Origin of the sequence: Campylobacter hominis ATCC BAA-381 (assembly GCF_000017585.1) — a bacterium.
Lineage (GTDB): Bacteria > Campylobacterota > Campylobacteria > Campylobacterales > Campylobacteraceae > Campylobacter_B > Campylobacter_B hominis.
In genome coordinates this window covers 576,717-634,387 of record NC_009714.1, presented here as the reverse complement: position 1 = coordinate 634,387, position 57,671 = coordinate 576,717, and the positions used below count along the sequence as shown (strand labels likewise).

Annotated in this window: 54 protein-coding genes, 2 tRNA genes and 1 pseudogene (2 of these 57 cut by a window edge); 11 read left to right on the top strand and 46 right to left on the bottom strand. The window is 30.9% G+C overall.

Features of this window, described 5'->3' with window-relative positions:
* The 41 genes from CHAB381_RS03275 to rpmH form a co-directional block, all read right to left on the bottom strand.
* Positions 1–8 carry the beginning of a biopolymer transporter ExbD gene (locus tag CHAB381_RS03275; protein WP_012108558.1) on the bottom strand. The gene continues 391 nt to the left of window position 1, outside the view, so 8 of the gene's 399 nt are visible here — the first part of the coding sequence; its start codon is at positions 6–8; the stop codon falls past the left edge of the window.
* Positions 8–586: a MotA/TolQ/ExbB proton channel family protein gene (locus CHAB381_RS03270; protein ID WP_012108557.1), complete on the bottom strand. Its 579-nt coding sequence runs from the start codon at positions 584–586 to the stop codon at positions 8–10. The genes CHAB381_RS03275 and CHAB381_RS03270 overlap by 1 nt, the downstream gene beginning before the upstream one ends.
* Complete coding sequence (atpC, locus tag CHAB381_RS03265) at positions 587–979, bottom strand: ATP synthase F1 subunit epsilon (protein WP_012108556.1); 393 nt, start codon at positions 977–979, stop codon at positions 587–589.
* A 12-nt stretch (positions 980–991) separates the two neighbouring features.
* Positions 992–2,389, bottom strand: a complete 1,398-nt coding sequence (gene atpD, locus CHAB381_RS03260; protein WP_012108555.1) for a F0F1 ATP synthase subunit beta — start codon at positions 2,387–2,389, stop codon at positions 992–994.
* A gap of 10 nt (positions 2,390–2,399) precedes the next feature.
* Complete coding sequence (gene atpG / locus CHAB381_RS03255; RefSeq protein ID WP_012108554.1) at positions 2,400–3,290, bottom strand: ATP synthase F1 subunit gamma; 891 nt, start codon at positions 3,288–3,290, stop codon at positions 2,400–2,402.
* Between the two features lie 9 nt (positions 3,291–3,299).
* The gene (atpA, locus tag CHAB381_RS03250; protein WP_012108553.1) at positions 3,300–4,817 is read right to left on the bottom strand and encodes a F0F1 ATP synthase subunit alpha; all 1,518 of its coding nucleotides are present in this window, start codon (positions 4,815–4,817) and stop codon (positions 3,300–3,302) included.
* A 10-nt stretch (positions 4,818–4,827) separates the two neighbouring features.
* A complete protein-coding gene (locus tag CHAB381_RS03245; RefSeq protein ID WP_012108552.1) occupies positions 4,828–5,358 on the bottom strand; it encodes a F0F1 ATP synthase subunit delta in 531 nt (176 codons plus the stop codon).
* Position 5,359: 1 nt separating this feature from the next.
* Positions 5,360–5,875: a F0F1 ATP synthase subunit B gene (locus tag CHAB381_RS03240; protein WP_012108551.1), complete on the bottom strand. Its 516-nt coding sequence runs from the start codon at positions 5,873–5,875 to the stop codon at positions 5,360–5,362.
* 9 nt (positions 5,876–5,884) lie between these two features.
* Positions 5,885–6,307, bottom strand: coding sequence for a F0F1 ATP synthase subunit B family protein (locus tag CHAB381_RS03235; protein ID WP_012108550.1), 423 nt, complete (start codon positions 6,305–6,307; stop codon positions 5,885–5,887).
* Positions 6,308–6,368: 61 nt separating this feature from the next.
* A complete protein-coding gene (locus CHAB381_RS03230; RefSeq protein WP_012108549.1) occupies positions 6,369–7,229 on the bottom strand; it encodes a ParB/RepB/Spo0J family partition protein in 861 nt (286 codons plus the stop codon).
* Positions 7,226–8,014: a ParA family protein gene (locus CHAB381_RS03225; RefSeq protein ID WP_012108548.1), complete on the bottom strand. Its 789-nt coding sequence runs from the start codon at positions 8,012–8,014 to the stop codon at positions 7,226–7,228. Before CHAB381_RS03225 ends, CHAB381_RS03230 begins: the two co-directional genes overlap by 4 nt.
* Positions 8,011–8,643, bottom strand: a complete 633-nt coding sequence (locus tag CHAB381_RS03220) for a biotin--[acetyl-CoA-carboxylase] ligase (RefSeq protein ID WP_232215080.1) — start codon at positions 8,641–8,643, stop codon at positions 8,011–8,013. The genes CHAB381_RS03225 and CHAB381_RS03220 overlap by 4 nt, the downstream gene beginning before the upstream one ends.
* Positions 8,627–9,535: a methionyl-tRNA formyltransferase gene (gene fmt, locus CHAB381_RS03215; RefSeq protein ID WP_012108546.1), complete on the bottom strand. Its 909-nt coding sequence runs from the start codon at positions 9,533–9,535 to the stop codon at positions 8,627–8,629. The genes CHAB381_RS03220 and fmt overlap by 17 nt, the downstream gene beginning before the upstream one ends.
* Positions 9,536–9,544: 9 nt before the next feature.
* Positions 9,545–10,303, bottom strand: a complete 759-nt coding sequence (gene proB / locus CHAB381_RS03210) for a glutamate 5-kinase (RefSeq protein WP_012108545.1) — start codon at positions 10,301–10,303, stop codon at positions 9,545–9,547.
* Positions 10,300–11,343: a GTPase ObgE gene (gene obgE / locus CHAB381_RS03205; protein ID WP_012108544.1), complete on the bottom strand. Its 1,044-nt coding sequence runs from the start codon at positions 11,341–11,343 to the stop codon at positions 10,300–10,302. Before obgE ends, proB begins: the two co-directional genes overlap by 4 nt.
* 79 nt (positions 11,344–11,422) lie before the next feature.
* Positions 11,423–11,617 carry a hypothetical protein gene (locus CHAB381_RS03200; protein ID WP_012108543.1) on the bottom strand — a complete coding sequence of 65 codons (195 nt, stop codon included), beginning with the start codon at positions 11,615–11,617 and terminating at the stop codon, positions 11,423–11,425.
* A 1,027-nt stretch (positions 11,618–12,644) separates the two neighbouring features.
* Positions 12,645–13,715: an Mrp/NBP35 family ATP-binding protein gene (locus CHAB381_RS03195; RefSeq protein WP_012108541.1), complete on the bottom strand. Its 1,071-nt coding sequence runs from the start codon at positions 13,713–13,715 to the stop codon at positions 12,645–12,647.
* On the bottom strand, positions 13,712–15,061 hold the full coding sequence (thiC, locus tag CHAB381_RS03190; RefSeq protein WP_012108540.1) for a phosphomethylpyrimidine synthase ThiC: 1,350 nt from the start codon (positions 15,059–15,061) through the stop codon (positions 13,712–13,714). Before thiC ends, CHAB381_RS03195 begins: the two co-directional genes overlap by 4 nt.
* A 45-nt stretch (positions 15,062–15,106) precedes the next feature.
* The gene (locus CHAB381_RS03185; RefSeq protein ID WP_012108539.1) at positions 15,107–15,634 is read right to left on the bottom strand and encodes a DUF4149 domain-containing protein; all 528 of its coding nucleotides are present in this window, start codon (positions 15,632–15,634) and stop codon (positions 15,107–15,109) included.
* 329 nt (positions 15,635–15,963) lie between these two features.
* Positions 15,964–17,496 carry a bifunctional phosphoribosylaminoimidazolecarboxamide formyltransferase/IMP cyclohydrolase gene (purH, locus tag CHAB381_RS03180; RefSeq protein WP_012108538.1) on the bottom strand — a complete coding sequence of 511 codons (1,533 nt, stop codon included), beginning with the start codon at positions 17,494–17,496 and terminating at the stop codon, positions 15,964–15,966.
* Between the two features lie 77 nt (positions 17,497–17,573).
* A complete protein-coding gene (locus CHAB381_RS03175) occupies positions 17,574–18,302 on the bottom strand; it encodes a hypothetical protein (protein ID WP_012108537.1) in 729 nt (242 codons plus the stop codon).
* On the bottom strand, positions 18,292–19,089 hold the full coding sequence (locus CHAB381_RS03170) for a DnaJ domain-containing protein (RefSeq protein ID WP_012108536.1): 798 nt from the start codon (positions 19,087–19,089) through the stop codon (positions 18,292–18,294). The genes CHAB381_RS03175 and CHAB381_RS03170 overlap by 11 nt, the downstream gene beginning before the upstream one ends.
* A gap of 14 nt (positions 19,090–19,103) precedes the next feature.
* Positions 19,104–21,302, bottom strand: a complete 2,199-nt coding sequence (gene purL, locus CHAB381_RS03165; protein ID WP_012108535.1) for a phosphoribosylformylglycinamidine synthase subunit PurL — start codon at positions 21,300–21,302, stop codon at positions 19,104–19,106.
* Positions 21,303–21,313: 11 nt separating this feature from the next.
* The gene (locus CHAB381_RS03160; protein WP_012108534.1) at positions 21,314–22,585 is read right to left on the bottom strand and encodes a nucleotide sugar dehydrogenase; all 1,272 of its coding nucleotides are present in this window, start codon (positions 22,583–22,585) and stop codon (positions 21,314–21,316) included.
* Between the two features lie 108 nt (positions 22,586–22,693).
* Positions 22,694–24,055 carry an LTA synthase family protein gene (locus CHAB381_RS03155; protein ID WP_012108533.1) on the bottom strand — a complete coding sequence of 454 codons (1,362 nt, stop codon included), beginning with the start codon at positions 24,053–24,055 and terminating at the stop codon, positions 22,694–22,696.
* Positions 24,042–24,803 (bottom strand): glycosyltransferase family 2 protein, encoded by a 762-nt coding sequence (locus CHAB381_RS03150; protein WP_012108532.1) that lies wholly within the window; start codon positions 24,801–24,803, stop codon positions 24,042–24,044. The genes CHAB381_RS03155 and CHAB381_RS03150 overlap by 14 nt, the downstream gene beginning before the upstream one ends.
* Positions 24,804–24,812: 9 nt before the next feature.
* Positions 24,813–25,598 carry a polysaccharide deacetylase family protein gene (locus CHAB381_RS03145; protein WP_012108531.1) on the bottom strand — a complete coding sequence of 262 codons (786 nt, stop codon included), beginning with the start codon at positions 25,596–25,598 and terminating at the stop codon, positions 24,813–24,815.
* Positions 25,595–26,590 carry a glycosyltransferase gene (locus tag CHAB381_RS03140; RefSeq protein WP_012108530.1) on the bottom strand — a complete coding sequence of 332 codons (996 nt, stop codon included), beginning with the start codon at positions 26,588–26,590 and terminating at the stop codon, positions 25,595–25,597. The genes CHAB381_RS03145 and CHAB381_RS03140 overlap by 4 nt, the downstream gene beginning before the upstream one ends.
* The gene (locus tag CHAB381_RS03135) at positions 26,587–27,645 is read right to left on the bottom strand and encodes a glycosyltransferase (protein ID WP_041570474.1); all 1,059 of its coding nucleotides are present in this window, start codon (positions 27,643–27,645) and stop codon (positions 26,587–26,589) included. Before CHAB381_RS03135 ends, CHAB381_RS03140 begins: the two co-directional genes overlap by 4 nt.
* The gene (locus CHAB381_RS03130) at positions 27,632–28,615 is read right to left on the bottom strand and encodes a glycosyltransferase (RefSeq protein WP_012108529.1); all 984 of its coding nucleotides are present in this window, start codon (positions 28,613–28,615) and stop codon (positions 27,632–27,634) included. The genes CHAB381_RS03135 and CHAB381_RS03130 overlap by 14 nt, the downstream gene beginning before the upstream one ends.
* Positions 28,612–29,427: a polysaccharide deacetylase family protein gene (locus CHAB381_RS03125; RefSeq protein WP_012108528.1), complete on the bottom strand. Its 816-nt coding sequence runs from the start codon at positions 29,425–29,427 to the stop codon at positions 28,612–28,614. The genes CHAB381_RS03130 and CHAB381_RS03125 overlap by 4 nt, the downstream gene beginning before the upstream one ends.
* Positions 29,418–30,614: an O-antigen ligase family protein gene (locus CHAB381_RS03120; RefSeq protein ID WP_012108527.1), complete on the bottom strand. Its 1,197-nt coding sequence runs from the start codon at positions 30,612–30,614 to the stop codon at positions 29,418–29,420. The genes CHAB381_RS03125 and CHAB381_RS03120 overlap by 10 nt, the downstream gene beginning before the upstream one ends.
* Positions 30,607–31,683 carry a glycosyltransferase family 4 protein gene (locus tag CHAB381_RS03115; RefSeq protein WP_012108526.1) on the bottom strand — a complete coding sequence of 359 codons (1,077 nt, stop codon included), beginning with the start codon at positions 31,681–31,683 and terminating at the stop codon, positions 30,607–30,609. Before CHAB381_RS03115 ends, CHAB381_RS03120 begins: the two co-directional genes overlap by 8 nt.
* Positions 31,680–32,576: an ELM1/GtrOC1 family putative glycosyltransferase gene (locus CHAB381_RS03110; protein ID WP_012108525.1), complete on the bottom strand. Its 897-nt coding sequence runs from the start codon at positions 32,574–32,576 to the stop codon at positions 31,680–31,682. Before CHAB381_RS03110 ends, CHAB381_RS03115 begins: the two co-directional genes overlap by 4 nt.
* Positions 32,573–33,448: a lysophospholipid acyltransferase family protein gene (locus CHAB381_RS03105; protein WP_012108524.1), complete on the bottom strand. Its 876-nt coding sequence runs from the start codon at positions 33,446–33,448 to the stop codon at positions 32,573–32,575. The genes CHAB381_RS03110 and CHAB381_RS03105 overlap by 4 nt, the downstream gene beginning before the upstream one ends.
* 51 nt (positions 33,449–33,499) lie before the next feature.
* Positions 33,500–34,900 (bottom strand): tRNA uridine-5-carboxymethylaminomethyl(34) synthesis GTPase MnmE, encoded by a 1,401-nt coding sequence (gene mnmE / locus CHAB381_RS03100; protein WP_012108523.1) that lies wholly within the window; start codon positions 34,898–34,900, stop codon positions 33,500–33,502.
* Complete coding sequence (locus tag CHAB381_RS03095; protein ID WP_012108522.1) at positions 34,893–35,624, bottom strand: Jag N-terminal domain-containing protein; 732 nt, start codon at positions 35,622–35,624, stop codon at positions 34,893–34,895. Before CHAB381_RS03095 ends, mnmE begins: the two co-directional genes overlap by 8 nt.
* The gene (yidC, locus tag CHAB381_RS03090; RefSeq protein ID WP_012108521.1) at positions 35,608–37,206 is read right to left on the bottom strand and encodes a membrane protein insertase YidC; all 1,599 of its coding nucleotides are present in this window, start codon (positions 37,204–37,206) and stop codon (positions 35,608–35,610) included. Before yidC ends, CHAB381_RS03095 begins: the two co-directional genes overlap by 17 nt.
* Positions 37,206–37,538, bottom strand: coding sequence for a membrane protein insertion efficiency factor YidD (gene yidD, locus CHAB381_RS03085; RefSeq protein ID WP_012108520.1), 333 nt, complete (start codon positions 37,536–37,538; stop codon positions 37,206–37,208). Before yidD ends, yidC begins: the two co-directional genes overlap by 1 nt.
* Positions 37,535–37,816 (bottom strand): ribonuclease P protein component, encoded by a 282-nt coding sequence (gene rnpA, locus CHAB381_RS09210; RefSeq protein ID WP_408610329.1) that lies wholly within the window; start codon positions 37,814–37,816, stop codon positions 37,535–37,537. Before rnpA ends, yidD begins: the two co-directional genes overlap by 4 nt.
* A 41-nt stretch (positions 37,817–37,857) precedes the next feature.
* Positions 37,858–37,992, bottom strand: coding sequence for a 50S ribosomal protein L34 (gene rpmH / locus CHAB381_RS03075; protein ID WP_012108518.1), 135 nt, complete (start codon positions 37,990–37,992; stop codon positions 37,858–37,860).
* A 146-nt stretch (positions 37,993–38,138) separates the two neighbouring features.
* Here rpmH and CHAB381_RS03070 point away from each other — a divergent pair, with 146 nt between their 5' ends.
* The 4 genes from CHAB381_RS03070 to CHAB381_RS03055 all read left to right on the top strand — a co-directional run bounded on the left by CHAB381_RS03070 (position 38,139) and on the right by CHAB381_RS03055 (position 40,743).
* Positions 38,139–39,461, top strand: coding sequence for an MATE family efflux transporter (locus CHAB381_RS03070; protein ID WP_012108517.1), 1,323 nt, complete (start codon positions 38,139–38,141; stop codon positions 39,459–39,461).
* On the top strand, positions 39,437–40,063 hold the full coding sequence (locus tag CHAB381_RS03065; protein ID WP_041570472.1) for a M48 family metallopeptidase: 627 nt from the start codon (positions 39,437–39,439) through the stop codon (positions 40,061–40,063). Before CHAB381_RS03070 ends, CHAB381_RS03065 begins: the two co-directional genes overlap by 25 nt.
* Before the next feature lie 194 nt (positions 40,064–40,257).
* Positions 40,258–40,602 carry an ATP synthase F0 subunit C gene (atpE, locus tag CHAB381_RS03060; RefSeq protein ID WP_041570471.1) on the top strand — a complete coding sequence of 115 codons (345 nt, stop codon included), beginning with the start codon at positions 40,258–40,260 and terminating at the stop codon, positions 40,600–40,602.
* A 55-nt stretch (positions 40,603–40,657) separates the two neighbouring features.
* Positions 40,658–40,743: transfer RNA gene (locus tag CHAB381_RS03055), tRNA-Leu, on the top strand.
* Between the two features lie 2,113 nt (positions 40,744–42,856).
* Here the strand turns inward: CHAB381_RS03055 and CHAB381_RS03045 are convergent.
* The 5 genes from CHAB381_RS03045 to CHAB381_RS03025 all read right to left on the bottom strand — a co-directional run bounded on the left by CHAB381_RS03045 (position 42,857) and on the right by CHAB381_RS03025 (position 50,015).
* Positions 42,857–42,930: transfer RNA gene (locus CHAB381_RS03045), tRNA-Arg, on the bottom strand.
* A gap of 142 nt (positions 42,931–43,072) precedes the next feature.
* Entirely contained in the window at positions 43,073–43,453 is a 381-nt protein-coding gene (locus CHAB381_RS03040; RefSeq protein ID WP_012108514.1) for a response regulator, read from the bottom strand.
* Between the two features lie 4 nt (positions 43,454–43,457).
* A complete protein-coding gene (locus CHAB381_RS03035) occupies positions 43,458–47,615 on the bottom strand; it encodes an ATP-binding protein (RefSeq protein ID WP_012108513.1) in 4,158 nt (1,385 codons plus the stop codon).
* A gap of 119 nt (positions 47,616–47,734) precedes the next feature.
* A complete protein-coding gene (gene uvrC, locus CHAB381_RS03030; RefSeq protein ID WP_012108512.1) occupies positions 47,735–49,558 on the bottom strand; it encodes an excinuclease ABC subunit UvrC in 1,824 nt (607 codons plus the stop codon).
* On the bottom strand, positions 49,545–50,015 hold the full coding sequence (locus tag CHAB381_RS03025; protein WP_012108511.1) for a hypothetical protein: 471 nt from the start codon (positions 50,013–50,015) through the stop codon (positions 49,545–49,547). The genes uvrC and CHAB381_RS03025 overlap by 14 nt, the downstream gene beginning before the upstream one ends.
* A 174-nt stretch (positions 50,016–50,189) precedes the next feature.
* Between CHAB381_RS03025 and guaA the strand changes: the two genes are divergently transcribed.
* From guaA to CHAB381_RS02995, 7 genes and pseudogenes are all read left to right on the top strand, one after another.
* Positions 50,190–51,725 carry a glutamine-hydrolyzing GMP synthase gene (gene guaA / locus CHAB381_RS03020; RefSeq protein ID WP_012108509.1) on the top strand — a complete coding sequence of 512 codons (1,536 nt, stop codon included), beginning with the start codon at positions 50,190–50,192 and terminating at the stop codon, positions 51,723–51,725.
* A 487-nt stretch (positions 51,726–52,212) separates the two neighbouring features.
* Positions 52,213–53,310: a DNA adenine methylase gene (locus tag CHAB381_RS03015; RefSeq protein WP_012108507.1), complete on the top strand. Its 1,098-nt coding sequence runs from the start codon at positions 52,213–52,215 to the stop codon at positions 53,308–53,310.
* Positions 53,307–54,035 (top strand): hypothetical protein, encoded by a 729-nt coding sequence (locus tag CHAB381_RS03010; RefSeq protein WP_012108506.1) that lies wholly within the window; start codon positions 53,307–53,309, stop codon positions 54,033–54,035. The genes CHAB381_RS03015 and CHAB381_RS03010 overlap by 4 nt, the downstream gene beginning before the upstream one ends.
* 12 nt (positions 54,036–54,047) lie before the next feature.
* Complete coding sequence (locus tag CHAB381_RS03005; protein ID WP_012108505.1) at positions 54,048–54,248, top strand: hypothetical protein; 201 nt, start codon at positions 54,048–54,050, stop codon at positions 54,246–54,248.
* Positions 54,249–54,335: 87 nt separating this feature from the next.
* Positions 54,336–54,989: an AlwI family type II restriction endonuclease gene (locus tag CHAB381_RS08870; RefSeq protein ID WP_198002597.1), complete on the top strand. Its 654-nt coding sequence runs from the start codon at positions 54,336–54,338 to the stop codon at positions 54,987–54,989.
* A pseudogene (locus tag CHAB381_RS09205) lies at positions 54,967–56,207 on the top strand (AlwI family type II restriction endonuclease). Before CHAB381_RS08870 ends, CHAB381_RS09205 begins: the two are co-directional and overlap by 23 nt.
* Before the next feature lie 26 nt (positions 56,208–56,233).
* A protein-coding gene (locus CHAB381_RS02995) for an ATP-binding protein (RefSeq protein ID WP_012108504.1) crosses the window boundary here: on the top strand, positions 56,234–57,671 show its 5' portion. 104 nt of this gene lie beyond the right edge of the window; 1,438 of the gene's 1,542 nt are visible here — the first part of the coding sequence; the start codon lies at positions 56,234–56,236; its stop codon lies beyond the right edge, outside the window.

The window sequence follows — 57,671 nt, the reverse complement described above, 5'->3', positions numbered from 1 at the left end:
TTCCACATTATTGTTCTTTTTGTTGTGCCGAATAAATAATAATGTCAGCTGAACGATTTATAATACTCATAATTTCATAAGCTTTGCGCTTTATAAGTAAATGCGCCGTATACGCAGGAATCGCCACAAAAATTCCACAACCTGTAGCAACAAGTGCCTCGCTTATAGCAGGAGCTATAACAGCTATGCTTGAATTTCCGGCTCCCATTTTAGAAAACGTATCAAGTATACTTATAACCGTTCCAAAAAGTCCGATAAACGGCGATGTAGATGAAATAATAGAAAGCCAGGTAAGTCCGCTTGTAGCATTTTTTTCTGCCATACCTTGACAAATTGCAAGTTTTTCTCTTGTAACGCGACCGGTTAAAAATTTCTTTAAAACCGTATTTAAAGTACTGGCTTGTCTTCCCATAAGCAAAGATTCCAAGGCATTTTGCTCACGTTTTTGCCAACTGTTTAATCCAAAATACCTCGAAATCAAAATTGTAAGCGTAAAAATAAAATAAATAGATAGCCAAGTAAGTACAAATAGTGTAATAAAAGAACTTCTATTTATATAACTCAAAAAAATATCTAATGATTGCACTTATTTTTGCCTTACTTGCTCATCTATTTTTGCTATAGTAGTTGCATAAACTATTGTATTTGATGACATTGATTTTACCAACTCTTTTGCTTTTTGCAAAGAAATTGCAATCTCGCTTTCATTACTACCGCCGATATAAACTGCGCCATTAGCTAAAATAGTAGTTTTATCTTCAGCAACCTTGATACAACCGCCATCATCAATAGCAATCATATCTTTTGTGCCATCTAAATTTATAACTTCGATAACGCCGGCATTTAGAGTAGTCACCAAAGTAGCGTGTCTTGGTAAAATTCCAAACTCGCCTTCACAACCTGGAACTTGTACCGATTTTACATCATTTGCAAAAATTTCACCTTCAGGTGTAACAATCTCTAAGAATAACTTATCCATAAATTTTGCCTTTTATGCTTTCATTTTTTCAGCTTTGGCTAAAACCTCGTCAATACTTCCAACCATATAAAAAGCATTTTCAGGTAAATCATCATATTTGCCTTCCAAAATTCCTTTAAATCCTGCGATTGTATCTTCAAGGCTAATATATTTTCCAGGACTTCCTGTAAAAACTTCAGCTACGAAAAATGGTTGTGATAGATATTTTTCTATCTTTCTTGCACGTTCAACTACAAGTTTATCTTCTTCACTAAGTTCATCCATACCTAAAATAGCAATAATATCTTGCAAATCTTTATATTTTTGAAGCACAGCTTGAACTCCGCGAGCTATTTTATAATGTTCCTCACCGACAATTTGAGGATCAAGCATTCTTGAAGTTGAATTGAGCGGATCAACAGCAGGATAAATTCCTTTTTCAGCGATGCTTCTATTTAAAACGGTAGTTGCATCAAGGTGTGCGAAAACAGTTGCAGGAGCAGGGTCTGTCAAGTCATCTGCAGGAACATATACAGCTTGAACCGATGTAATTGAACCTTTTTTGGTTGATGTAATTCTCTCTTGAAGTTTTCCCATCTCACTAGCCAAAGTCGGTTGATAACCAACGGCTGATGGAATTCTTCCAAGAAGCGCAGACATCTCCGAACCGCTTTGTGAAAATCTGAAAATATTATCAATAAACATAAGTACATCAAGCCCAAGTTCATCGCGGAAATATTCAGCCATTGTAAGACCTGTTAAAGCGATTCTATTTCTTGCTCCCGGTGGCTCGTTCATTTGACCATAAGTTAGGGCAACTTTATCCAAAACACCGCTTTCTTTCATTTCATTATAAAGATCATTTCCCTCTCTTGTTCTTTCACCAACGCCTGCAAATACCGAATATCCATTATGCTTAAAAGCAACATTATGAATAAGCTCCATAATAATAACTGTTTTTCCGACACCTGCACCACCGAAAAGTCCGACTTTTCCACCTTTTGCATAAGGTGCTAGAAGATCTACAACTTTAATACCTGTTTCAAAAATTTCACTTTTTGTACTTTGATCTTCAAAACTTGGCGGATCTCTGTGAATTGACCAGCGAGTTTCGAAATCCTCAGGCTCGCCCTCATCAATCAAATCACCTGTTACATTAAAAATTCTACCTAAAACTTTTTTACCGACAGGCACGCTGATAGGTGCACCCAAAGCTTCAGCTTCAAGACCTCTACGTAAGCCGTCACTCATATCCATAGCAATTGTGCGCACTTTATTATCTCCCAAATGCGCCGCTACTTCAAGTACGAGTCTTTTTTGAATGCCTTCTACATCATATTTGACTTCAATTGCTTCGTTAATTTTTGGCAAATAATCTTTAAAATCCACATCTACGACAGGACCCATTACTTGCGAAATAATACCTTTCATCAATTCTCCTTTATTTCATTGATTCCGCACCACTGATGATTTCTATAAGCTCAGTGGTAATTGAACTTTGTCTAGCTTTATTGTATTCCAAATTCAATTGACTTAAACGCTCTTTCGCGTTGTTTGTCGCATTTTCCATCGCATTCATTCTGGCGCTGTGCTCAGCTGCAAGCGAATCAATAAGCGAATAATACATACTGTATTCGAAATATTTTTTCGTCAAAGTTCTTATTATATTGTCTCCGCCATCACTTGGTTCAAATTCCATATTTGAACCTACATAACTGTTTTCATTGGCAGTAGGCGGCTCAACAGGAAGTAAAACATTTACTTTCATCTCTTGCGAAATCATATTTTTATAGCCGTTATGTATTAAAACAATTTTATCAGTTTTTCCGTTTTCAAAATCATTAATAGCTTCATATATCACTTCAGCAGCCTTTTTAGAACTTGGAGACGAACTTAAACCTATATACTTTTTCAAAAGTTCTACACCTTGAAAATTAAAGTATTCAATACCTTTTTTTCCTATAGCTCTAAGACGAACTTTTATTTTTTTTGATTTATACTCTTCAATAGTTTCCTTAACTTTTTTAATTGTATGAATATTAAAACCGCCACAAAGTCCTTTATCGGCTGTAACAAAAATAATATCCACTATTTTTACTTCTCTATTGGTATCAAAAAATTTATCATCGGCAAAACTTTTAATATTTACCTGAATTTTAGCGGAAATTTCGCTTAAAAGCTCGTTAATTTTAATAGCATAAGCTTTCGATTGTTTAGCGAAATCTTTAGCTTTTTTAAGCTTGACATTAGATACAAGCTTCATAGCCTTTGTCGTTTTTTCGGTATTGCTTACACTTTTTATCTTTAACTTTATATCTTTTAAATTTGCCATAATTTAACCTTATTTGACGGAAAAAGTCATTTTAAAATCATTTAACGCTTTTGCTAAATTTTCCTCCAAATCTTTTTCAATCGTTTTTTTGGTTCGTATGTCTTCAAATATATTTGGATACTTTGCTTCAATAAATGAATAAAGCTCGTTTTCAAATTTTCCTATCGCACTAACCGGTATATCATCCAAAAATCCGCGACTTCCTGCAAAAATAATAACAATTTGATTTTCAACCGGAAGCGGACTGTAAGGTGGTTGTTTTAAAATTTCAACCATTCTTTGACCACGATCAAGTTGTTTTCTACTACTTTCGTCCAAATCACTTGCAAATTGTGCAAATGCTTGAAGTTCGCGGTATTGTGCAAGATCAAGGCGGAGTGTACCGGATACTTTTTTAATGGCTTTAATTTGAGCGGAACCTCCAACACGGCTAACTGAAAGACCGACATTGATAGCAGGACGGATACCTGAGTTAAATAATCCGGATTCAAGGAAAATTTGCCCGTCTGTAATTGAAATAACGTTTGTAGGAATATAGGCTGAAACATCACCTGCTTGTGTTTCTATTATAGGAAGCGCTGTTAAACTTCCAGCACCTAGTTCATCACTAAGTTTGCTTGCTCTTTCAAGCAATCTTGAATGAAGATAAAAAACATCTCCAGGATAAGCTTCACGTCCAGGTGGACGGCGCAAAATCAAAGACATTTCACGATAAGCTACGGCATGTTTGCTAAGATCATCATAAATAATCAAAGCATGGCGTGAATTATCCCTGAAATATTCACCCATTGTACAACCTGCATATGGTGCAAGGTATTGAAGTGCAGCAGGCTCACTGGCTCCTGCGCTGACAACTATAGTATAATCCATAGCGCCATACTCTTCCAATTTTTTCACAACTTGAGCAACTGTCGATTGTTTTTGACCGATTGCTACATATATGCAAATTACATCTTGTCCTTTTTGGTTTATGATAGTATCAACAGCAACTGTTGTTTTACCTGTTTGACGGTCTCCGATAATTAACTCTCTTTGACCTCTACCGATCGGAACAAGAGCGTCGATTGCTTTAAGACCTGTTTGAAGCGGTTCATGAACCGATTTTCTAGCCATAATGCCTTTAGCTTTTTCTTCAACAAATCTGGTTTCACTGTATTCTATAGGACCTTTTGCATCAATCGGCTCACCTAATGCATTTACAACACGACCTATTAAAGCATCTCCTACCGGAACTCTTAAAAGTTTACCAAGCCTTTTTACACTTGTACCCTCTACTATTCCGCTTATACTACCTAAAATAACGACACCTACACTATTTTCTTCAAGATTGAGAGCGAGACCTTTTACGCCATTTTCAAACTCAACCATCTCATTTGCCATTACATTTTTTAGACCATATACGCTTGCCACGCCATCTGCGACATTAACGACTTTGCCTGTTTCTTCGATATTGATATTTAGCTCAAAGTTTTCAATTCGTTCTTTGATTATACTACTTATCTCATCTACCTTAATTTTTGCACTCACGCGCTCTCCTTTAAATTGCTTTTAATATATATTCACTCATTGCTGATTTTAATCTGTCAATTGAAAAACTTATCTCGTACCCAAGATCGCTTATATCAATTTTCACACCTGTATAATTTCCCGCAATACAAACAAATTTTATATTTGCATTCAATTTTTTAGAAAAATTCGTTTCAAGTAATTTAATCGTAGGTTCATCTAAATTTTCTTTTGTGTAAATTTTACCTTGATATTCATTATTTGACAAAGCTATGCTTTCTTTGATACCATCATAAATTTGAGGCAAAAGAGAAATTCTGCCGTTTTTCATCAAAATTTTAAGTAAATTTTCAATTTTTACATTAGGTTCTTTCAAAAAAGAAAGTATAAGTGAAATTTTATCTTTTTTGCTAACTGTAGGTGATTTAATTATATCATTAAATTTTGCAACGCTGAAAGCGGATACTATAGCTTTTAGCCCTTTTAAAACATCATTTAATTCATCTTTTTTGCAAACTTCAATCAATGCTTTTACATATCTTTTTGCTATATTTTCAGACATTTCAAACCACCTTTTTTTGAACTAAATTTATCAGCTCGTTTTGTGAAAGATTTACACTTTTTTCATTAAAAAGTTCGTCCAAAATTTCAGCGGTAACACTTTTTTTGAGACGTCTTATTTCAAATTCTTTTTGCTCTGCAAAACTTTTTTGCATTTGAGCAATATCAATTTGAGCCGACTGTTGAATTTTTTCATCCAATTGAATAGCCTCTTTTTTAGCTGTTTCAATAAGCTCAACACATTTTTGTTTAACATCTTCAAGGTTTTTCTTTGAAGCTTCCTTTTTTTCTTTTGATTCTTTCAGCTTTGTCTGAATCGCTTCAAGTCTGCTTGAAATTCTGTTTATTCTTGCATTGTAAGCATTTTTTATAGGCCCTTTTATCAAATAAAATAAAATTCCGAAGAAAATTGCAAAATTTATTGTTCGCCAAACTATATCATAATCTTTTGTTGCCGTATCATCTCCTGCAAATGAAATTCCGACAAAAACAAAAATAAAAAATAAAAATTTATTCATCGCTTTACCTTAAATCTTTGACAAAGTCGCTTTTAAACTATTTTGAAATTCAGGTATTTTACTTTGTAATCCAGCTTTAATTTCATCTTTTTGTTTAGCAAGATCATTCATAAAATCATCAAAATCAGCTTGTAATTCTACTCTTTTTTTAGACAGAATTTCGTCAACTTTATCTTTTGCTTTTTGAATTGCTTCATTTTTAATTTGACTTGCGCTCATGTTTGCTTCACTCACAGCTTTTTCGAGCTCCGCTTTGTCTATATTCAGATCCAAAGTGTTTTGATTTGCAAGTTCTTCATCTTTTTTAATAGAATTTTCTCTTTCTTCCATAAATGCAAGCAGCGGTTTATAAAGCTTTTGATTTAAAAAATATATTAAAGCCAGAAAAACCACAATGGTCATTACCATTGCCGGAAAACTCACTTCAAACATTATCTCTCCTTTAAAAAATTTACGAAACTTTGTATTTTACAATATGAATTCAAAAAATTTGCTAAAATTTCTCAATAAATTTTGAAATTTGCGAAATTTCATCAAATTCTATTGAAATTTTTCGATTTCTTATACTAATTTTGCCGAATTTTTCAAGTTTAGTTTTAAGTTTATCAAGTTCTATTTTAAAATTTTTAACTTCATCATTTATTTTTTTTGCAACTTTCGGCGAATTTTTTTCTTTAATCTTTTTGACTAAATTTTCAGTTTCTCTTACACTTAATTTTTGTCCTATTACCGTATCTACAACAAGTTTTTCCTGTTCCGGATTTAAGCCGACCATTATTTTAGCGTGCCCTTGAGAAATTTTATTATTTGCTATCATTTTTTGTGTAAAATCACTAAGTGAGAGTAAGCGAATAGTATTTGTTATTTGGGTGCGGGATTTTTTAATTATATCTGAAAGTTCTTCCTGCGTAATTTTATACTCATCTATCAACTCTTTATAAGAATTTGCCAGCTCAATTGGATTTAAATCCTGTCTTTGAATATTTTCTATTAGTGCAAGTTCTCTTAAATTTTGAGATGCAAAATCAGCAACAATCGCTTTTATAGTCTTATCGCCTAAAATTTTTGTGGCTCTTAAACGACGTTCTCCGGCTATAAGCAGATATTCATCTCCTTTTTGCATAACTATAATCGGCTGAATAAGTCCGTGTCTTTCAATACTTTCGCTAAGTTCTTTCAGAGCTTCTTCATCAAAATTTTTGCGCGGTTGATACGGATTTGGTTTTATTTTATCTATTTCAAGCTCAATTACTATATCGTTTCTTCCGCTTTGAAGCTCTTTTGTATAAGTAAGCTCGACATCGCCTAAAATAGCATCAAGCCCACGTCCAAGAGCTTTTTTTCTTCCACTCATTGAAATTTCCTTATTATTAATCTTGCGAGGTTTTTATATGTATTTGCACCGACTGATTTCGGATCGTATAATATTATAGGTTTGCCGAAACTTGGGCTTTCTGCAAGTTTTACATTTCTAGGAATAACTATAAACTCATCTTTTTGGTTCATATTTTTAAAAAGCTTATCGCCAAAATGCTCTTTTAAATTTATTATAGTTTCTTTCGCCAGATTATTATTACTATACATCGTAGGCAAAAATCCTAAAATTTGCAAATCTTTATTTTCTGTTTTTTTGATAAATTTTATGGTATTTAAAATAAGCGCAAGACCTTCCAGCGCATAAAATTCGCATTGAATAGGAATTATTACACTATTGCTTGAAATAAGCGCATTTACAGTTATATTTCCAAGTGTCGGCGGTGTATCAAGCAGGATAAAATCATAATTTTTTTCAACTTCCATCAATGAATTTTTAAGAATTGTTTTATAATTATTATCCATATCTGAAAATTCTTTTTCAATGCCTACAAGCCCGATATTTGATGGAATCAATTCAAGATTTTCTATTTCGGTTTTTAAAAGTATTTCAGAGATTTTTTTAACGCCCAAAAAAACATGATATATATTAAATTCATAATCGTTTCTGCTAAATCCAAGTCCGGTTGTAGCATTAGCTTGCGGATCCACATCTATAAGAAGTACTTTTTTGCCGCTATTTGCCAGACAAGATGCCAAATTTACAGCAGTTGTAGTTTTGCCGACTCCGCCTTTTTGATTTGCAATTGTAATAATTTCACTCATCTTAAAGAATACACCTTTTTGTCATTAATCAAAATCGAGCCGTCATCACACAAAATAGCTTCACTTAATGGTACTTTTTTGCCGTTAATCGTAGCTACGAATTTTTTTGATTTTTCAAATTCTATCAAAAGTTTGCTAAAAATTTGCTTCCATGAAATTTGTTTTTCCACCATTTCCAAAAAGCCGTAAATTATGGCATCCCGCTTCATTTTTATATCTAAAATTTCGGCATTTTCCGGTGCATTTATTAAATTTAATCCTATGCCGCAAACTATAAAATTTCTAACTATTGAAGTTAAAATTCCGCCGCATTTATTTTCACCTATATAAATATCATTCGGCCATTTTAACCATGCTTTAGAACCGTTTTTATTTAAAAATTCCTGCAAAATCAAACCGAAATAAATGCTAAGAGATTGTTTTTGTATATCACTTGCAATTTCACAATCTTTCAAGCAAAACGACAAAAAAAGATTTCCTTTGCCGCTTACCCACTCATTTTCACGGCTTCCGAAACCGGCACTTTGTTCTTCCGCGACAAGTGCATATTTGCCGAAAACTTTACCGGATTTAATCCGTAAAATGAGCTCGCTTTGCGTAGACGGCAAAGTTTCAAGAAATTCTATCACCAATTTTAAGCCTCTTTCCATTTATAAAATCTCGCGCCAAAATAGCTTTTTTGCTAGGTTCCTGTAACTTCAAAATTTCAATTTCACCGTCTTTTACAGCAAGCGTGAAACCATCTTTTGTAATATGTGAAATTTTGCCGAACTCTTTTTTTTCATCTGAAAATTTTCGAATTTCAAGCAGTTTCGTACCATTTTCCAAAAAAATTCCCGGCCACGTTTTAAAAGCTGAAAATTTTGCCGAAATTTCATCAGCGCTATCGCTAAATTTTACAAGTCCGTCTGTTTTTTTTATTTTTTTGCATTTGCTTGAAAGAACGTTTTTTTGTTTTAAAGGTGCTATATCGTCAAAATTTTGCAAAATTTTAATACATAATTTAGCGGCAACGTTTCCGAATTTATGAAAAACTTCGCTCTCATCAAGCTTTTGAATTCCACAAAAACTAAATCCCAAAATATCGCCGTCATCAAGCCCTGCTCCCATTTTCATAGCAGTTACGCCGCTAATTTTTTCACCTTCTAAAATCGCGCTTTGTATCGGGCTTGCACCGCGAAATTTAGGCAAAATCGAAGCGTGTAAATTTATGCATGGACAAATTTCTAAAATTTCAAGCGGCAAAATTTGTCCATAAGCCGCCACTACAATAAAATCAGGCGAAAATTCACAGATTTTTTTTGCAATTTCCGGCGTTTTAATGTTTGAAGGTTGAAAAATCGGTGTGTCAGCGTGACTTTCAAGTAAAAATTTTTTCACATCCGGCGGAGTTAAAATTTGTTTTCTGCCGACAGGTTTATCAGGCTGCGTAAAAACAGCTGAAATTTTAAAATTATTCTCAAACAAAGCCCTTAAAATAGCAGTTGCATACTCTGGCGTTCCCATAAAAACAATTTTCATTTTTTTCCTTTAAGCATTAAAAAGCGTGCCGCCGATTTGGCGATTTTCAAGCAAAAACGCTCTTGCCACGCTTAAATCAAAACCGCTTGCTAAAAACATCGCTTTGCCGTTTTCAAGTAAAAATTGCGCAGCTTTCAGTTTTGTCACAATACCACCTGTGCCAAACTCGCTTCCGGCTTCAGATGTAAGATTCAGTTCGTCTTCGCTTATTTCAGATACTTTTTCGCGTATTTTAGCATCACTGAATTTGCGCGGATTTTTGTCGTAGTATCCGTCGATATCGCTTAAAATCACAAGCAAATCGGCACCGAAAAAATGTGCCGCAGAAGCACTAAGTCTATCATTGTCACCAAAAACAATTTCTGCAATTGCAGTCGCGTCATTTTCATTTATAATAGGCAAAATTTTATGTTTTAAAAGCCCTTCTATGAGATTTTTCGCGTGATTTGTCGATTTTCTGGAATCAAAATCGCTTGCGGTAAGTAAAATTTGAGAAGCCAAAATTCCGTTTTTAGAAAGAAAACGACTATAAATTTCCATTAAATAAGGTTGTCCCACAGCGGCTAAAATTTGGCGATTTACAAGATTTGTTTTTTCCAAATCAAACTTTATTTTACCGGCACTTTGAGCGCCTGAGCTTACTAAAATCACTTCAAATTTATTCATAAGTTCGCACAAAAAATCGCACAAACCGCAAACGCGACTTTCACTTATTTTATGTTCGTCACTAAGTATGTGAGAGCCAACTTTTACTACAATTCGTTTCAATTTTGCGCCTTTAAAATTTCAAGAAGGGCAAATTTTAACTCTTTTATATTTTTATTTGCTGCGCTTGAAATTTGCATTACAAAAACTGGTTTTGTTTTATCAAACTCACCTTTTTCATTTGGAATTTGCCTGCTTCCAAATCCGAATTCATCACAAAATTCAGTCAACATTTTATCGGTGTTTTCTACCGTATCAGCCTTTGTAAGCGCAATCGCATACAATTTATTTGCCAAATTTTTAGAAAATTTCGTGCTTTCTTCTTTTAATGCATTAAATTGTTCTTTTAAAGTGCGATAATTCGACATATCAATCATAAAAAGTAAAATTTTCGTGCGCTCAATATGCTTTAAAAACTTAATTCCAAGCCCTCGCCCCTCGCTAGCTCCTTCAATAATTCCAGGTATATCCGCCATCACAAAACCTGAAAACTCATCAACTTCAACCATTCCAAGTTTTGGCGTAAGAGTTGTAAATTCATAATTCGCAATTTCAGGTTTGGCATTTGAAATCGTTGAAATAAGAGTAGATTTGCCGACATTTGGAAATCCTACAAGTCCAACGTCAGCTATCAGCTTAAGCTCCAGTCTGATATCTTTTTCTTCACCTGAAAGTCCAGGTTGCGCATACTCAGGACGTTGATTTACAGGGCTTTTAAAATGCACATTTCCAAGCCCGCCTTTTCCGCCTTTTAACGCCAAAACTTTCTCGCCGTCTTCTTTCAAATCAAAAAGAAGTTCACCTGTTTTATCATCGTAAATAGAAGTTCCGGGCGGCACGATAAGCACCAAATCAGCACCTTTTTTACCGAATTTTTTACGCCCTTCTCCGCCTGCACCGTTTTCTGCTTTTAGAAGTTTTTTACCTTTATATTTTGAAAGTGTGTGAGAGTTTTTATCCGCTTTAAAATAAACGTTACCGCCATCGCCGCCATCGCCGCCATCAGGTCCGCCAAACAAAATAAATTTTTCGCGTCTGAAACTGACACATCCGGCTCCGCCTTTTCCGGCTTTAGTGTGAAATTTCACATTATCTACAAACATTTTTAACCTTAATTTTATTTTTTTGAAGATTATATCAAATCAAGCTGAAATTTCCGGTTACACAAATTTTAGATTTATTTTACAAAAATTTCAGCAAGTTATCAGACCACTCGCAAATCAAATCATCAAACGACATTCTTGCGTTTGCGCTACTTGTGGAATTTAAAGCCATAAGCCTATTATCATCATTTAAAATTTTTCTAGCGACTTCATAAGATTTTTTGCCTTTTTTAAAGATAATTTTAATATCCGCTATATTTAAAATTTCATTCAAATCATTTAGTCCGTAATTTTTTTAATTGAAATTCGTAAAGTCTTTTATATCGACACTTTTACAGTATCATAAAGCACAATTTTTACGTAATATCGGATATAAAATTAGCGATATTTTTACAGATAAACGGTTTTAAAACAAAAAATAGCGAATTCAAATTTAATGTGCAAAAAAAATATTGATAAATTATATTTTTTTTAAAATGCCTTATTATGGATATTTATAAATGCAAAATAAAAATGCTAAAATATTTATTAAATATTATTATTTTTTAAATGTAATGTTTCAATTATTTTTTCTGTTATTTCATCCCAACTTAAAAATTCCACATTTGCGTCAAACCATTCACAAAATTTATGCGCGTCATCAATAACTTCTAAATTTAAATATTTTTTAATAAAATTATCGGTGAAATTTAATTTTAAATCTTCTCTGAAATCACTGTATTTATCTATATTTTTGCATTTTTGCGCTACACAAAGTCTTGCGCGACAATGCCCGTAGTAATGGCTTCAGTTTTGAATTTTAGAGCATTTTCAGGTGTAAGATTAAGCATTTTTCCCCTTTAAAAATCGTTTTTCTTATATTTAAAACTTCAAACATTATACCGTTTTTCAGTAAAATTTCTTTTTCTTAAAATTTTCTGTATTCAGTAAAAAATCGCGAATTTATAATATAAAAAAGTAAATAATATGAGAGATACTGATAGTTTCAAACTTGATGGTTAAGCCATTTATGATTGCGGTTAAAATCCGGAGATTATTTTATTCTTATATATTCCGCTCCGTTTTTTTTATAATGTTTTTAAAATTTTTAAACGCATATAAAAAATATTATAAAATAATAGCCGAAACAACAAATTTAATATTTTAATTAAATCAAGAAAAATACTTATGAGAAGTAAAATTTAAAAATATTTTAAATTTTTTTAGCTTTTACTTTAAGATTTAAAAAATTTCTCGCGCCGTCTTTTTGACGCAAGAAATTTTAAAAAACAACAAAATTTCATCTTAAAAAGACTGAATTTTTAGTGCATTGTCGGCTGAATATCGGCATTTGAAGCTAAATTTTCTTTATCTATTTTTTCCAAAACCGCAATAAGTTTTTCGGCGATTTTGGCATATCTTTCGCTGCTGACGGAATTTGGAGCATAAAAGCTGATCGGTTTTCCATCATCGCCTCCTTCTCTAATCGCCATTTCAATAGGAATTTCGCCAAGAACTTCACAATTATATTTTTTTGCCAAAATTTCAGCACCGCCATGACCGAAAATATCATATTCTTTGCCGTTGTCCGGACAAATAAAACCGCTCATATTTTCAATAAGTCCTGCTAACGGAATATGAAGTTTTTCAAACATATCAAGCGCTCGCGCTGAATCATCAAGCGCCACAGTTTGCGGCGTCGTAACGCAAATTCCTGCTGAAACCGGCACACTTTGAGCGATTGTAATTTGCGCATCGCCTGTTCCTGGCGGCATATCTATAAAAAGCACATCCAAATCACTCCACGCTACATCCTGTAAGAGTTGTTGCACAGCTTTCATTATCATAGCGCCCCTCCAGATAAGACCTTGACCTGCTTCAACCAAAATTCCCATACTCATCATCTCAACGCCATGGCTTAAAATCGGTTTTAATTTTTGTCCGATAATAGTAGGTTGAACGTTGTTTTCTCCCATCATTCTAGGAATATTAGGTCCATAAATATCAGCATCAAGAAGTCCTACTTTTTTGCCTAGTTTTGCCATTGAAATAGCTAAATTTAACGTTGTCGTGCTTTTACCAACTCCGCCCTTTCCGCTGCTTATCATAACAAAATGTTTAATTTGCGGCGCGATATTGCGGCCACTTCTGCTGTTTGAATGCTCAGGTTCAATTTTCGGCTTATTTATAATAACATCGGCATTTGGAATTTTGCTTAAAATTTCATCTTTTAAATCTTGAGATATTTTAGGATTTGCTGATACGATTTCAAGCACGATTTTTATGCCGTCTTTACAATCAATCTCTTTTACAAAACCATACTCAACTATACTTTTTTTAAAACCCGGGTAAATTACACTCTTTAAAATTTCTAAAATTTTATCTTTATTCATTTGCATTCCTTATAAAATTCGCATGAATTTTTTGAGATTTCACGACTTATTTTGTAAGCACAGAATTTCGGTCCGCACATAGAACAAAACTCAGCCTCTTTAAAAACCTCTTGTGGCAGCGTTTCATCGTGATATTCTTTTGCTCTATCCGGATCCAAACTAAGCTCAAACTGTTTATTCCAATCAAAATTATATCTTGCATCACTCATCGCATGATCTCTTTCGATTGCGCCTTTTTTACCAAGAGCCACGTCCGCTATATGAGCTGCGATTTTATGAGCTACTATACCTTCACGCACATCTTTAGCATTAGGCAAACCTAGATGTTCTTTCGGCGTAACATAACAAAGCATTGAAGCGCCTGAAAATGCAGCCATAGTCCCGCCAATCGCACTTGTGATATGATCGTATCCTGCTCCGATATCAGTAGGAAGCGGCCCAAGCACATAAAAAGGTGCATCATCACAAAGCACACGTTCAAGTTGCATATTTGAAGCAATTTCATTGAAAGGCACGTGTCCCGGACCTTCTATCATAACTTGCACATTTTTTGTCCAAGCTCTTCTTGCCAAATCGCCAAGAATTTTCAGTTCGCTTATTTGAGCGGCATCACTTGCGTCATATATACATCCTGGACGTAAACTGTCTCCTAAAGAAAGAGAAACATCGTATTTTGCGCAAATTTCTAAAATTTCATCAAAAGCCGTAAAAAAAGGATTTTCTTTATGGTTTTTCATCATCCAGGTAGCCATTAATGAACCGCCTCGACTTACTATTCCCATTTTACGCTTTGCTACAAGCGGCATAAACTCAAGCAAAAAACCGGCGTGAATCGTAAAATAACTGACGCCTTGAATCGCTTGATTTTCAATCGTTTTAAGCATTTGAGAAATTGTTAAATTTTCGATGGAGCCGACATCATGAATGATTTGATATATCGGTACAGTGCCGATTGGAACGGTAGAGTTTTTGATTATTTGCGTTCTGATTTCATTTAAATCACCGCCTGTACTTAAATCCATAACCGTATCGGCGCCGTATTTTATGGAAATTTTAAGTTTTTCAACCTCTTCTTCAACGCCCGAGCTTACACTTGATGAGCCGATATTTGAGTTTATCTTACATTTTAAACTTCGTCCGATTCCCATAGGAACGAGATTTGTATGATTTATATTTGCAGGAATTATAGTTTTACCGCGAGCAACTTCACTTCTTAAAATTTCAGCGTCCATTTGCTCTATTTTAGCTACATAACGCATTTCTTCCGTTATTATGCCGTTTTTTGCATAATACATCTGTGTTGGAGTTTTATCATTTTTTCTGTTTTTCAGCCACTGACTTCTCATCATTTTATCCTTCTTAAAAATTTTTATTGATAATAACTAAAAAAATTAAATTTTTGAGCTTTCATCAGCCTTAATTTCGCCTAAATCTTGCTTTTTCGGCTCTTTTTCACGCGAAAAATTCATAAAAAACAGAAAAACCTGAGCTATCATCATTATTTTCATACACCATTCGCTGGCCTTGTGAATTTGCAAAAATTGCGTCGTAACAGTTGCAGCTGCGCCGTTATTTTGAGCTGAAAGTATATAATCTGTAAAAAACAGCACAAATAAAAGCCCCAAAATAAGATTTAATAAAGCAATCATAAGCGTTGAAAAGCGGTTGTAAAATGAAAGTTTTTTGTTATTATTAAACTTTACCATTTCAAAAATCAACGAAATTACACAAATCGCAATCAAAAATTTATTGTATTTTACAAAAATAGCACTCATTAACTGTCCGCTTTGAAAATGCGTAAGTACGCCACTTCCTATAAGATTGTCCGGGAAAAAAATCGTAGGAGCCACGAACGCTCCGATACTAATCTCCACGCCGACCAAAGATGCAATCAAAAAAAGATAAATTGCTTTTATCATAAAATTTCCTTTTTCAAAAAATATAAAATTTTATCAAAAAATCACTTTGCAAAAACTTACTGATGTTCTACTTTGAAATATTTAATTATTTTTTAACTTAAAATTTAACTTATTTAATGTTTTTATAAAATTTTGATGTAAATTTTATTAAATTTTTAAAAAATAACCAAGCGAGTAATATTAAGTTTTTTAAAATTTACAGAAAATACAAAATTTTATACACTGAACTTTATTTTTCAAAAAATCTTGAAGCGGTAATGAATAGTTTAAATTTTGGTTTAAAGTTAAAAAATAAACAGCCGAAATTTAATGAAATTTCGGCTTAAAATTTAGTGTAAAAAGTGTCTTATTCCGGTAAAATACATAGCCATTCCAAAGCTATCGGCAGCTTCTATGACTTCATCGTCCCGTATGCTTCCACCAGGTTCTATAACGGTTTTTACGCCGACTTCATTTGCAATTTCAATGCTGTCTTTGAAAGGAAAAAACGCTTCGCTTGCAAGTACGCAACCGTTTAAATCTATTCCCATATCTTTAGCTTTTGCCACAGCAGCGCGCGCCGCATCGACTCTGCTTGTCATTCCCATTCCAATCGCAACTAAAGCGGAATTTTTTACATACACAACGCAATTGCTTTTAGTAAGTGCGGCAAGTTGCCAAGCAATTTTCATATCATTTATTTCGGATTCACCGGCTCTGCGCTTTGTAACGCATTTTGCGTTTGTAACCTCATCTGATTTTACAAAATCTCTTTCTTGATATACAAATCCGCCGTCAACATGTTTGAAGTTGAATTTTTCGTCGGATCTTAGTAAAAATTCGCTGTTTTGAGTAAAAATTTTAGTTCTTTTCTTATCGCTAAATACTTCTAACGCTTCATCAGTAACGTTTGCAGCGATTATTACTTCCATAAAAGTGCCTTTTTTGTGAAGTTCCAACGCCAACTCTTTATCTAAAGTTCCATTTATCGCTATTACACCGCCATATGCGCTAACAGGATCGCATTTTAAAGCTTCTTTGTAGCTGCTTAGCAGGTTTTCTTTTATAGCAAAACCGCAAGGATTTGCGTGTTTGCAAATAGCTACGGCAGGAGCATTTCCAAAACTTGCAGCAAGTAAAACGGCGCCGTTCATATCTGTTAGATTATTAAAACTCGCTTCACCTTTTAATGCTTTGAAATTTTTGCTGAAAAAGTCTTCAAACTCATACAAAGCGCCTTTTTGATGAGGATTTTCGCCGTATCTTGTATCAAAAACCTTTTTTCCAAAAATGAATTTTTTAGCTCCGAAACCGCCATTGAAGCGCTCATTCATATAGTTTGCAATCATAGAATCATAACTTGCTGTATGTTCGTAAGCTTTTATCATCAAATTCCTGCGAAATTCGTAATCATCGGCTTTTGCAGCTATTTTTTCAGCTACCGTATTATAATCGTTTTTATCCGTTACAATCAAAACATCTTTGAAATTTTTAGCCGCACTTCTTACCATTGTAGGACCGCCGATATCGATATTTTCGATAATTTCATCAAAATCATCTGTTTTTTGAATGGTTTCTTTAAACGGATAGAGATTAACGCAAACCAGATCGATAGATTTTATTTTGTTTTCTTTCGCCTCTTTGCTTTGTGTATCTCTTTTAAACAAAATTCCGCCGTGAATTTTTGGATGAAGAGTTTTTACGCGACCTTCAAACATCTCAGGACTTTTCGTATATTCGCTAACTTCTGTCGCTTTGATTCCATTTTTTACAAGTAGATTATATGTGCCGCCTGTACTTAAAATTTTAAAACCTAAATTTTCAAGTTTTTTAGCAAACTCTACTACGCCGTCTTTATCGCTTACGCTGATAAGTGCTCTCATTTTATCTCCTTTAAAAATTTATAGATAAATATTTTTATAATCGTCATAATTTTATTTTTAAATTTATTAAAATTTTTTTAAATTCCATTTTTAACTTTTAAACTTTCTTTTTGCAATTCAAACTTCTTAACTATACTTTCATAAGCTGCGAATTTTACCGGCTTTTTAATAGGCAAATAAATACTACTGTTTATAATATTTTCGAATTCTTTTTTTCTCTCTTTTTTAGCCACGACATAAAAATTTGCTTTAAAATCCTGCAACTCAAAAAATTTATTGATTGAATTTTTAAAATCAGTAGTGTGTTCAACTTCAAAAAAAGAATCAGGCATTTTTCTATCGTTAAACCAGATAACGTCAACAGTTTTAGCAAATTTTAAAATTCCGAGATATGTAAAATCATAAATTTTAGTCATTTTGGCGCTATAAAAAAGTTGTTTATCGATATAAATTTTATTTTTATCTTGTGATGGAATGTAAGTTTGGTAATTTCTTAAATTTCCTATTTCGGTAATTAAGCCTTGATAATAAGTATGTGTAAATTTATTATCAACTATTTTTGTTGTATTTTTTATACATATTTTTTTTAATATTTCATTTTTTTGACTGATAAGTCCCCAAAGACCCGGTTGAATTTTAAAAAACTCGCTATTTGTTTGTAAAATTCTTCTAATTGTAGCAAATGGAGTTTTTGTTCCCCATTTTGATATGTCAGTTTTATCATAAAGTTCGCCAAGCGTAGCCATCGGACCGATTTTTTCAAAAGCTTTTAAAACAAAATCTTTTTGCCTAAAATTATTTCCCATATTTTTCTTTCAAAATTTCATAAGCTTCATTGATTTCTTGCAGCTTTTTAGTCGCTTCCTGGATAGTTTGCTCGCTTGCACCTTTTCCCATTAAAATATCCGGATGATATTTTTTCACAAGTTCTCTATATTTAGCCTTTATCTCGTTAAAATCGGCATTTTCGCTAACGCCTAAAATTTCATAAGGCGATTTTTGGTGCGATTTATAATCATCATAACCATTTGAATTTTCATAATGCTTTTCATAACCGAAATTTCCAAAATTTCGCGCCCTGAAAAATATCTCGAATCTATCAAAAATTTCTCTTTTTAAAATTTCATTAAATTCAAATCCATCACAAATTTCATTTAAAATTTCGCGCTCCGCGCTGCTGAATTCACCATCCACATAAGCAAGATTAAATAAAAAATTTAAAATTTCAAGCTTTCTTGATTGTGAAATTTTGCAACTTTTTTGATACTCAAAAGCGATATTAAAAGCTTTGTTATTGCTTGTTTTCTCAAAATTAAAAATTTCTTTAAGCGCGTCCCGTTCAGTTTTTCCTCCGCCGAAATGAGAGATCAAATCATCCAACAGCGCGCTAATTAAATCGGCTTCTTCATGGTTGATTCTACCGTCGCTTTTAGCGACTTTCGCCACCAAAGCGATAATAAATTTCGCTTCGTTAAAGTTTAAATTTTCATAATTTTTTTTATCGAAATTTCCATTTTTAGCTAAACTTTGTAAAAAACCGGAAACTGCGCTGTAAAAAATAAAACACAGAATTAAAAAGACGATAAAATGCATAAATTACCTAAAATTTAAAATGTTTCGCCTTTAATAATTTGTGAAAACTTATTAAAATAAATCTCGGCAAGTTGTTTTATTTTAACGCTGATTTCATTAATTTTAAATGTTTCACCGCCGCTTGCACCGAGTTTTGTAAACTTTAAGCCGCTCTTTTTAGCAAGTTTTAAAAATTCAGTTTCATTTTTTACACCAACAATTGCGCGCGAAAAACTCTCATCGAAAATATCTCTGTCATCATCTACAATCATATCGAAATTTCCGCCGATTTGCTCTATACAAGCCATTTTGGCTAATGTTATAGCGACACCGCCAACGCCTACAGAATTTGCAAATTCCAAAATTTCACATTTGTTAGCTTCTATTACCAAATCCCACAAAGCGCGCTCTTTTATAAAATCAATCTCAGGTAAAGTTCCTGTTATGCGATTTTCTACAACTTTCATATATAAAGAACCTGCAAAAACGCCCTTTGTATCACCGATCAGATATACATTTACACCGTTTTTTGTAAAATGGCTAGGCAAAAGCGCATTTTTAGCGGTTCCAACCATAACGATAGCAGGAGTTGGCTGAATGCTTACGCCATCGGTTTCATTATAAAGACTTACATTTCCGCTGACTACAGGCGTATTTAGAGCTTTGCAAGCCGCTTTTATACCTTCGCAACCTTGCGCGAATTGCCACATAACCTCTTCATTTTGCGGATTTCCGTAATTTAAACAATCCGTAATTGCTAACGGCACAGCGCCGCTCATAGCGACTTTACGACCGCTAGCGGCAACCGCCAAAGCAGCTCCTATTCTAGGATTTATATAGTTCATTCTACTGTTGCAATCCATCGCCATACAAAGATTTACGCCGTTTTCTTTGACACGAATCGCGGCCGCTCCCAAAAATCCAGGCTTTTTAATTGTATTTGTGCCGATGTTTGCGTCATATTGATCATAAATAAAATTTTTATTTAAAATTTCAGGTTCTGCAAAAATTTTATCAAAAGCTTCTTTATTACTAATCTTACTTACACCGCAACCGCACAAATTTCCACTTGCAATTTTATCCAAATAAGCAGGTTTTTTAACGGGACGATCTAAAATCGGTGCAGCTTCACTAAGTGGCGCGATAGGCACGTCGGCTACTTTTTTGCCATACCAGAAAAGCTCCATATTTCCACTATTTGTTACTTCACCGATAACCTCAGCGTCCAAATCCCACTTTGCAAAAATCTCTTTAACCTTTTCTTCGCATCCTTTTTTTGCGCAAATCAACATTCTTTCTTGGCTTTCACTTAGCATAAGCTCATAAGGCGTCATCTCGTTTTCACGCATCGGAACTTTATCAAGGTGCATTATCATACCGCTTCCGCTTCTACCTGCCATTTCAAAACTGCTTGATGTAAGACCTGCCGCACCCATATCCTGAATTCCTATAATATAGCCCTTTTTAAATAGTTCAAGGCATGCTTCCATTAGAAGTTTTTCGGCAAAAGGATCGCCTACTTGTACAGTTGGACGAAGTGATTTGTTTTCTTCGTTAAAGCTGTCACTTGCCATAACGGCTCCGCCAAGTCCGTCACGACCTGTCTTACTTCCCACATAAATCACCGGATTTCCTGCACCTTCAGCTTTACCGTAAAAAATTTCATCGCTTTTTACGATACCAAGAGCAAAGGCATTTACCAAAATATTTCCGTTAAAACTGCTGTCAAATGTCGTTTCGCCACCGATTGTCGGAATTCCCATACAATTTCCGTAATGCGCAATACCACCCACAACGCCTTTTACCAAATATCTTTGATAACGATTTACCTTACTGTCTCCAATGACATCGCCAAAACGAAGCGAATTCATATTAACTTCAACTCTTGCGCCCATTGTAAAAATATCTCTTAAAATTCCGCCAACGCCAGTAGCGGCTCCTTGAAACGGCTCAATATAGCTTGGGTGATTATGACTTTCCATCTTAAAAACAGCCGCCATACCATCACCGATGTCAATAACTCCTGCATTTTCTCCAGGTCCTTGAATTACCCAAGGCGCTTTTGTAGGAAAACCGTTTAAATATTTTTTGCTTGATTTATAAGAGCAGTGCTCACTCCACATTGAAGAAAAAATTCCAAGTTCCAAAAGATTTGGCTCGCGTCCTAGAATTTCTAAAATTTTTTTATACTCGCTATCGCTTATTTTATGCGCTTTGATTGTTTTTTGATCCATTTTTTTTCCTTTTATAATCTCCAAGTCGGCTTATTTACAATACCTTTTATATCAATTATGATATGTTGATTTAAAATTTTATCATAATCGCTATCTTTTAAATTTTTAAACTCATTATGAGCTACAGCTACAATTATAGCGTCGTATTTTTTGCTATTCTTGAAAGGATTTGCGATAATTTCGTGATTGAAAGTGATATTTGATTCATTTGTATCTACCCAAGGATCATAAATATCTACATTTATGCCATATTCTTCCAAATTTTCCACTATATTTAAAACCTTTGTATTTCTTAAATCAGGGCAATTTTCTTTAAATGTAACACCCAAAACAAGAACGTTTGAGCCTTTAATTTTAATATCGTTATCTATCATTGTTTTTATAGTTTTGTTTGCTATAAAACCTGCCATTGAATTATTTATGTGTCTTGCGTTTAAAATTAAATTCGGTTTATATCCAAGCTCTTCGGCTTTATATGTGAGATAATACGGATCTACACCTATGCAGTGACCTCCGACAAGCCCTGGTTTTAACTTGATAAAATTCCACTTAGTTGAAGCCGCTTCAATAACTTCATTCGTATCAATATTCATCGCATCAAAAATAAGAGCAAGCTCGTTTATAAGCGCAATATTTACGTCTCTTTGAGTATTTTCTATGACTTTACTCGCTTCTGCTACTTTTATGCTGCTTGCTTTTAAAGTTCCTGCAGTTATTATACTTTTATAAAGCGCATCTACAACATCGGCAATTTCAGGCGTGCTGCCGCTTGTAACTTTTAAAATTTTAGATACAGTGTGTTCTTTATCACCAGGATTTATTCTTTCGGGCGAATATCCGCAAAAAAAGTCAATATTAAATTTAAGTCCTGATGTTTTTTCCAAGCAAGGTACGCAAATTTCTTCAGTAACACCAGGATAAACTGTACTTTCATATATTACTATATCACCTTTATTTAACGCTTTTCCTATGCTTTCACTTGATTTTATAAGTGGTGTAAGATCCGGCTTATTTTTAGAATCAATCGGCGTAGGAACCGTCACGATAAATATATTTGCACATTTTAGATCATTTATATCAGTAGTATAAAAAGTATCCATTTCTTTTAACTGACTGTTATTTAATTCAAGCGTCCTATCTACGCCACTTTTAAGCTCTTCAACTCTTTTTTGATTTATGTCATATCCGATTGTTTTGTATTTTTTGGAAAATGCGTTAAGCAAAGGCATTCCAACATATCCAAGCCCAACAACAGCTATGATTTTATCTTTTAAATTTAACATATTTTCCCTCGTTTTCGCCGAATTTTAACAAATAAATGCTTAAAATTTATCATTTTTATTATTAAAAATAAAAACAGTGATTAAGCAAAAAAAATTACCGTAATATTTTTATTTTTTATCCAAAAATTCATTGTTATACATTTTGCTTCGTTTCGAAATTTCTTTATTTAAATCATCAAAATCATATTTTTCAAGCAGTAACGGAGTATTTTTTGTAGGATTTCTACCAAGCCCGAAAGCATCAACGCTTATATTTATGCTCTCTAAAATTGCTGGTAGCATATCAAAATGATTGACTTTTCTATTTGTATCAACTCCGCTGAAACCTGAATTTAAAAAGAGATTAAAAATTCTTCTATCACTACTTCTTTTAAAATATCTTTGCACTTGTGATAAATGATCACCTAAAACAATTACGGATGTGTTTTTATAAAAATCCTGTTTCATTATCCATTTTAAAAATTCGCTTAACTCCTTGTCAGTACAAGATATGCTTTCAGTATATCTATCGTCCATTGACGTGCAGCCAGGGCTTTTATTTCCAGGAAAATGCATATTTATAGTAGAAATATAAAAAGCAAAAGGTTTATGCAATGTTGCTTTTTGGTTTAGTTTTTCTTTTGCAATTTTAAAAATTTTATCATCATAAATTCCCCATCCAAAATCATTTTTTAAATTCATAGATTTTAAATCACTAACTTTTATTTTATGAGTTATAAAAAATTCTTTTGCATTTGCAAAAGTCGCATCACTTCCTAAAAGATACTCCTGATCATATCCGAAATGATCAAGCACATCTCCAAGACAAGTCATTTTTTTATATGTTTCATTTTTATCTCCGACTATTGAAAGTGGAATACCGCAGTTATAAGCTAAAAGCCCTGCTGCTGTCCAACCTGTATTATTCAACATTTTATGACCATTATTAAACACTACTCCGTTTTTTGCTATCTCTTTTAAATTTGTAATATCTATTTTTCTATTGTTTCTAAGTTCACTATAATTTAATTCCAAACTCTCTGCATAAACGATTATCAAATTTTTAGGTTTTTTAAGCGAAATTTTACTGAAATCAGGATTTTTATACTCTTTTTCATAAATATCCGAATAAACAAAAAAATATGAAAAAATGTCATAAAAACTCATTTTAGCATTTGCTACTATTAAAGAAACAATCAAAAAAGCAAAAGAAAATTTCAAAGAGTGTTTTTTAAAAAATTGACTGAATTTAATAGCCAAAAACCAAAGCAAAGCCACTACAAACGCAGGAACTATAATTTTTTCTCTAATGGAAGTTTTGTATTCATTAAGCGTATCACCGATATCGCTGACAAAATGAAAAATCATTTGAGCAGCTGTAAAATTTCCGAAATGACGATAACTGAAATATGTAAGACCAAGCAAAAATCCTGCAAAAAATACTATTAAAATAGAAATTATGTGTTTTTTTGATATATTATTTCTTTTCATTTTTTTCCTTTAAATATGAAATTTCATAAAGTTTCGCCTCTTTTAAAAAAGCATAAAAAGCATTTATTACAGACGTTATGAAGCCTCTTTTTCCATTAAAAACAGATCTTCTTAAAAAATAAGATTTAAAAAACATAAACGGAAATATAAAAATAAGCTTTAGAAAATTCGGTTTTTTGCCTTTTTCAAAATCGCTTTTTGCTCTTAAAGTAGAATAATTATTGTTTTTTACAACGAGCTCATATATAAATTTATCACTAAAATGATGTATTGAATATTTGCTTTTTTTTACTTTTCCATTTATTGAAATTTGAGCGTGAACACCCATATTTTCATATTTTCCACTACTTTTTTTAAAAAATCTTATATGTGTGTTCTTTTTTACAAACGGCGAAACAATAAAGCCCATATTATACTCTTGAAATTTTATATCCAGTCCGTTAAATTCACTTTGATTTATAAAATTCCCGATTTCGATTTTTAAAGCCGGCTCAATCTCTTCATCAGCGTCCAAATTTAATACCCACTCATTTTTACAAAGATTAAACGCGTAGTTTTTTTGAAAGCCTTCACCTTGCCATTTATGAAAATAAATTTTATCCGTATATTTTTTTGCAATTTCCAGCGTTTTATCGGTACTTCCACTATCTACGATGATAATTTCATCAAAATCAGCCACGCTTTTGAGCATTCTTTCGATATGCTTTTCTTCATTCATCACAATCGCATAAACAGATGCTTTTATCAAATTTAATCCTTAAAATTTATTTCTAATACGTGTAAATCTAAGCCAAAAATCAAAAAAACCTTCTGTGCCAAGAATCCCTATTCTTTTAATTTTTAAACGCTCATCCTTAATATCAAAAACTCCACGCCTTACAATTACAGCATTTTTAAATCCGGCTTCATCCACTAAATCAACAATCTCATTATTAAATTTACCATAAGGATATGCAAAGCTCAAGCAAGGTTTTTTTGTTATATTTTCAACATCTTTTTTGGAATTTTCTATTTCATTTTTTGCCTGCTGAATTGAAATTGCAGTAAGATTTGCATGCGTACTTGTATGAGCACCAAACTCAACGATATCTCTCATCTGTAAAATTTGCTCTTTATTTAACATTTTAGAAATATGTGATGTATTTTTAGCTTCCCAGTAATTTTCATCTTGATTTGGAATAAGAAAGATAGTTGCTTTTGCGCCGTATTTTTTTAAAATTTTATAAGCATTTGTGAAGTTATCACCATATCCATCATCAAAAGTAATGCAAACTGATTTTTTTGGAAATTCTTTATCATCTAGAAATTCACAAATTTCACTTAAAGTAAAAAATTTATAACCTTTTTTACTCATCCAAGCGATTTGCCTCTCGAAATCCTCAGGTTTTACTCGCCATTTATCAAACTTATCACCAAAATGCTCATCAATGCTATGATACATTAAAACCCTTACTTTATCATTTCCAGCAGGTATCCGCCACCAATTATAACGAAGAGAAAAAGCTATAAAAATAACAAAAAATAAAATACAAATAAATATCATTTTTTAAAATCCTCTATCAAATTTTCATATGCCTTTATATATTTTTGTGTCATTTTTTCTATACTAAAGTTATCTTTTTTTAATTTTACCTTTGCAAATTCATCTTGATATTCTTTATAGTTTTTATAAATATCATTTATATTATCAGCTAAAATTTTTGCATCTCTATTATAAACTAATTTTTTACCAATAAGATTTTCATGATTTGAAACATTTGAGGCTATTAAAATTTTTGCATAAAAAATGGCTTCTATCAGCGATATAGAAAGCCCCTCTGTAACAGATGCTATAACTTGTAAATCAGAACTTGCTACATAATCAGCCACATTATTTTTAAAACCTAGAAATTCAACCTTATCTTTTATGCCAAGTCTTGAGGCTAAATCTTGCAAATGTCTTTTTTCATCACCTTCACCTAAAATTTGTAATTTAAAATCAAAATTAAGCTTTGAGGCAGCATTTATTAAAAGATCCCATCCTTTAACAGGTGCGAGCCTACCAACACCTAAAATTGTAAATTTATCATTTTTTATCAAATTAGGTTTTACTTTACTCACGCCATTTGTTATAAGAATATTTTTTTTAGCATTCATATAGTTCATAGTTTCATCAGAAACAGCTATCCCAAGATTAGCAAAAGCATATTTCTTCTTTAATTCCGCATTATGTCTTGTGGCAACGATTGGAATTTTCTTCTTTAAAAAAAATTGCATATATTTCATAATTTCAAGTTCTTTTGCATTATGGCATTGAATTATATCAGGATTTATTTCTTCTATAAATTTAGCAGTTTTATATAAAAAAAATGGATTAAAACGACTTTTATCAAAATTAAACTCTATAAATTTCACATTTTTATTTAATTTTTGTGTTATATCTTTATTTGAAAGTAAAATTACTTCATGATTTTTACTCATCTCATTACATAGATCAACACAAACTTTTTCAGTTCCGGCAAATTGAATCCATTGAAGTGTTTGTAAAATTTTCAAATTAATTCTCCATTTTTATATATAAATTCTTTCCACTCATAGTCTTGACTAAAATTTTTATTAAAAAGCAATTCAAGCATAAATTTAGTTACGCGTTTTGCATTTGCGATTTTTAATGTTTTTTCTCTGCCATTTTTACCAATTTGCTTCCACTCGTTACTTTTTAAAATTGCTAAAATCTTATCACTACAATCTTTAAAATTTTTAAAATAAATTATATCTTTATTGGGCTCGTAAAGTTTATCAAATCCTGTAATAACCGGCGAAAAAGTACATGCCCCAAAACCTAAAAATTGTGCCATTCTATCACTTGCACCCAAAAGTTTGTTTGAGCTCTCGCAATCTAACTCATCATCTCTGTTAAAATTTATAGCAATTTTACTCTCATTTATGGCTTTTAAAAAATCATATCCAAAAACTGGTTTGTTCCCTAAACTTGCATAAATTTTATGCTTTATGCTATTTTTTTTACAAAACTCATGAAGCATTAAAGCAAATTTATAACGGTTATCTTCTTTATAATCTCTTGCTATATAAATGATATCATTTGTTTTTGATAAATTTAAATCGATCTCAAAAGCCTCATCTGAAATATTTGGAAAAAATGAAAAAAGTGTATTTTTATACTTATTTGAAAGCTCTTTTAATTTAAGTGCATTTGCATAAAAAAACGCGTCAATTATCTTAAATTTTTCAAAAAATTCAGCTTTTTCTTCTAGATGATCAACATACCACATCGCAATTTTTATATTTGGCAGTGCCTTTTTTATCTCTAAAAGAGTTTCGTTTTCTATCTTTTCAGCCTTTGTGATAAATAAAACATCGGCATTTATATTTTTGCAAATTTCAATAAGTTTTTGATTCATCTTTTTTATGCCGCTGTTTTTAATGCCGCAAAATCTTAAATTTCTCTCCCAGTCTCTATAACTGAAATCATATACAAAATGACCGTTTTGATGAAGTCCATGCGAAATTTTACGCTCTAAGCCATAAAAAAAATTTCCATCATCAAATTCATTAAAAATACCACAATGAACAATTCTAAGATTTTTCATAAATTTCCTCATAGTAATTTTGCAAATTTAAGATATATTTTTCAAATTTAAAATTTTCAATTATATTTTTATTTTTTTCTTTAAAAATTTCAACTTTTGCATCATAATTCATGTAAATTTCATCTATTTTATCACTTAAATTCTCATGGTTTATTAAAAATTCATCGTCTAAAATTTCAATTATTCCACCAACTGGTGTAGAAATTACAATAGGAGCGTAAAAAAGACCTTCTAAAAGCGTAAGTGGAAAACCTTCTTTTATGGAACTAATAACTTGTAAATTTGAATTTGCTAAAATTTGCGGAATGTTTTGACAAAAACCAAGAAGTTTAACTTTATTTTTTAAATTAAGACTATTTATTAAATTCTGCAAATTTTCCCTTTCGAAACCATCACCTACAATTTGTAAAACAAAGTTAAATTTAAGCTTCTTTACTTCATTTATCAAAATATCAAAACCTTTAATTTTATCAAGCCTACCAACAGCTGTAATGGTAAAAGTTTTTGATAAATTCGGCTTTATATTTTGCTTATCTATACCAAAATAGATAACTTTTGATTCATGATTTATAGTATTTGCGACATTTTTTGAAACAGCCATAACATTTTTAATTTTATTAAAAATTTTACCTTTTCTATTATTGTGCTTTGTAGCAATAAACTTAAATTTTAAAAATTTACTTAAAATAAAGCCCATTTGCGTAGCTTTTGCCCCATGAGTGTGTAAAATATCCGGCTTAAACTCGTGTAAAAATTTCATAATCTCAAAATATAAAAATATATTGTAACGTTTATCGTAGCTTTTATAATCATAAATTTTTACTCTTTTATCAAATTTATTTAAAAAATTAGCACCTTTTGGTAAGATAAGAGCTACCTCATAACTTTTACAAAGCTTATTTAATGTTTGCAAAATGATATTTTCAACACCACCAAAAATATTTGAACAAGAGAAATAACAAACTCTCACCTACTTCTTCCTTTTTTTATTTTTAAAATAAAATGAAGTATATTTCCTCTACCACTTATCATGATTCTAGGAATTTCATAATTTGAGTATCTATTTTTTAAAACATCATTGTTTGTCGTAACAGAAAATTTATATCCGGATTCTTTAGCTAGTTGCATACTTTCTTCATCGTAAAAACCAAACGGATAAGCAAAGCTTTCACAAGTTATACCAAATTTTTTTTCAATTTCTAATTTTGAGTTTAAAATTTCATTTTGTTTATCTTTATAGCTTAGACTCGGCAAATTTGCATGATTTAAAGTATGAGAGCCAATTTCAATAAGACCACTTTCTAAAAGTTTTTTAACATCTTCGTCACTTAACATTTTTTCATTGTTTAATTCATCGCTTGATTTTTTAAGATCTTTATCCGTCGCCCAATTTTTATCAAAGCGGTTACAAACTATAAAAATTGTAGCTTTAAAACCGTATTTTTGAAGTATTGGCAAAGCATTTGTGAGATTATCTTTATATCCGTCATCAAAAGTTATAATTACTGATTTTGGTGGTAGATCATCTGATATTTCACGCACAAAATAACTTTTAAAACCATTTTTGCTAAGCCACTTGATTTGCTTTTCAAACTCTTTTGGCTCTACTCTTAAACGGTTAAATTTGCTTTTATTTTTAGGCAAATGCTTACTTATCATATGATACATCAAAACACGAGGATATTCATAAGTGATATTTTTTCTCCACCAAGAAAAGCGAAGCGAAAAAATTGTAAAACTAATTAATATTGTAAAAATTAATAATATAATAACTATTTGCAAAGTTTAGCCTTAAATTTATCCGAATACACTAAAAACATAAAAATAGTTACAGCGCTAAAAAGTTCTTTTGAGTCAAAAACACTAAAATCAAACTGTGTAATAACTACAAAATATACAAGTAAAGACAAATATATATAATTTTTATCTTTTAAAATTTGATAAAATACGGTTAAAACAGCACTAATCCATGCCACCAAACCAAATATTCCAGTAAAAAGTAATATTTCTAAAGTGGAATTATGAAGTCCTGTATGTACTGCTATATAAGCCGGTAAATTTAAATTTCTCCAACAACTAACACCGTGGCCAAAAAATAAATTATTTGGTATTTGAGTAAGTCCAAATTTCCAAATATCAGTTCTATGGCTGGAATTTCCTTGAAGAAGCAAATTTACCCTATCTTGCAAACTATCTACACCAAAATACAAACATATAAGCACTAAAATACAAATTCCAACAGCTATAAAAAATTTTTTATTAAGCTGTTTAAAATAAAACGCGATAAAAACGATATATGCAAAAAAACCGGCAACCCAACCTGAACGTGAAAAAGAAAATAGCATACAAAAACCAAAAATTGCAAGTAAGACTAATCCTATTTTTATATTGTCTTTTAAAATAAAAAGAGTAAAGACAACACCTAAGCTCATAGCAAGTCCCATGGCATTTCTGTTATCAAAAGTTCCTTTAAGACCATAATCGCCATTGTAGGCTGCGTTTGAATTTAAAACAATATCTGGATTTAAAATTAGCATAAAAATTGCGATGGCTGCTACAAACAAAAGTCCGAATAAAAAGACATCAACTAATACTTTTTTATCAAAATACTTAAGCCTGTAAAAATACGCTAAAGCTATAAAAACCAAAACATATCTATAAAAAAATGAAATTATATGATGCCAAGATTTTTTGGCTAAAAGTTCAGGATTTAAGATGTTTGCTAAACACATACTAAGCAAAATCAAAGCAACAAAAACAGCTAAAACTTTAGTTTTTTTAAAATTTTCAATTAAAACAGAGTAGTTTTTATTTATAATCAAATGCACTACAAAAAATAGCAAAACCAAAACAGTTGAAATTTGATAAATGGCATTCTTAAAAGGAATACTACAAAGCCAAATAAAAAGTATAATATTAAAAGCAAGTTTATATTTGTCTTCTTTTAAGCCAATTAAATACTCATGCATTTAAAACCTCCTTATAAATTTTTAAATTTTCGTTGCACATTTTTTCTAGTGAGAACTTACTCTTTATATAAGAATAGCCATCAAATTTAAGATCTTTTGCCATTAAAATTTTTTGTGCGAGTTCTTTTTCATCAAGTGGAGCAAAAAAATATCCGTTTACATCTTCAATAATTATGTCTTTTACGCCCCCATGATTACTTGCCACAACTGGTCTGTTTAGAGCTATTGCCTCAGCTACGCTTCTTCCAAAGCTTTCAGGCTTTATAGATGCACTAACTACAACATCACTAAGAGCATAAATTTTTGCAATTTCACTAATGCTTCCTAAAAAAATAATACTCTTTTTGAGATCTAATTTACAAATGAGTTTTTTTAAGAACTCAAAATATTTTTTTCTTTTTGGGTGAACTCCACCTACTACTAGAAGTTTAATATTTTCATTTTCTAGGATTTTTATGGCCTTTATAATTGTTTCAATGTTTTTTAAATTTGAAATTCTACCAACGCAACTTATAATAAAATCATCTTTTTTTAAACCAAATTCATTTCTTAATTTCTCTTTGCTCTCAAATTTTGTAGCATCAAAATTTTCTAAATTTACACCTCTAAAGATAACTGAAATCCTACTCTCATCAGCATTAAAATTTTTAATAATATACTCTTTTATAAAATTACTAGGTACAATGATTCTATCTGCTTTTACCATTATTTTACTATAAAAATTTACTGAATTAGCTCCATGAACCGTACTTATTATCTTACATTTTGGTTTTGCAAAATGCACCATCCAAGCAGGCACGCGCGATCTTATATGCACAATATCCGGCTTTATCTCTTTTAAAATTTTGCGAAGTTTTAAAATCCTTACAGGAGCTGTAAAAATATTTTTCGAGCAAACATCATGTAAAATTAACTTGCCACCGTCTTTTTCTATAATACCGGCTAATTTTCCGCCTTTTGTAATCACAAAATTTTCAATTCCATTTTTCACAAATTCACGGTTAAGCTCGACTACGCCACGCTCAACGCCACCTTCATTGAGCTCCGGTAAAATTTGCACAACTCTCATAATTTTATATCTTTCATTAAATTTTTTAAATTAATTTTTGCTGTTTTTTGTAAATTTTTTGGCGATGAGTAAATTTGCAAATATCCGCCTTTTTGCAAATTTTTTATAAATCTGTCAAATTTATTTTCTTTTTCGTTTCGCCTAGAAAGTGGTAAAATAGCGATATTTGCACTAAAATTGCAAACAGCTTCGCTAATCATCGAAACGCTGTCGATTGTAATAAAAACAAATTCGCAACCGGATAGAAAATCGGAAATCGGATTTATAGGATTTTTGCTGTAAATCACGCTAAAATCAAATTTTTTTTGCATCAATGCACTCTCTATTTTTTTTGGAGTACGAGGCGAAGTTGTAATTAAAAACTCATAATCTTTAAAAAAATCACGAATTTCATCAATTTTTTCTAAAATTTCATCATTCATGATAAAATTTTTATTATTTCCACCGATTATAAAACCGATCGCTTTTTTTGACGGTTTATAAAAATTTTGAGGTTTCAAAAAATTTAAATTTACAGGCAAAATTTTTATATTTTCAGCTTTTTTCGGATTGTCGTGTGAGGTTGCTATGATAAACGAAAAGTCTTTTTTATAGCCTTTGGGATACATTAAAGCGATATTTTTTTTATTATATTTTTTGGATAAAAACTTTAAAGCGTAATAAGTTTGGCTTCCTGCGCCTACAAAAAGATCAAAATTCTGAAAATCCTTATTTTGAATATTAAAAATTTTTATTAAAATTCCAAAAAAATCTAATACATAGCTTAGCAATTTAAAAAATTTATTTGAGTAAGAAACATTGCAAAGTTCATATTTAAAACCCATAATTTCACAAAATGCAACGCTTTGATTTTCATGACCTTTTCTCAAATCCGTTAAAATCAGAGCTTTCATGCATCCATTCTCCAGCGATTATGCATCCAAAACCATTGCTCCGGCGCACTTCTGACTATATTTTCAAAAATATCGTTGCAAGTTTGAGTAATAAATAATTCGGCTTCATTTTTAGATAAATTTGAAGGAATTTCAGGAAATTTTTCCACAATAATTTCAAATTTCGTTTTATCTATACGTTTCGCAAAAATTGGAATTATCACTGGATTAAATTTCAAAAACAATGTTGCGACGGATTTTGTAGTATAACATTTCCGTCCAAAAAATTCGGCTTTAAAATTTCCTGTTTTTTGATCGGTTAAAATACCTAAATTGCCGTGGTTTTTAAGCAATTTTATCATATTTCTCATAGCGTCATCTTTATAGATCAAATCATTGCCGAACTTATGACGAAACGGAAATGTGATATTATCTTCAATCAAAGAATTGTTTCCGTATCTTCCTACAACCGATACAGGAAAGCCTTTAGTCGCAAAATAATGCGCCAAAAATTCCCAGTTTCCGAAATGAGCCGTCACAAAAATAATTCCGTTTTTGTTATTTTTAGTAAGCTCTTTTACTTTTTTTACGGCTGATTCGCCGTTTTGCATAACATCGTCCAATTTTATACGATCATTTATAAGAAGCAAAACCTCTGCTACGGTTTGTGAAATACTGATAAAATTTGCTTTTGCCAAACTTTTCGCTTTTTTAAAATCAAAATCTTTATAAGCTGCTAAAATATTGTTTATGGCGAGTTTTCTGCGAGATTTTAAAACCCAAAATAATATTATCGCAAAAAATTTTAATAATGCAAAAACCGCAAATTTCGGTAAAAATTTTGAAATTTTAATTACGGATAAAACTATAAAATATTCAATTTTCTCTCGCAAAACTTAATCCTTATTTAAATTTATTATTTTACTACTTTTATGTTTAATTTCTTATTTACCAAGACAAAAGTTGCTAAACATAGACTCAAGTATTTCGTCCCGCTCAAAAGGCTTGTAAATGCTTGCAATTTCTTTTATAGCGATGTTCAGCTCAAATGCAAAAAGTTCAAGAGAATTTTCATTTAATAAATTTTGCGCTCTTTTTAAAGCTTTTCCGGCATTTGAAAATGCCATTATTTGACGATTTGAACTAAGCATTATACCGTCAAAATTTTGAGAATTTAAATAATCATTTAAAACTTTTGTGATAATTTTTGTATCGTTTTTAGCTGAAATTTTCAAAAAATTATCTGAATTTCCAGCTTTAAATTTTAAAGCAAGATCAATTTTATTTAAAATTTTAATAATCTTTTTATCTTTTTGATTTTGTAAAATTTCAAAAATTTTCTCGTCTTCTTTATCAAATTCTCGCGAAGCATCAAAAACAGCTAAAATTATATCAGCTTCGTTTGCGGCTTTTATGGAATATGAAATACCGATATTTTCGACACTGTTTTCACTTTTTCTAATGCCTGCCGTATCAATTATGCGAATTAAATGTGAACCGATTTGCAAATTTTCTTCTATTCTATCGCGAGTAGTTCCGGCTTCATCACTTACAATAGCACGAGAAAATTTTAAAAGTGAATTTAAAATAGAACTTTTTCCGACATTCGGTTTGCCTATAATGGCTACTTTAAAGCCTTCTAACAATCCGCGTCTTGACGCACTTATTTGAGTAATTTCATCGATTTTTGTTATATTTTCACTTAATAAATTTTGTATTTTATCCAAAATGTCATTTGGCAAATCGTCGTCGGCATAGTCAATGCAAGTTTCAACAAATGCCATAGTTTTAACTATTTCTTTACGCAAATCAATTACAAAATTTTTAAGTTCACCGTGCAAATTTCTGGCTAAAATTTTAGCGGCGCTTTTTGAACGCGATAAAATAATACTTTGTATAGCTTCAGCTTTGCTTAGATCCATTTTGTCATTTAAAAACGCTCTTTTGCTAAATTCTCCAGGCATTGCAATTCTTGCGCCGTTTGTTATCAGTTCGTCCATTATCAGATTTTCAAGCGTAAATCCGCCATGAATTTGAAATTCCACTATATCTTCGCCGGTAAAGCTATTTGGGGATTTGTAATATATAACAACACTCTCGTCCATAAAATTTCCATCATTGTCATATAGCTCGCAAAGTGTGGCATAACGCGGTTTTAAATTGATTTTTTTAAAATTTTGTATCCTGTTTTGAGAGCTGGAAACGGAATTTTGAGTTTTATTTTTTTTGCGGTTTTTATTTATTAAAATATCACTAAGGCTCAGTGCATTTTCTCCACTGAGCCTGACGATACTTATTCCGCCAATTCCATGAGCGGTTGCGACGGCTACAATAGTTTCACTCATTTTTATTTTTATCGTTTACTACTATAAATTTTCCATTTCTTCCAAGTTTGACAGATACATATTTTTCAGGAAATTCATCACGCAATTTTTTAAGCGCGAACTTCAAAAATACACCTTCAAGCGGTTTTGTAATGCCTTTACCGTCCGTTTTTATTTTTTCGGCCAAATCGTCAAGATATTTCGTAAGATTTATAAGTTGATTTTTGCAAAATTCCGAAATTTCAAGAAAAAGATTCAATGAGTATTTTGAATTAATCCAATTTTGAAGTATATAAGCAAGCGCTTTGTATCTATGAGCTTCTTTTCCGATTAAAAGTGCGGCGTCGTTGCCGTCTATTTTAAGATAAATTGTATTATCGTCATATTTGCTTACTTCAATCACGTTTATTTCAAAAAGCTCATTGCTGAAAAGCTTTATTGCGCCATCTTTTACTTCAGCCAGTAATTCATCGGTAATTTCCTGTCTTTCTTTTTTGAAATGATTTTTTTTATGTTCCGCAGGAATTTTATGCTCATTTTTATGTTTTTTTTCGGTTGAAATTTTAGCTACTTCCCGCACTTTATCTTCAACTTTTACATCTATAACCGCATTTTTTTTAAATAATCCCAAAACACCTTTATTCGGATATTGAATAACTTTTATGTCAAGCTCTGTTACGGAACAATTCAGCTTTTCAGCCGCCTTTTTATAAGCATTTTCTAAATTTTCAGCTTCTACTTTCATTTTTTTCTTCCTTAATTGCCGCTTTGTGTTTAGCAAACATTTTGTTTATTGTATATTGTTGTATGATTGATGCCAGATTGTTTACCGTCCAATATAGCGTAAGTCCTGCAGGAAACGCCATAAAGAAAAACGTAAAAATCAAAGGTAAAAATTTCATAATTTTTTCTTGCATAGGATCTGTAAAATTTGTAGGCGTTATTTTTTGTTGTAAAAACATAAGAATACCCATTGTTATAGGCAATATAAAATAAGGATCTTTTACAGATAAATCGTGTATCCAAAATGCCCATTCAGCGCCTTTCAATTCAATTGCATTTAATAAAACACGATAAATTGCAAAGAATATAGGAACTTGAAGCAAAATCGGTAAACATCCGCCCATCGGATTTACATTATTCTTTTTATACAGTTCCATCATCGAAGTTTGCAGTTTTTTAGGATCACCTTTATAGCGTGCTTGAAGCTCTTTCATCTTAGGCGCAAGATCTTTCATCTTATTCATAGAAAGCATACCTTTATAACTCAAAGGATATAAAATCGCACGCACGATTAAAGTCATAATTACGATAGCCCAACCCCAATTTCCAGTATAATTGTGAAGCCATTTCAAAAAGCCGAACATCGGTTTGGAAATAAAGGTAAACCAACCATATTCGATAACGTCACTAAGACGTTTATCGATTCCTGTTAATAAATCATAATGCTTCGGTCCTATAAAACCGCCCGCCTCAAATGTTTTGTCCGCTTTGGCAAAAATTTGAGATACTTTGTCACTATCTGAACTGATTACGAGATTTAATTTATTTGTAAAATCATAAAAAAACGTTGTGTAATATCTGTCTGAAGCGGCGGCTATATTTGCATTTTGAATATTTTCATTACTATCCACATCGCCGTCTTCAAACATTTTAAGACTTTCATCGTCTTTTCTTATCAAAACTCCATGAACCGTATAACCATCTACGACTATACTTGGACGAGAGCCCGGAGATATAAAAAATTCCGCATTTTTATTAAGTTGAACTGAAATTTTATAACTTCCGTTAGGATAAAACGTTATATTTTTAGTAACTAATACATCACCCAAATTTTGAGTTAAAACTAAATTTTGCTCATTTTTTGTTATATCAAGATTTGATGCGCTTGCTACGTAAGGAGTTTTAAAAGCAAGCTCATTTAAATCAGGATTGCTAAAACGCATTTCAAGAGGAAGCGGACTTTTACTTAAATCAACTAAATCTATTTGCATTTTATCATCGTTTTTATATTTACTTTCATTTAAAACATAAGAATTTATACGTCCCAGGTCATCTATGCTGAAATTTGCGATTTTGCCTTTAATTTGTGTTATTACATTTCTTTTATTTACGGCTTTAGCAGGCGCTACTTTATCATTTTTCGCATTTGGTGCTTCATTTACAAGCGCTTCAGTATTTCGGCTCTGTTTATCTATAAGTGCACCTGTAGCATTATTTTCAGGTACTTGAAATTTTGAAAGATAAAAATAATCATAAGCTATAAAAAATGCGAAAGTTAAAAGTACGGCTATAAAAATTCGTTTTTGAACTGAAAGTTGTTCCACTATTTTTCCTTTTTAAATGATTTTATAACATAAAATTTGCCGCTTTTGCACGGAACAAACCAAAATTTTACTTCACTTCGGCAAATTTTAAAAATTGCTTTCTGGTGCTGAATTTTAAGCCTTACAAGCGGATAATCAATACCGCCTCTAAATAACGGATTGCAACGCAAAATACGTAAAACAGTGGCAAAAAATGCACCAAAAAAACTATTGAATTTAAATTCATGAAGCGAATACTCGGAACAACTGGGATAATATCTGCAACTATTCGGTAAAACAGGCGAAATAAAACGTTGATAAAATTCTATAACAGCCATAAAAATATTTTTCATTTTATTGCTCCTAAGCGTTTTAAAGCCCATTTTAAAGATTTTTCAATTTGTGAAAAGTTTGTTTGTGAAATTTTAGATTTCACTATAAAAATGTATTCTCCACAACTAATTTCATTTCTAAGATTATAAAATATAGATTTTATAACTCTTCGTGAATGATTTCTTACGACTGCATTCCCTATTTTTTTACCGGTAATTACAGCCAATCTTTTATTTGTATTTTCTAAAAAATATACAACTGCAACATCGCAATGCCACTTTTTAGCAAGTTTATAAATCTCGTTGAAGTCCTTTTTATCGCTTATAGGACCGAATTCACCTAAGCTGCCAATCTTTTTCTACCTTTTGCTCTACGAGCATTTACTACACGTCTGCCGTTTTTAGTTTTCATGCGCTCGCGAAAACCATGAGTGCGCTTTTTTGGCGTAGTATGCGGCTGATAAGTTCTTTTCATTTTTCATCCTCTTTTGTTGAAATAAACTTCGCATTTTACAAAAAATCCGCTTAAAATTTGGTAAATATAAATCAAATTTTTAAATAATAAATTTTTAGATATAATTCAAAAAATTCAAACATTATTTTAAAGAAAATAAAGAAAATATGAAAGAGCTTTCGTTATTCAAACTCTCAATAGCAATGTATATCGAGATGTCACTCAGACTTTTGACAGTTGTTATAAATACATATATGATTTCACGCGTAAATGTTCATTTAATAGGCGCTCTCGGCGCGGGAAATCAAATTTTTATGCTTTTTATTACAATTTTCAGTTTTTTAGGTGTCGGCTGTTCCGTTCTCGTTTCGCAAGCTATTGGCGCAAAAAACAAATCCCTAGCTTTAAAAGCAATTCATATGAGCATTGCATTCAATGCGGTTCTAGGCTTTTTTTGCGGAATTTTTGTGTTTATTTTTTCCGATTTGTTACTTAAAATTTTGCAAGTTCCAAATGAACTTTTACATGAAAGTAGCGTATATCTGCGCGTTTTAAGTGTAGTTTTTACAATTGATGCGATAGCTATTGTAATTTCTGCGATAATTCGCGTATACGGATATGCAAATCACATTATGTTTGTAGCGATATTTATGAATATCATCACAATAATAGGAAATTATGTAGCACTTTTTGAACCGTTTGGAATGCCGTATCTAGGACTTTTTGGTATAGGGCTTTCTACTATTTTCGGTAGAATTTGCGGCATTATTTTATTTTTTATAATTGCCGTAAAAATAGTGCGCGTTCGCTTTTACTTAGTTCTTTTTTTAAATTTCAACAAAAACATTTTACGTAAAATTTTATCAGTAGGATTACCGAGCGCCGGAGAAAATTTGCTTTGGACAGTTCAATATATGATCGCTTTCGGCTTTGTAGCAAGTATGGGAAAATCAAGTTTAACGGCTCAAACCATTTATTTTCAAATTTCAGCTTTTATATTTTTTGCAGCAAGCGCGATAAGCATGGCAAACGAAGTCATCGTAGGACGTTTAGTAGGAGCCGGCGAAAGTGAAAAAGCATATAATCAAACATTCAAAACTTTAAAAATTGCACTTGCAATTACCGCACTTTTCATATTTTTAGTATTTATTTCAAAAGAAAAAATAATGCAAATTTTAAATTTCACGCCTGAGCTTTCAAATACGATGAGGCCGCTATTTTATCTAACAATAGTGCTTGAAATCGGACGAAGCTTTAATATCATTTTCGTAAATGCGCTTAGAGCAAGCGGGGATGCCAGATTTCCATTTTATATGGGATTGATTTTTATGATTGGAGTTTCCATTCCTTTGGGATATTTTTTAGGAATTCATTTAGGGATTGGAATTTTGGGCGTTTGGATAGGATTTTGCGCCGATGAATGGTTAAGAGGAATCGCTCACACTTGGCGCTGGAAAAGCAAAAGATGGATAAGCAAAAAATTAGTTTGAATTTTGAAAACAATGAAGTTTACGTAATTTTTAAAAAAATAAAATACGCTCATATCAGAATTTCACAAAATGGAGAAATTATAATAAGTGCACCGAAATTTTACGATAAAAACGATATTTTAAAAATATTGCAAATAAATGAAAAATGGATAGAAAAAGCACTTTTAAAATTTCAAAAAAATAAACTTGAACCAGGTAAAGCGCGTTTTTTAGGAAAAACTTTTGATGTGAAATTTGGTCATGACGGCTGTAAAATTTCAGAAAATGAAATTTTATGCTTTGATAAAACAAGCCTGGAAAATTTTAAAAAAGAGTTTTTACGCGAAAAAATTTTAAATTTTATACAAAAATTTCAACCATTCATAAATAAAAAAATCAATCGCGTAACACTTCGCAAAATGAATACACGTTGGGGAAGTTGCAATACTAAAAAAGGCTATCTGAATTTTTCAACAAAACTTGCAGAAAAACCGCTTGATTTCATAGAATATGTAGTCTTGCATGAAATGACACATTTAATTTTTCCACACCATAAACCAGAATTTTATGACTTTATAAAAAAAATAATGCCTGATTTTAGAAAAATTGAAAAAATGAGATAAAATTGCAGTGAAACATTAAATTTTAATCCATCAAATTTTTAAAAATTGTTTGCAAATTTTTATTTTTTTAAATAGTAATTTGAAAATTTAACAATACAGGATAATAAAAAATTAGTGCTATTTAAACAATTTCAAAGCGAAATTTAACTAGAATAGTGTGTTTTAAATTTTGAAACTTTATTAAAGGATGAGATGTGAAGAAAATTCTTGTTTTATTTTTTGCACTAGTTGGCATTGCCTTCGCTGCTGATGGTGATATGATCAGCATTTATGCACAAATTGCTTCATTTTCAGCAATAGGCGTTGGTATAGCTATTGGCGTTGCCGCATGCGGCGGTGGTATAGGTATGGGAATTGCAGCTAATGCTACAATTTTAGGAATGGCTCGAAACCCAAGCATTTCAAGCAAACTTACAACTACAATGTATATCTCTCTTGCGATGATTGAAGCACAAGTTATCTATGCTCTTGTTATTGTATTTATTTTGCTTTATGCAAACCCATTGCTTACAGAAACAATCGCAGCTGCTGCAAAATAAATTTTATGCCCCGCAACGGGGCTTTTATTTTTAATTCTTTTTATTTTTTTTAATTGCGACCATGGTGAAATTGGTATACACGCTATCTTGAGGTGGTAGTGCGCTTCGCGTGTGCGAGTTCAAGTCTCGCTGGTCGCACCATTTAAGCTTCTTTTAATGTATAGTAAGTGTTAATGATATCAACTAAAACAATAACTGATCACTTTAGTTAATGATTTGAGTATCATATTGAAAAGCGATAATAAAAATCAATAAAACACTATATAAGTTTAAATTAACTAAAAAATCTCCCAAAAAAATTATAAATTTGATTCATTATCTCTCATAACCTAAAAAAACTTGAAATTTAATTGCAATTTTTATTAAAGTTTTATAAAAAAAGAAACTGAATGATAAAGGTGACGATTGATAAATAATTAACGATCCAAAATCTTATAAAGCCAAATACAATAAAAAAGATTTTAAAATCTTAATAAACTCCGAAGTAAATCTATGGTTTAGAAGTAGAGTATCCAAAAAAATATAACAATCTTCAATAACAACCGGTTTTAGAAATATGGGCAAGATAGTAAAAGCATTGGAAATTGTAAAGAGATCGATTACTCCAAAGCCTACCAAATTGCTAAAAAAATATCTACAGACTTTCAAAAGCCTACTAAAAAATCACTTAAACTAATAAGTGATGAATATTTAAAAGCGAAGGCTTTAGCACCTGCAACAGTTAAAAAGCATAATCATATGCTTAAAAATTTCGATTTATATCTAAAAAAACAAACCGATTAATTCAATAAATAATCTAAACCTGGTTAAAAACTTGCTTACAGCCATTAATAATAAACAAAAGATATAGTTATTTTAAAGATTCGCTTCTAATGATTAGAAGTTTATTAAGGTATGTTACCGTTAATGGTTATATAAAACAAAATTCTTTAGGTGGAATAAATTATAGTGATATTTATAATATAAATAAGACAAAGGCTGCATCTAAAACAACATATGAATTAGTTTGGATCTATCATATAAGTGATTTACGAAGTTTAATATATTTTACAGGAAATATAATTGAATGAAATTTGTAAAAATGCTTATAAAATGAGCTTTTACATGAAATTACACTTAAAAATTAATAAAAATAAAAAGTATTATTTACACTTTGATTAACTGAAAAGGAAAAAAGCACAGACAATTTGATTTAAGAATTTCCAGCGATTTAGCACTTTTTATAATAAACATATGCAATAAAATCCTGGCGACAAAATGTTTTGAATAATATACCAAAACAGCAACGACTGCTTTAAATAAGAGGCTTATTAAAAAGGTTAATATTTTATTAAAGATTAACATAAACAAAGTAAAAGTCATACAAGTTTTAGAGAAACTTTCAATGCTTTTATAAATAAATATTTCAGATTAAAAATATAACAATTTTTAAATTTGTATATCCAGTACATAAAATAGACACATTGAAGCCATATTTAAAAAATGTAAATACAGATAAAAGCAAGAAAATGATTTTAAAATGGCGGTAATTTGTAAAAAGTTTAATTTAAATGCAAAATTATCCATCACTTTTTTATATATAAGAATAAATGATTTAAAAATTTATTTAAATTATTATTACTTAGTAGTCTTTTGTATGTTGCTTTAAGGTTTTATAAGTTTCTTTAATTTATATTTTTTTGGTTAAATTAACTTGTTAAACTTTGTATTATAGCTATGTGTGATTTTTATTTTTACAATACACTGATAATATAAAAATTCATCTCGATATTTATCTACTAATAAAATTTTAGGAAACTGATTTATTTTCTTTTTTTTACCTACGACTTGCTAAATCTATCATTTTATTATACAGACTTTAAGTTTACAAAATGAAATTAACCAAAATCTTATCTATACAGCGTATTTTTCTAAAATTTTATCATAACTATAGAAATAAGTTATATATTTTCCTGCTCCTGGCATTATATCCTTCAATAAAATTTGAAATATTTACTTTATATGATTGTTAGATTATTTGTTTATTTATATATTTGTTTATTGGATTTTATATAAATACTTTTTATTTTTTAACTCATTATAATTTCATATATAATTAATTATAATGACAAGTATCATGCGAGTAAAATAGTTCAAATTTTTAACATGTAATTTATTATTTAATTATCCTAATCATTGTAATAATAAAAATTTGACTAATTACAAATACTTTTCATAATTATGATGTAACAGGCTTGTATTATATGAGTATTCATGTCCCTAGCGAGATTCGAACTCACGGCCTCAAAATTAGGAATTTTGCGCTCTATCCAGCTGAGCTATAAGGACAAATATATAATAAAATTTTATGATATAAATTTAAAAATATAAACTAATTTTTAATTCCTATTGAATTAAAATAATAAAAAAAGCCTCAAAAAACTATATTTTTTTGAGGCAAATTTTTTAAACAAAAGTTAAAAAAGCTGTTTTATTCAATAATGCTCATAACATCATTAAGTTTTTGATTCAGCTCTTTATCATAAACCGGCTTAGTCATAAAATCATATGCACCTTTGTTAAAAGCTTCATGTTTGGCAGTTTCATCTGTTGTTAAAACAATAACCGGTATATGTGATATTTTTTCTCGTGAATGCATATTGTCCAAAAACTCAAGCCCGTTCATAACGGGCATAACAATATCCAGTAAAATTAAATCAATATCATCTCTTTGATCAAGTATGCTAAGAGCCTCAAGACCATTTGAAGCCTTAATTATTTCATCAATTTTACCTGTTTTTTTTAGCATAACTTCCAACAACTTCAAATTAATATTATCGTCGTCAACGGTTAAAACTTTAATATTTCTCATATTCTCATCCTATATATTTATTTACAATGTTTTCAAGTTGTGTTTTGTTAATGCCATATTTAATAACATCATTAAACTTACCTTTAAGTGTATTTTTACTTACATTATCGGTAAATACAACAGACTTAATGTCACTTGGACTTAAATCAATAGAATTTTGTAGTAATGAAGCATCAAAATTTGGCACCTTATCGTCAATTAGTGATAACTTGTAACCACTCTCTTTGACTTTTTTAACAAATTCATCAAAACTCTCAACCATATCTACGCTAAGTTCCATATGATTTAATATACTAGCAAAAATACGATTTTCAATCGGATTATTTTTATAAAGTAGCACGTCCTTAAAAATTTCAGCATTTATAGGTTTGCTTTCAACTTTTTGCTCAATATCCGATTTAATATTTAAAGTTTTATTTAAATTTTCGCTAAAAGTGTCTATTGTAGATACTTGCTCTACCGGAATTTCTACTACTTTTTGAACAGGAACTTTTTTAGTTATCTCTTTTTTTACAACTTTAGGAACTTTTTTTACAACTTTTTTAATAACTGTTTTTGGAACTTTAACTTTTTTAATAACTGTTTTTGGCACTTGTTTTTTAATTTTGCGTTTTACTTTTATTTTCTTTGGTGGTTCATTTGTAGCAGCAGCCGCACCTGCACCATCAGAACGTTTATTTTTAATAAACATATCAAGCATAGAAGCTAAAATATCCTTTTTAATCGGTTTAGTACAATATTCATCCAACCCTTGTGACATAAATCTTTCTCTGTCGCCTTTTAATGCATTTGCAGTAACAGCAACAATTGGAATGTGTTTTAAATTATTTTCCTGTTCGTATTGTTTGATTTGTTTTGTAGCTTCAATTCCATCCATAACAGGCATTGAAATATCCATAAATACCAAATCAAAATCGCCGCTTTTACGAGCCTCTAAAGCTAAAAGACCATTTTCAACTATTGTAAGATTTGCTTTAAAACTGCTCAATGTGTGTTTCATAAGTTTTTGATTTATTTCATTATCTTCTGCAATTAAAATATTTGCATTGTATGTACGTTTTAGAAGCGGTACATCATCTCCTCCACCTGCTACTCCTGAAGATGCCGCATTTGGATCGTCTATTTCTTCTATTACTTCCTCTTCCACTTCTACCATCACAGTTTCAGGTTTTTCAACGATTTCATAAGTAGTAACAGGCTCTTCAAATTCTTCATCTACCATTATAGTTTCTTCAACTATTTCAGTTTTATCCACATATTCTGTAACTACTTTAGTTTTAGGTTTTATCGTTTCTTTTATTGCAGGTTCAGACTTAATTATTTCAGGTTCCGGAATTTTTTCCTCGACTATTTCAGATTCAGCTGCAACTTTTTCAACAGGTATTTCAAAATCAACAGGTTTAACAGCTTCTTCAGTAACAACTTCAGGTTCTTGTGATTTAACAGATTCAACAACAGGTTCAATTTTTACTTTAGAAGTTTCATCCGGAATAACCAAACTAATAGGCTCATCAAATTTAGCTGCTTCTTCTTCGTCACTTTGTACTTCATTTACTACTTTAATTTCAGGTTCATGTACTACAGGTTCCGTAACAACAGGTTCAACTGGAATTTCAATTTTCGGTTCACTTTCAGCCGATAAAGTCTCAGGCTCAGTTTCAACTGCTTTTTGTGAAAATAAATTATCATCTAAAGATATATCAAGAGGCTTAATTTCTTCTTGTACAACAGAAATTTCAGGCTCAGACACCTCTTCAATAACTTGTTCTGCAACCGGTTCACTAATTTTTATTTCAGGTTCACCTTGTTTTTTAAGACTATTTTGAATGATATCTTTTAAATTACTGCTTTCAAATCCACTATCACCTCTTAAACCTGGGACTGCGCCTGCTTTTGAAATTCTACCTACGACTTTTACAAGTTTAGATACATTTACAGGCTCTGAAATTGTAAATACATTCGGATTTGTTATAGTTATACTTTGAAGTTCTTTCGGTTTTAAAGATAATAATAATGGCAATTTTACGCTATCTTTAATACTATCAAAATTTTTAAATCTAGTTGCAAGAACATTGAACTTTCCACTATCGGCACTATTTAAAAATTCATTTTTATCATAGAAAATTGAAATTTTAGCACCGAAGTGTTCAATATAATTTTTGAAAATATTATTAAACATTACATCGCTTTGCTCAGCAAACATAGCACAACTAAGTTGTTTAATACCATCAAACATATTTTCAGCATTTGTCTTTTGTGTTTCTTTAAATGTAAGTGTAAAGTAAAATCTTGTTCCTTTTCCTAAAGTCGATTTAACTTCTAGCTTTCCACCCATCATAGCAACATATTTAGATGAAATTGTTAATCCAAGTCCTGTTCCGCCATATTTTCTTGTAATTGTAGAATCGGCTTGTGAAAAAGCATTAAATACATTAACCAATTTATCTTCCGCAATTCCAACTCCAGTATCTTCAACACTAAAATTTACAGTTGCCTCATTTGGATTATCACTTTTTACTCTGACAATTTCTACTGCAATCATACCACCCTCAGGTGTAAATTTTACGGCATTTGACATCAAATTGATTAAAACTTCTTTAATCTTTGTGATATCGCCGTATAGGTGATGAATCAAAGTAGGATCAATGTATAATAAAATATCTATATTTTTCTCAGTTGCTTTTGCAACATAAATTTCAACCGCACTTTCAAAATCTTGAATAGGATTAAATAAGATATCTTCAAGCTCAACTTTGTTACTTTCGATTTTAGAAACATCCAAAATATTATTTATAATTGTAAGTAGGTTTTCAGATGATTGTTCGATAGTATCCACATAATCTTGTTGCTCTTCATCAAGCTCTGTATTTCTTAAAAGCTCTGTAAAACCGATAACACCGTTAAGCGGAGTTCTGATTTCGTGCGACATATTGGCAAGGAAAATAGATTTTGCTTTGTTTGCATCTTCGGCTGCTTCTTTTTGATAAGTAACCAAGTCCAAAGCATCTTGTATAAGGCCGTAAGCCTTTGTAATTCCTTCGCTTGATTGAATATCAATATTTTGCTCTTGATTTGAAAGCTCACCGATACGACCGATAACTTTACCGAGTTCTTTAACGTTTTTAGAAAATTTTCTTGACACACTGGCTGAGAAAAATATAAGAACTAATGTAAAAGCCCAAATAACAGCAGAAATATATAGTATTTGTTTTCCTGCCGCCACATTTGCAATAGCAACTTTATTAAGCTCGGAATCAATTTTTACAATAATTTCTTTTGTAATATTATATTTTTGTGTCATAATAGTAAACCACTCAATAAATGACATTCGGTATTGACCGCTAAGCGCATCTTGTTGCAAAAGCAAATCAAGTCTATCAGTATCGTTTAAAATATTTTTAGTTTCTACATTGTCAAGAATTTTTTGAATTTCATTTTTTGCGTTAGATGCAGGTAAATATGTATATACAGGCAATCTGCTTGCATTACTGAAATCTTTCCAGCGTTGAATTGTTTTTGTATTCATAGATCTGCTTGCAACGATATTTTCTATTACATAGTCTCTTTCTGAAATTGTATTCATAAGACTTGAATAAGTATTAGCAAGTGTTGTGGCCCACGTAGAAATATCAGGTTGAGTAAAAAATTTAGAAATAGCTTGTTGCGAAACAGCGTATTGAATGTCAATATTTCTATAATATTCGTCATACAAATTTACGAAACTTGGTTTTTTTTGATCTATAACCGTTCTTATTTCAGGTAATTTTCCAAGAAGTGATAAAATTTTTGCATTATTATTTTTCAATTCTTCGTTTTTATAACCAAGCAATTGGCTCAAAAAATTTCCACGTTCTTCAAATTCACTTGCTTTACGCTTAAACGTCGAAATAGCGGTATCTGTAGTAACTCTTTGTTTTTTTAGAACTTCACCGCTTCCTATGGCGCCGCCGCTACCCAAAAATGCAGCTGTCAAACCACGTTCACGACCTAATTCCTCAAGAACTTTATTTAATTCTCTAGAATTATCAAACTGAGTTGTAAGACTTTGAATTTTCGAATAATCTGCGAAAGATTTATAAAAGAAATATGACGCAAACACGAAAATCAACATAAGCGGAACCGCACTTATTATAAAGAGCGAACTATTTGTGCTTAATTTCATGGACTTATCCTTAAATTTTTTTTAAAAAACTAAAATCAAGCCATACCTAAGCTAGGTAAAACTTCTAATTGGTAATTTTACTCATTTTAAGTTTAAAGCAAGCTTTTATTTGGGAATTTTTAATAATTTTTAAATAAAATTTCGGCAGTTTTTTTATTTGTAAGATTTTTAATTTCATCATAATCCGCTTCATAAATTTTTTCAAAAGAGCCGAAAAAATCAATCAGTTTTTTTAAACTTCCTGCACTCACGCCCATTTTTAATAATTTTGAGCTTGTGAGATCCTGCTTTCGCTTGCTTTTTTGATGAAATGAAATTGCAAATCTATGCGCTTCATCGCGCAGTTTTTGAAAAAATTGTAACTTTTTGTCATATGTTGAAAGCGAAAAAGTTCCGTTTATTGTAACTATTTTATCTTTTGCAGCGCCTTTTGCCCGGTGAGCTTTGGCGTCTATTTTTTCTTTTGAAATAGCTATCACATCTACATTTACACCGACACTTTTTAAAATTTGACCTGCCAAATCCAAAAGTGCTTTTCCACCATCTATCACCCATAAATCAGGCGGTGAAATTTTATCAAAACGCTTAACCCTAAGAGTTAAAAATTCAATCATTTGATCGTAATCATTGTTTGATTTCAAATGTGCATGGCGATAGTTTTCCTTATAAAAATTACCGTCTTTAAAACAAACCATCGCCCCGACAGGTGTATTTCCAAACATATGAGAATTATCAAAAATTTCTATATTTACAGGCAAATTTTGCAAATCAAAATAATCTTTCAATTCAGATAAAAAACCGTAATCGTGCGTTTTTAAATGTTTTTGAATATTTATTTCGCAATTTTTAAATGCAATTTCGCAAATTCTTCTTTTTTCGCCTATCTTCGGGCTATTTATTTGAAATTTGCGTCCGTGTTTATTTTCTAAAATTTTAGCAACAAGTTCTTTGTCTTCAAAATCATCATAAGTATAAATTTTATTTGCCCCGACAGGAGCGCCTTCCGGATAAATTTCCAAAATCGCCTGTCTGTAAATATCATTGAAATCGTCTTTTGTAAGGTTTTTAAAATTTATAATATTACATTTTGAACCTGAAATTTTGCCGTCTCGCACGCTAAAACGAACAACAGCAACCAAATTTGCATATGAGTTTATTGCAATTACTTCAAAATCTTCAAGCCTTGCAAGATCAACTTCCACACGAACTTCTATATCTTTTATCGTATTTATCATATCGCGAATTTTAGCCGCCTCTTCAAAATTTTCACCAAGTGCGTAATTTTGCATTAAAATTTCTAAATTCGGCAGTAAAAGTTCAGGATTTTTTATAAATTTTATACTTTCATTAACTATTTTTACATATTCTTCACTTGAAATTTTACCCGTGCAAGGAGCCTTACAACGCTTTATTTGATAAAAAATGCACTCTTTTTTAGATTTTAAACAACCGTTTTTTTGCACAAGCGCAAATTGATAATAAAGAGCTTCCAAAATTTCGCGACTTCCTTTAAAATATGGTCCGAAATACTTTATATTTGTTCCTTTTATGACTTTTCTCGTAATTTTAAATCTTGGAAATTTCTCACTTAAATCTATATAAATATACGGGTAAGTTTTATCGTCGCGTAATAAAATATTGTATTTCGGTTTGAGCTGTTTAATAAATGAATTTTCAAGTATTAAAGCATCACTTTCACTTGGCGTTACGATGTATTCCAAATGCACGGCTTCGCTTATCATTTTTGCAATTCTGGGACTTACTTTCGGGTTTGATGGCAAAGAACCGTTCGCAGCACTGTTTTTTGACGTAAATGAAAAATAACTTCTAACTCTGTTTTTTAAAATTTTAGCTTTTCCAACATAAAGCAAATGTCCGTCTTTATCGAAATACTCATAAACACCGCTTTGTTTAGGTAACGATTTTATCTCATCTATTAGCAATGATTTTTTTCCTTAAATTTTCAAAAAGTGTGTGAAGCTCCGGATTAATAGCGTTATTTTTAAATTTTCCTTTGCTTTTTTCAACATACACAGGTGCTCTGAAATTTTTTACAATCTTTTCACGCCTTTTTTTTATTATTTTTATTTTTTTGCTGACAAAAAATTTTATCTCATCTACGCCTTCAAAAATGGAATCAGGATGTATATTTTGATAAATTTTAAGAGTTTTTTTAAACATATTTATATTGCTGTCAAGTTGAAATTCTTTTTTCGCAAAAGGATGAGTTAGCGCAACCATTAAAACTTTTTTGGTATCATTTTCTTTTTTTACATAGATAAAGTCGATTAATGCTCGCTTTTCAGCAAGAAAACAATTTAAAAATCGCTCTTTATCTTGCCATTTATCATTGAAAGGACCGTTTATAAAATGTTTGATTGCAGTTTTAAGATTTTTCATAAGGCGATTTTATCATTTTTTATCTTAGTTTTCGTTTTTGGTTGCGGTTATAAAAAGCCGCCTTTTTATTCTCAACCTCAAAATAGTGACACAAATCAAACGCAAATGGAAAAATAAAGCGAATTTTATATTAAATTTGCTATACTTTTTCGAAATTTATTTTTAGGAAAATTTATGAAAAATTCTGACATTATTGTTTTAGATTTTGGTTCTCAATACACTCAGTTGATCGCGCGCAGACTTCGCGAACAAGGCGTTTATACCGAAATTTTGCCGTTTAATGCTAAAATTTCACAAATCAAAGAAAAAAATCCGAAAGGTCTGATTTTAAGCGGCGGACCTGCCAGTGTTTATGCAAAAGACGCTTACTTTCCGAATGATGAAATTTTTAATTTGAATTTGCCGATTCTTGGTATTTGTTATGGAATGCAACTTATCGCTTATCATTTTGGCGCAAGTGTAACACCTACAAATAAAAAAGAGTATGGAAAATCAAATTTAAAATTCGTAAGCGAAAATGCACTGCTCAAAGATACAAAAGACGGACAAATCGTTTGGATGAGCCATAGCGACAAGGTTGAAAATTTGCCTGATGGTTTTAAAACGATAGCGGTTAGTGAAAATTCGCCGTTTTGCGCATTTTGCGATGAAAAAAGAAAAATTTACGCTTTACAGTTTCATCCTGAAGTCGCTCACAGCGAATGTGGCGATAAAATTCTAAAAAATTTCGCCAAATATATTTGCGACTGCGAAAGCACTTGGAATATGGGCAATTTTGCCAAAATCAAATGCGAAGAGATAAAAAAACAAGTCGGAAAAGATAGAGTGCTTTGCGCTGTAAGCGGTGGCGTGGACAGTTCTGTCGTTGCAGCACTTTTGGCGCATTGCATAAAAGAAAATTTAATCGTGGTTTTTGTTGATAACGGACTTTTAAGAACTGACGAAGCAAAACAGGTCGAGCAGACTTTTAAACTTAAACTTGGCGTTGAACTTATCAGCATAGACGCAAGCGAGCTGTTTTTAGGACGTTTAAAAGGCATAACAGACCCTGAAGAAAAGCGCAAAATCATAGGAAAAACTTTTATTGAAGTTTTCGAGCGCGAAGCAAAAAAACATCAAAATGTAAAATATCTGGCACAAGGCACACTTTATACGGATATCATAGAAAGCAGCGTTGTAGGCAGCTCAAAAACGATAAAATCTCATCACAATGTCGGCGGACTTCCAAAAGATATGAAATTTAAACTAATCGAACCGCTAAAAGAAATTTTTAAAGATGAAGTCAGAAAACTTGGAACAGAGCTTGGACTTAGTCCTGATTTGGTCTATCGTCATCCGTTTCCAGGCCCAGGTCTTGCAATTAGAATTTTAGGTGAAATCACACCTGAAAAACTTTGCGTTTTACGAAAAGCGGATGTGATTTTGCGCGATGAACTGAAATCAAGCGGTTGGTATAACAAAACATGGCAGGCATTTTGTGTGCTTTTAAATGTAAACTCAGTTGGAGTTATGGGCGATAATAGAACTTATGAAAATGCGGTTTGCATTCGCGTAGTCGATGCAAGCGATGGAATGACGGCAAGTTTTTCAAGACTGCCATATGATCTGCTTGAAAATATAAGCCGTCGTATCATAAATGAAGTCGATGGAATCAACCGCGTAGTTTATGATATCTCAAGCAAGCCACCTGCAACGATCGAGTGGGAGTAGTTAAAGCTTATTAGTCAAATTTAGACCGCTAAATTTCATCGGCGGTCTTTTTTCTTTAATAAAATCTAAATTTGATCAATCTATTTTAAAGATATGTTAAAATATCGTAATAAATTTTAAAATTATAAAAATACACAAAACTATAATTTTAAGGCTCTTAAATTTTAAGTATAGAGTTAAAATATCATAGAGTATGAGAGGCAATGAAATGAATAGATATGAAATCATTCGAAAAATAGGCGATAAATATCAAATTGGCAATACTGAATTAGGAGAATTTAGTTATGTTCAAGCACTTAAAAATGTTGGGAAAAATAATTTGTAGTTATATGTAGAATAGCGATAAGGAGTCATGGTGATATGCGAAGAGTGTTATGCACAATATTTTTGATGCATTTAGCTTCTGATTTTTTGCTGAAAAACTGAAATGATAAAATATGTTATATTGTCTACTAAATAGATTGAAATATGGCAAGGAGAAATAAAGATGGAGAATCTCAATGTTGCTGATATAATAAGGGAATTAGATATTTCTGAGTCATATTTGTATAAATTAATAGCCAAAGAAAATATTTTTATTCCTAGAAGTGATACAGGAAAATATTTGTGGGATGAAAATACAGTTAAAATTATAAGAAGATTTTTGCATATAGATGGTATACAAGATAATGATGACACAGATTTTTTAATATCTAAATTAGGATTAAAGCAGTCATTCATAAACAATAGACGATATTTAGGAAATAAATATTCTCTTTCTGATTTTATAAGAAAAACAGTTGATGAAAATTGTAAAGATGTAAATATTGTTGTTGATATATTCAGTGGAACTGGTGCAGTTGCAAATACTTTTAAGGACAAAATGCTTATCACAAATGATTTACTGTATAGTAATTATATTTCCAATTATGCCTGGTTTGGATATGAAAAATATTCAAGCAAAAAGATAATTGAGCTTATATACGACTATAATCAAGTTAAAACAAAAGAAAATAATTATATGCGAGAAAATTTTGCAGATACATTCTTTTCTGCTGATGATTGTAGCAAGATAGGATATATAAGAGAAGATATAGAAGCAAAGTATAAAAATAAAGAAATAAATTTTAAGGAATATGCAATATTGATTACATCGCTTCTATATGCAATGGATAAGATTGCAAACACAGTTGGACACTACGATGCATATAGAAAAAATGTTGATTTTGAGAAAAAATTAGTATTGAATGTTTTATTACCTGAAGAAACGGTAAATTCTAATAATATTTGTTATAACTTAGATGCAAATAAACTTATTAAAAGTATTAGAGGTGATTTGTTGTACTTGGATCCTCCATATAATTCAAGGCAGTATTGTGATGCATATCATTTACTTGAAAATGTGGCAAGATGGGAAAAACCTGAAGTTTATGGGGTTGCAATGAAGATGGATAGGACTTCACTTAAAAGTGATTACTGCATGATTACAGCTACAAAAGCATTTGAGGAACTTATTGAAAAGGATGATATACAGTATATATTGATTTTGTGTTTAGTTATTATGAAGAAATATTATGTGACATTATTGGAGGAGAAGAATAGATGAAGAAAGTACATACCCAAGTAGATGATATAATAGAAACCATGAAAAATAATAATGGATATGCCACTTTAGCTTATTTGAATCAGAATGTAGATACATCTAACTGGAAGACAAAAACACCATTTGCTAGTATAAGATGTTATCTTCAAAGAAGAGAAGAATTTTTTAAAATTCAATCAGGATTATGGGCTTTGACAGAATATAAAGATAAAGTTCTTGAAAAATTCAAGATAAAAAAAGATGATAAAAACACTAAAGCTGCCTTTGAACATTCATATTACCAGGGGTTGATTGTTGAAATTGGCAATATGAAGAATTTGAAGACATATATACCATCACAAGATAAGAATAAATTTTTCATGGAGAAAAAATTATCAGATATAGTATCAATCACTGATATACCAAAGTTTACTTATGATAATATAATTAGAAGAGCTAGTACAGTTGATATAATATGGTTTAATGAAAGAGGTTTGCCAAGTTGTTTTTATGAAGTTGAGCATTCAACAAATATTATCAATTCTTTGAATAAATTTTATGAATTACAAGATTTTCGTTCAAAATTTTTTATTGTTGCAGATAGTAGAAGAAAAGCAGAATTTGAAGATAAAATTAGTCAATCTATCTATGATCAAATAAAAAATATAGTTTCCTTTGTTGATTATGATTCCATATCAAATCAATATTTAAATATGACAAAAATACAGGAAAATAAAATCATTATATAGGTAGATTATATTATGGATTTAGAGACTTTATTGAAAAGATTTTATAGAAAAGAATTCAAAGTTTTTAAACAAAATGGTGAATTTACTAAAAAAGGATATCATGTATATTGTGAATTCTGTTCTATTATTTATGAATTGAGTGAGTTTATTGAAGGTGTAAATCCAGAATATATAGAAAATCAATTAGACATCATAGTTGATCAAGATTTATAAAATTATTATACAATTAAAAATATACTTTTATTGTAATTATATTTAATCTTGTAATAAAAAAATATATATTTTTTATTAAGAGGTTTGATGTCAATAGATTTTAATATATATGAGTTTTATAATGAAATCATAAAGAAATCTAACTGGAATTGGAACAATGAATTGCAAGAAAAATATTATGATTTTATGAAAGATAGAGCTTTCCTAACAGGAGAAGCAAAAAGAAAAGGCAAAGATGCCAGAGAAAAAACATCAGGATTGGTTGATATTGGTTTAATTACAGAAGATAGATTGATTACGGATGCAGGAAGAGAACTCCTTAAAATAACAAGTAGTGGGGATTTTGAAACCAATAATGTGTTTAATATTAATAGAGATAGCTTTATCTATCTAAAACAGCTTCTTAAAACAAGTATAGATGTAAGTGGTAGTATCGTTAGACCGTTTATTGCGGTTGTAAAGTGCCTGACGCAACTTGAGTTTTTAAGTTATGACGAGTTTACTTATTTTGTTCCGCTAATTAGAGATGACGAAAGTGCAAAACAAATCATATCTGATATTAAATTATATCGAGAAGGTAAAATTTTGCCGGAAGAAATAATTCATAAGAGGCTTATGCAAATGGAAAACTATAAACTTGCTAGGGAAGAATTTATAGCCTCTGATGTTGATGAAAATCTAATATGTTTAGTGGGAATGAATCGTAAAAGCAGAAGCTATGACAAGCCGTACTATACTTGATGGTGAAAACATTTATGAATCACTATTAAATTCTGCAAAGAATATAAATCAAAAACCTGGAACATTGTGGAGAAGTTTACTATTTAAAACAACCAATATTGGCATTGTAAGAAAAAATGGGAAGTCTTCAATTCACAAACAATGCCCATTTATAAACTGTAAAAATGAAACAGAACTAAAAGAAGTGTTTTTCAAATATTTACATGTTTTTAAAGCAATGGCGACTTTATCTGATTATTTTGATTTAAATAGAAGATATTTTAATATTACAGATGCTCTAATTTTTGAAGATCGTATGATTAAGTTGGATATGCTTCCAAAGTATTATTTTAAAAAAATTATTGATATTCTGTATACAGAAACTTTTAGTAGAGATAATAATCTCAGAGCTGATGCCCCACTTGAAACTATATCAGAAGCATTCAAGTTAGATATTAGCAAAGTATATGCAGCTTTAAGTAAAGATTTAGGAATTACAATTAAGAGTCCCAAACAAGCTGCAACTTATGTAAATGATGAAAGATACAGAAGATTTAACACTTTAATTGATAAGAAATTTAATGATTCTGTGCTTATAGAGTTACTAAATTGTTTTGAGAAACGTGATGATAAAAGGATTGAAGAACTTGTTACAGATGAGGCTGCAATACATACTATTTTTGAATATATTTTGGGAATTATATGGTACAAGGTAAGCGAAAGACAGGGAAATATTTAGATTTCATGAAATTATCATTAGAAGCAAATTTATTGCCTAAGACACATGCAGCCGGAGGTTATGCAGATATTATATATGAATATGAAGCATGCACTTCTTATCCTAAACATTCATTATTGCTTGAAGCAACTATTGCAGATGAAAATAATCAAAGAAGAATGGAAATGGAGCCTGTTTCAAGACATTTAGGAGATTATAGAATCAGATTTAATAATCCATTTGATTACAGTTTGTTTGTAAGTACTTATCTGGATAAGAATGTCGTTTCTGATTTCAGATATAGAAAAATAATTCCCTATACAAGAGATGAAGAGACCATTACAGGAATGAAGATTATTTCAATGAATACAAGTGTACTTAAGCAAATAATAGAAAATAGGGTTAAGTATAAATATCTGTATGAAGTTTTTGATAAGTATTACAAAATGCCATTAGAAATGGATATACAAGAATGGCATGATGGGTTGGTAAGAGAAGTTACAGAAGAATATAGAGTTTAATTCAATTGTTTAGAGAAGGATATAATATGAAAATAAAATCGATGAAAGTTAAAAACTTTAGAGGTTACTCAGACGAAATAATAGTGAATTTTGATGATTTAACTGTTATAGTAGGGAAAAATGATGTTGGTAAATCAACAATTTTAGAGGCATTGGATATCTTTTTCAATGATGGCAAAGGCGTTGTAAAAATTGATAAAACAGATGTAAATATAGCTAAATCAAAAAATGGAGAATATGAAACAGTAATAAGCATATGCTTTTGCGATCTACCAGACAAGGTGGTAATAGATTCATCTGTTGAAACATCACTTGCAGATGAATATCTTTTGAATAAAAACAAAGAATTAGAGATAGTAAAAAAGTTTCAAAATGGTGGAGCAGCAAAAGTATATATAAAAGCGAACCATCCAATAAATAAAAGTTGTAAAGATTTATTATTAAAGAAGAACTCAGAATTAAAAAAAATAATTAAAGAAGAAAATATAGACTATAGTGACTTAAGTGTTAACTCAATAATGAGAAAAGAAATATGGGCAAAGTATTCAAATGATCTGCAATTGGATGAAATTGAACTTGATGTCACAAAAGAAGATGCAAAAAAAATTTGGGATAAAATATCTTTATATTTACCAGTATATTCACTTTTCCAATCAGATAGAAAAAATAGTGACTCAGATAATGAAATACAGGATCCATTAAAGGAAGCAGTAAAACAAATTATTAGTGAAGAAAGTTTACAAAATAGTCTTGCTGAAATAGCAGAAGTAGTTAGAAAAAAAATAGAAGAAGTATCTAATAGAACCTTAGAAAAAATAAGAGAAATGGATTCGGAAATTGCAAATACTTTAAATCCAGTTATTCCTGCAGCAAAGAACCTAAAGTGGCAAGATGTTTTCAAAAATGTTTCAATATCTGGAGATGAGAATATTCCTATAAATAAAAGAGGAAGTGGAGTAAGACGTTTGATATTGTTGAACTTTTTTAGAGCAGAGGCTGAAAGAAGAGCAGAGAATAGCGAAAATGCAAATGTTATATATGCGATAGAAGAACCAGAAACCTCTCAACATACAAATAATCAGTATAAGTTAATTGAATCTTTGAAAAAATTAGCGAAATTGCCAAAAACTCAGATATTGTTAACTACACATAGTCCTAATATTGTAAAAAGACTGGATTTTTCAAATTTAAGATTGCTTAAAGATGGAGAACAAAAAAAAGAAGTCAAAAATGTTGCTCCTGGACAATTACATTATCCATCGCTAAACGAAGTAAATTACATGGCTTTTGGAGAGATAACAGAAGAGTATCACAATGAATTATATGGATTTATTGAGTTGCAGGGTTGGCTTAACGACTATAAATCTGGTAAACAGGAGATTGATTATAAAAAGTTGAAAAAAGATGGGTCGATAGCTACCCAAAAACTGACTTTAACAGAATATATAAGGCATCAAATACATC

Excerpts from the sequence above, each read along its gene's own strand:
- atpC (WP_012108556.1), bottom strand. The coding sequence starts at position 979 with ATGGATAAGTTATTCTTAGAGATTGTTACACCTGAAGGTGAAATTTTT.
- atpD (WP_012108555.1), bottom strand. The coding sequence starts at position 2,389 with ATGAAAGGTATTATTTCGCAAGTAATGGGTCCTGTCGTAGATGTGGAT.
- atpG (WP_012108554.1), bottom strand. The coding sequence starts at position 3,290 with ATGGCAAATTTAAAAGATATAAAGTTAAAGATAAAAAGTGTAAGCAAT.
- CHAB381_RS03245 (WP_012108552.1), bottom strand. The coding sequence starts at position 5,358 with ATGTCTGAAAATATAGCAAAAAGATATGTAAAAGCATTGATTGAAGTT.
- CHAB381_RS03240 (WP_012108551.1), bottom strand. The coding sequence starts at position 5,875 with ATGAATAAATTTTTATTTTTTATTTTTGTTTTTGTCGGAATTTCATTT.
- CHAB381_RS03235 (WP_012108550.1), bottom strand. The coding sequence starts at position 6,307 with ATGTTTGAAGTGAGTTTTCCGGCAATGGTAATGACCATTGTGGTTTTT.
- CHAB381_RS03230 (WP_012108549.1), bottom strand. The coding sequence starts at position 7,229 with ATGAGTGGAAGAAAAAAAGCTCTTGGACGTGGGCTTGATGCTATTTTA.
- CHAB381_RS03225 (WP_012108548.1), bottom strand. The coding sequence starts at position 8,014 with ATGAGTGAAATTATTACAATTGCAAATCAAAAAGGCGGAGTCGGCAAA.
- fmt (WP_012108546.1), bottom strand. The coding sequence starts at position 9,535 with ATGAAAATTGTTTTTATGGGAACGCCAGAGTATGCAACTGCTATTTTA.
- obgE (WP_012108544.1), bottom strand. The coding sequence starts at position 11,343 with ATGTTTGTAGATAATGTGAAATTTCACACTAAAGCCGGAAAAGGCGGA.
- CHAB381_RS03195 (WP_012108541.1), bottom strand. The coding sequence starts at position 13,715 with ATGAATAAAGATAAAATTTTAGAAATTTTAAAGAGTGTAATTTACCCG.
- thiC (WP_012108540.1), bottom strand. The coding sequence starts at position 15,061 with ATGAGAAGTCAGTGGCTGAAAAACAGAAAAAATGATAAAACTCCAACA.
- CHAB381_RS03185 (WP_012108539.1), bottom strand. The coding sequence starts at position 15,634 with ATGATAAAAGCAATTTATCTTTTTTTGATTGCATCTTTGGTCGGCGTG.
- purH (WP_012108538.1), bottom strand. The coding sequence starts at position 17,496 with ATGAGAGCACTTATCAGCGTAAGCGATAAAGACGGCGTAGTAGAGTTT.
- CHAB381_RS03175 (WP_012108537.1), bottom strand. The coding sequence starts at position 18,302 with ATGGGAAATAATTTTAGGCAAAAAGATTTTGTTTTAAAAGCTTTTGAA.
- CHAB381_RS03170 (WP_012108536.1), bottom strand. The coding sequence starts at position 19,089 with ATGCATTTTATCGTCTTTTTAATTCTGTGTTTTATTTTTTACAGCGCA.
- purL (WP_012108535.1), bottom strand. The coding sequence starts at position 21,302 with ATGGATCAAAAAACAATCAAAGCGCATAAAATAAGCGATAGCGAGTAT.
- CHAB381_RS03160 (WP_012108534.1), bottom strand. The coding sequence starts at position 22,585 with ATGTTAAATTTAAAAGATAAAATCATAGCTGTTGTTGGGCTTGGATAT.
- CHAB381_RS03155 (WP_012108533.1), bottom strand. The coding sequence starts at position 24,055 with ATGAAAAGAAATAATATATCAAAAAAACACATAATTTCTATTTTAATA.
- CHAB381_RS03145 (WP_012108531.1), bottom strand. The coding sequence starts at position 25,598 with ATGATATTTATTTGTATTTTATTTTTTGTTATTTTTATAGCTTTTTCT.
- CHAB381_RS03135 (WP_041570474.1), bottom strand. The coding sequence starts at position 27,645 with ATGAAAAATCTTAGAATTGTTCATTGTGGTATTTTTAATGAATTTGAT.
- CHAB381_RS03120 (WP_012108527.1), bottom strand. The coding sequence starts at position 30,614 with ATGCATGAGTATTTAATTGGCTTAAAAGAAGACAAATATAAACTTGCT.
- CHAB381_RS03115 (WP_012108526.1), bottom strand. The coding sequence starts at position 31,683 with ATGAGAGTTGTGCAAATTTTACCGGAGCTCAATGAAGGTGGCGTTGAG.
- CHAB381_RS03110 (WP_012108525.1), bottom strand. The coding sequence starts at position 32,576 with ATGAAAGCTCTGATTTTAACGGATTTGAGAAAAGGTCATGAAAATCAA.
- mnmE (WP_012108523.1), bottom strand. The coding sequence starts at position 34,900 with ATGAGTGAAACTATTGTAGCCGTCGCAACCGCTCATGGAATTGGCGGA.
- CHAB381_RS03095 (WP_012108522.1), bottom strand. The coding sequence starts at position 35,624 with ATGAAAGTAGAAGCTGAAAATTTAGAAAATGCTTATAAAAAGGCGGCT.
- yidD (WP_012108520.1), bottom strand. The coding sequence starts at position 37,538 with ATGAAAAATATTTTTATGGCTGTTATAGAATTTTATCAACGTTTTATT.
- rpmH (WP_012108518.1), bottom strand. The coding sequence starts at position 37,992 with ATGAAAAGAACTTATCAGCCGCATACTACGCCAAAAAAGCGCACTCAT.
- CHAB381_RS03070 (WP_012108517.1), top strand. The coding sequence starts at position 38,139 with ATGAAAGAGCTTTCGTTATTCAAACTCTCAATAGCAATGTATATCGAG.
- CHAB381_RS03065 (WP_041570472.1), top strand. The coding sequence starts at position 39,437 with ATGGATAAGCAAAAAATTAGTTTGAATTTTGAAAACAATGAAGTTTAC.
- CHAB381_RS03040 (WP_012108514.1), bottom strand. The coding sequence starts at position 43,453 with ATGAGAAATATTAAAGTTTTAACCGTTGACGACGATAATATTAATTTG.
- CHAB381_RS03035 (WP_012108513.1), bottom strand. The coding sequence starts at position 47,615 with ATGAAATTAAGCACAAATAGTTCGCTCTTTATAATAAGTGCGGTTCCG.
- CHAB381_RS03025 (WP_012108511.1), bottom strand. The coding sequence starts at position 50,015 with ATGAAAAATCTTAAAACTGCAATCAAACATTTTATAAACGGTCCTTTC.
- guaA (WP_012108509.1), top strand. The coding sequence starts at position 50,190 with ATGAAAAATTCTGACATTATTGTTTTAGATTTTGGTTCTCAATACACT.
- CHAB381_RS03015 (WP_012108507.1), top strand. The coding sequence starts at position 52,213 with ATGGAGAATCTCAATGTTGCTGATATAATAAGGGAATTAGATATTTCT.
- CHAB381_RS03010 (WP_012108506.1), top strand. The coding sequence starts at position 53,307 with ATGAAGAAAGTACATACCCAAGTAGATGATATAATAGAAACCATGAAA.
- CHAB381_RS03005 (WP_012108505.1), top strand. The coding sequence starts at position 54,048 with ATGGATTTAGAGACTTTATTGAAAAGATTTTATAGAAAAGAATTCAAA.
- CHAB381_RS08870 (WP_198002597.1), top strand. The coding sequence starts at position 54,336 with ATGTCAATAGATTTTAATATATATGAGTTTTATAATGAAATCATAAAG.